At 70.5% G+C, this 55,918-nt stretch carries 54 protein-coding genes and 3 pseudogenes (1 of these 57 cut by a window edge); 24 read left to right on the top strand and 33 right to left on the bottom strand.

Annotated elements, in window-relative coordinates:
• The 4 genes in view from ACWEOZ_RS12510 to ACWEOZ_RS12495 are tightly spaced (at most 41 nt apart) and all read right to left on the bottom strand, a layout consistent with a single transcriptional unit that may run on beyond the window.
• Window positions 1-497 carry the 5' portion of an ABC transporter permease gene (locus tag ACWEOZ_RS12510; protein WP_451910823.1) on the bottom strand. 367 nt of this gene lie to the left of the window's left edge, so the window shows 497 of its 864 coding nt (coding positions 1-497); its start codon is at window positions 495-497; its stop codon lies beyond the left edge, outside the window.
• 3 nt (window positions 498-500) lie between these two features.
• Window positions 501-1,712 (bottom strand): polyamine ABC transporter substrate-binding protein, encoded by a 1,212-nt coding sequence (locus ACWEOZ_RS12505; protein ID WP_451910949.1) that lies wholly within the window; start codon window positions 1,710-1,712, stop codon window positions 501-503.
• Window positions 1,713-1,753: 41 nt separating this feature from the next.
• Complete coding sequence (locus tag ACWEOZ_RS12500) at window positions 1,754-2,878, bottom strand: ABC transporter ATP-binding protein (protein ID WP_451910822.1); 1,125 nt, start codon at window positions 2,876-2,878, stop codon at window positions 1,754-1,756.
• A 38-nt stretch (window positions 2,879-2,916) separates the two neighbouring features.
• Complete coding sequence (locus ACWEOZ_RS12495; protein ID WP_451910821.1) at window positions 2,917-4,353, bottom strand: gamma-aminobutyraldehyde dehydrogenase; 1,437 nt, start codon at window positions 4,351-4,353, stop codon at window positions 2,917-2,919.
• A 342-nt stretch (window positions 4,354-4,695) separates the two neighbouring features.
• Between ACWEOZ_RS12495 and ACWEOZ_RS12490 the strand changes: the two genes are divergently transcribed.
• The 10 genes and pseudogenes from ACWEOZ_RS12490 (at window position 4,696) to ACWEOZ_RS12445 (ending at window position 13,933) form a co-directional block, all read left to right on the top strand.
• On the top strand, window positions 4,696-5,697 hold the full coding sequence (locus tag ACWEOZ_RS12490) for an efflux RND transporter periplasmic adaptor subunit (protein ID WP_451910820.1): 1,002 nt from the start codon (window positions 4,696-4,698) through the stop codon (window positions 5,695-5,697).
• Window positions 5,694-6,383: an ABC transporter ATP-binding protein gene (locus tag ACWEOZ_RS12485; RefSeq protein WP_451910819.1), complete on the top strand. Its 690-nt coding sequence runs from the start codon at window positions 5,694-5,696 to the stop codon at window positions 6,381-6,383. Before ACWEOZ_RS12490 ends, ACWEOZ_RS12485 begins: the two co-directional genes overlap by 4 nt.
• The gene (locus ACWEOZ_RS12480; protein ID WP_451910818.1) at window positions 6,380-7,660 is read left to right on the top strand and encodes an ABC transporter permease; all 1,281 of its coding nucleotides are present in this window, start codon (window positions 6,380-6,382) and stop codon (window positions 7,658-7,660) included. The genes ACWEOZ_RS12485 and ACWEOZ_RS12480 overlap by 4 nt, the downstream gene beginning before the upstream one ends.
• Window positions 7,661-7,690: 30 nt before the next feature.
• Window positions 7,691-8,671: an aldo/keto reductase gene (locus ACWEOZ_RS12475; RefSeq protein WP_451910817.1), complete on the top strand. Its 981-nt coding sequence runs from the start codon at window positions 7,691-7,693 to the stop codon at window positions 8,669-8,671.
• Window positions 8,672-8,679: 8 nt separating this feature from the next.
• Complete coding sequence (locus ACWEOZ_RS12470) at window positions 8,680-9,591, top strand: ATP-grasp domain-containing protein (RefSeq protein ID WP_451910816.1); 912 nt, start codon at window positions 8,680-8,682, stop codon at window positions 9,589-9,591.
• A pseudogene (locus tag ACWEOZ_RS12465) lies at window positions 9,588-9,767 on the top strand (serine hydrolase); the annotation flags it as partial. The gene ACWEOZ_RS12470 and the pseudogene ACWEOZ_RS12465, both read left to right, overlap by 4 nt.
• A 100-nt stretch (window positions 9,768-9,867) precedes the next feature.
• Window positions 9,868-10,098 carry a hypothetical protein gene (locus ACWEOZ_RS12460; RefSeq protein WP_451910954.1) on the top strand — a complete coding sequence of 77 codons (231 nt, stop codon included), beginning with the start codon at window positions 9,868-9,870 and terminating at the stop codon, window positions 10,096-10,098.
• A 97-nt stretch (window positions 10,099-10,195) separates the two neighbouring features.
• On the top strand, window positions 10,196-11,455 hold the full coding sequence (locus ACWEOZ_RS12455) for a hypothetical protein (protein ID WP_451910815.1): 1,260 nt from the start codon (window positions 10,196-10,198) through the stop codon (window positions 11,453-11,455).
• A 37-nt stretch (window positions 11,456-11,492) separates the two neighbouring features.
• Complete coding sequence (locus tag ACWEOZ_RS12450) at window positions 11,493-12,719, top strand: AAA family ATPase (RefSeq protein ID WP_451910814.1); 1,227 nt, start codon at window positions 11,493-11,495, stop codon at window positions 12,717-12,719.
• On the top strand, window positions 12,716-13,933 hold the full coding sequence (locus ACWEOZ_RS12445) for a vWA domain-containing protein (RefSeq protein WP_451910813.1): 1,218 nt from the start codon (window positions 12,716-12,718) through the stop codon (window positions 13,931-13,933). Before ACWEOZ_RS12450 ends, ACWEOZ_RS12445 begins: the two co-directional genes overlap by 4 nt.
• Here ACWEOZ_RS12445 and ACWEOZ_RS12440 read toward each other — a convergent pair.
• Both ACWEOZ_RS12440 and ACWEOZ_RS12435 read right to left on the bottom strand, forming a co-directional pair.
• Entirely contained in the window at window positions 13,917-15,092 is a 1,176-nt protein-coding gene (locus ACWEOZ_RS12440) for a hypothetical protein (protein ID WP_451910812.1), read from the bottom strand. The genes ACWEOZ_RS12445 and ACWEOZ_RS12440 overlap by 17 nt on opposite strands.
• The gene (locus tag ACWEOZ_RS12435) at window positions 15,089-16,786 is read right to left on the bottom strand and encodes a beta-propeller fold lactonase family protein (RefSeq protein ID WP_451910811.1); all 1,698 of its coding nucleotides are present in this window, start codon (window positions 16,784-16,786) and stop codon (window positions 15,089-15,091) included. Before ACWEOZ_RS12435 ends, ACWEOZ_RS12440 begins: the two co-directional genes overlap by 4 nt.
• A gap of 140 nt (window positions 16,787-16,926) precedes the next feature.
• On the opposite strand from ACWEOZ_RS12435, the gene ACWEOZ_RS12430 reads away from it, so the two are divergent.
• Window positions 16,927-17,325 carry a hypothetical protein gene (locus ACWEOZ_RS12430; protein WP_451910810.1) on the top strand — a complete coding sequence of 133 codons (399 nt, stop codon included), beginning with the start codon at window positions 16,927-16,929 and terminating at the stop codon, window positions 17,323-17,325.
• 23 nt (window positions 17,326-17,348) lie between these two features.
• Window positions 17,349-17,888, top strand: coding sequence for a hypothetical protein (locus tag ACWEOZ_RS12425; protein ID WP_451910809.1), 540 nt, complete (start codon window positions 17,349-17,351; stop codon window positions 17,886-17,888).
• A gap of 55 nt (window positions 17,889-17,943) precedes the next feature.
• Here the strand turns inward: ACWEOZ_RS12425 and ACWEOZ_RS12420 are convergent.
• A pseudogene (locus ACWEOZ_RS12420) lies at window positions 17,944-18,120 on the bottom strand (mycothiol-dependent nitroreductase Rv2466c family protein); the annotation flags it as partial.
• Entirely contained in the window at window positions 18,117-18,941 is an 825-nt protein-coding gene (locus tag ACWEOZ_RS12415; protein ID WP_451910808.1) for an alpha/beta hydrolase, read from the bottom strand. The gene ACWEOZ_RS12415 and the pseudogene ACWEOZ_RS12420, both read right to left, overlap by 4 nt.
• Window positions 18,942-19,047: 106 nt before the next feature.
• Between ACWEOZ_RS12415 and ACWEOZ_RS12410 the strand changes: the two genes are divergently transcribed.
• On the top strand, window positions 19,048-20,631 hold the full coding sequence (locus ACWEOZ_RS12410) for an ABC transporter transmembrane domain-containing protein (protein ID WP_451910948.1): 1,584 nt from the start codon (window positions 19,048-19,050) through the stop codon (window positions 20,629-20,631).
• A 73-nt stretch (window positions 20,632-20,704) separates the two neighbouring features.
• Window positions 20,705-22,414 (top strand): ABC transporter ATP-binding protein, encoded by a 1,710-nt coding sequence (locus ACWEOZ_RS12405; RefSeq protein WP_451910807.1) that lies wholly within the window; start codon window positions 20,705-20,707, stop codon window positions 22,412-22,414.
• A 79-nt stretch (window positions 22,415-22,493) separates the two neighbouring features.
• Here the strand turns inward: ACWEOZ_RS12405 and ACWEOZ_RS12400 are convergent, their stop codons facing one another.
• The 4 genes from ACWEOZ_RS12400 to ACWEOZ_RS12385 all read right to left on the bottom strand — a co-directional run bounded on the left by ACWEOZ_RS12400 (window position 22,494) and on the right by ACWEOZ_RS12385 (window position 24,536).
• Complete coding sequence (locus ACWEOZ_RS12400; protein ID WP_451910806.1) at window positions 22,494-23,327, bottom strand: lactonase family protein; 834 nt, start codon at window positions 23,325-23,327, stop codon at window positions 22,494-22,496.
• On the bottom strand, window positions 23,324-23,614 hold the full coding sequence (locus tag ACWEOZ_RS12395; protein ID WP_451910805.1) for a hypothetical protein: 291 nt from the start codon (window positions 23,612-23,614) through the stop codon (window positions 23,324-23,326). Before ACWEOZ_RS12395 ends, ACWEOZ_RS12400 begins: the two co-directional genes overlap by 4 nt.
• A 92-nt stretch (window positions 23,615-23,706) precedes the next feature.
• Entirely contained in the window at window positions 23,707-23,922 is a 216-nt protein-coding gene (locus ACWEOZ_RS12390; RefSeq protein WP_451910804.1) for a hypothetical protein, read from the bottom strand.
• Complete coding sequence (locus ACWEOZ_RS12385) at window positions 23,919-24,536, bottom strand: sigma-70 family RNA polymerase sigma factor (protein WP_451910803.1); 618 nt, start codon at window positions 24,534-24,536, stop codon at window positions 23,919-23,921. Before ACWEOZ_RS12385 ends, ACWEOZ_RS12390 begins: the two co-directional genes overlap by 4 nt.
• Window positions 24,537-24,623: 87 nt before the next feature.
• Between ACWEOZ_RS12385 and ACWEOZ_RS12380 the strand changes: the two genes are divergently transcribed.
• The 6 genes from ACWEOZ_RS12380 to ACWEOZ_RS12355 all read left to right on the top strand — a co-directional run bounded on the left by ACWEOZ_RS12380 (window position 24,624) and on the right by ACWEOZ_RS12355 (window position 29,969).
• Entirely contained in the window at window positions 24,624-24,956 is a 333-nt protein-coding gene (locus tag ACWEOZ_RS12380) for a hypothetical protein (RefSeq protein WP_451910802.1), read from the top strand.
• Complete coding sequence (locus ACWEOZ_RS12375) at window positions 24,956-27,031, top strand: M91 family zinc metallopeptidase (RefSeq protein ID WP_451910801.1); 2,076 nt, start codon at window positions 24,956-24,958, stop codon at window positions 27,029-27,031. Before ACWEOZ_RS12380 ends, ACWEOZ_RS12375 begins: the two co-directional genes overlap by 1 nt.
• A gap of 1 nt (window position 27,032) precedes the next feature.
• Window positions 27,033-27,710, top strand: a complete 678-nt coding sequence (locus ACWEOZ_RS12370) for a hypothetical protein (RefSeq protein ID WP_451910800.1) — start codon at window positions 27,033-27,035, stop codon at window positions 27,708-27,710.
• Window positions 27,711-28,109: 399 nt separating this feature from the next.
• A complete protein-coding gene (locus ACWEOZ_RS12365; RefSeq protein WP_451910799.1) occupies window positions 28,110-28,739 on the top strand; it encodes a hypothetical protein in 630 nt (209 codons plus the stop codon).
• 28 nt (window positions 28,740-28,767) lie between these two features.
• Window positions 28,768-29,760, top strand: coding sequence for an AmmeMemoRadiSam system radical SAM enzyme (amrS, locus tag ACWEOZ_RS12360; protein ID WP_451910798.1), 993 nt, complete (start codon window positions 28,768-28,770; stop codon window positions 29,758-29,760).
• Window positions 29,757-29,969, top strand: coding sequence for a radical SAM-modified peptide, FtsH ternary system-associated (locus tag ACWEOZ_RS12355; protein WP_451910797.1), 213 nt, complete (start codon window positions 29,757-29,759; stop codon window positions 29,967-29,969). Before amrS ends, ACWEOZ_RS12355 begins: the two co-directional genes overlap by 4 nt.
• A gap of 3 nt (window positions 29,970-29,972) precedes the next feature.
• Here ACWEOZ_RS12355 and ACWEOZ_RS12350 read toward each other — a convergent pair whose 3' ends face one another.
• The 19 genes from ACWEOZ_RS12350 to ACWEOZ_RS12260 all read right to left on the bottom strand — a co-directional run bounded on the left by ACWEOZ_RS12350 (window position 29,973) and on the right by ACWEOZ_RS12260 (window position 51,360).
• A complete protein-coding gene (locus ACWEOZ_RS12350; protein ID WP_451910796.1) occupies window positions 29,973-32,159 on the bottom strand; it encodes a WD40 repeat domain-containing protein in 2,187 nt (728 codons plus the stop codon).
• Window positions 32,156-33,619 carry a hypothetical protein gene (locus ACWEOZ_RS12345; RefSeq protein ID WP_451910795.1) on the bottom strand — a complete coding sequence of 488 codons (1,464 nt, stop codon included), beginning with the start codon at window positions 33,617-33,619 and terminating at the stop codon, window positions 32,156-32,158. The genes ACWEOZ_RS12350 and ACWEOZ_RS12345 overlap by 4 nt, the downstream gene beginning before the upstream one ends.
• 1 nt (window position 33,620) lies before the next feature.
• On the bottom strand, window positions 33,621-34,289 hold the full coding sequence (locus ACWEOZ_RS12340; protein WP_451910794.1) for a hypothetical protein: 669 nt from the start codon (window positions 34,287-34,289) through the stop codon (window positions 33,621-33,623).
• A complete protein-coding gene (locus ACWEOZ_RS12335) occupies window positions 34,286-34,552 on the bottom strand; it encodes a hypothetical protein (RefSeq protein ID WP_451910793.1) in 267 nt (88 codons plus the stop codon). Before ACWEOZ_RS12335 ends, ACWEOZ_RS12340 begins: the two co-directional genes overlap by 4 nt.
• Window positions 34,552-35,328, bottom strand: coding sequence for a hypothetical protein (locus ACWEOZ_RS12330; RefSeq protein ID WP_451910792.1), 777 nt, complete (start codon window positions 35,326-35,328; stop codon window positions 34,552-34,554). Before ACWEOZ_RS12330 ends, ACWEOZ_RS12335 begins: the two co-directional genes overlap by 1 nt.
• Before the next feature lie 2 nt (window positions 35,329-35,330).
• Window positions 35,331-36,449: an AAA family ATPase gene (locus ACWEOZ_RS12325; protein WP_451910791.1), complete on the bottom strand. Its 1,119-nt coding sequence runs from the start codon at window positions 36,447-36,449 to the stop codon at window positions 35,331-35,333.
• Between the two features lie 35 nt (window positions 36,450-36,484).
• On the bottom strand, window positions 36,485-38,146 hold the full coding sequence (locus tag ACWEOZ_RS12320; protein WP_451910790.1) for an ATP-binding protein: 1,662 nt from the start codon (window positions 38,144-38,146) through the stop codon (window positions 36,485-36,487).
• Window positions 38,143-38,994 (bottom strand): hypothetical protein, encoded by an 852-nt coding sequence (locus tag ACWEOZ_RS12315; protein ID WP_451910789.1) that lies wholly within the window; start codon window positions 38,992-38,994, stop codon window positions 38,143-38,145. The genes ACWEOZ_RS12320 and ACWEOZ_RS12315 overlap by 4 nt, the downstream gene beginning before the upstream one ends.
• The gene (locus ACWEOZ_RS12310) at window positions 38,951-40,009 is read right to left on the bottom strand and encodes a JAB N-terminal domain-containing protein (RefSeq protein WP_451910788.1); all 1,059 of its coding nucleotides are present in this window, start codon (window positions 40,007-40,009) and stop codon (window positions 38,951-38,953) included. Before ACWEOZ_RS12310 ends, ACWEOZ_RS12315 begins: the two co-directional genes overlap by 44 nt.
• A complete protein-coding gene (locus tag ACWEOZ_RS12305) occupies window positions 40,006-41,505 on the bottom strand; it encodes a ubiquitin-conjugating enzyme E2 (protein ID WP_451910787.1) in 1,500 nt (499 codons plus the stop codon). The genes ACWEOZ_RS12310 and ACWEOZ_RS12305 overlap by 4 nt, the downstream gene beginning before the upstream one ends.
• 8 nt (window positions 41,506-41,513) lie before the next feature.
• Window positions 41,514-42,503 carry a HesA/MoeB/ThiF family protein gene (locus ACWEOZ_RS12300; RefSeq protein ID WP_451910786.1) on the bottom strand — a complete coding sequence of 330 codons (990 nt, stop codon included), beginning with the start codon at window positions 42,501-42,503 and terminating at the stop codon, window positions 41,514-41,516.
• Complete coding sequence (locus ACWEOZ_RS12295; RefSeq protein WP_451910785.1) at window positions 42,500-43,078, bottom strand: hypothetical protein; 579 nt, start codon at window positions 43,076-43,078, stop codon at window positions 42,500-42,502. Before ACWEOZ_RS12295 ends, ACWEOZ_RS12300 begins: the two co-directional genes overlap by 4 nt.
• The gene (locus ACWEOZ_RS12290) at window positions 43,075-43,959 is read right to left on the bottom strand and encodes a CHAT domain-containing protein (RefSeq protein WP_451910784.1); all 885 of its coding nucleotides are present in this window, start codon (window positions 43,957-43,959) and stop codon (window positions 43,075-43,077) included. The genes ACWEOZ_RS12295 and ACWEOZ_RS12290 overlap by 4 nt, the downstream gene beginning before the upstream one ends.
• The gene (locus ACWEOZ_RS12285; RefSeq protein WP_451910783.1) at window positions 43,907-44,455 is read right to left on the bottom strand and encodes a hypothetical protein; all 549 of its coding nucleotides are present in this window, start codon (window positions 44,453-44,455) and stop codon (window positions 43,907-43,909) included. Before ACWEOZ_RS12285 ends, ACWEOZ_RS12290 begins: the two co-directional genes overlap by 53 nt.
• Window positions 44,452-45,594, bottom strand: a complete 1,143-nt coding sequence (locus ACWEOZ_RS12280) for a hypothetical protein (RefSeq protein WP_451910782.1) — start codon at window positions 45,592-45,594, stop codon at window positions 44,452-44,454. Before ACWEOZ_RS12280 ends, ACWEOZ_RS12285 begins: the two co-directional genes overlap by 4 nt.
• A 23-nt stretch (window positions 45,595-45,617) precedes the next feature.
• A complete protein-coding gene (locus tag ACWEOZ_RS12275) occupies window positions 45,618-47,441 on the bottom strand; it encodes a hypothetical protein (protein ID WP_451910781.1) in 1,824 nt (607 codons plus the stop codon).
• On the bottom strand, window positions 47,438-48,451 hold the full coding sequence (locus ACWEOZ_RS12270; protein ID WP_451910780.1) for a hypothetical protein: 1,014 nt from the start codon (window positions 48,449-48,451) through the stop codon (window positions 47,438-47,440). Before ACWEOZ_RS12270 ends, ACWEOZ_RS12275 begins: the two co-directional genes overlap by 4 nt.
• 50 nt (window positions 48,452-48,501) lie before the next feature.
• Window positions 48,502-49,926: a hypothetical protein gene (locus ACWEOZ_RS12265; RefSeq protein WP_451910779.1), complete on the bottom strand. Its 1,425-nt coding sequence runs from the start codon at window positions 49,924-49,926 to the stop codon at window positions 48,502-48,504.
• Between the two features lie 897 nt (window positions 49,927-50,823).
• Window positions 50,824-51,360, bottom strand: a complete 537-nt coding sequence (locus tag ACWEOZ_RS12260; protein ID WP_451910778.1) for a TetR/AcrR family transcriptional regulator — start codon at window positions 51,358-51,360, stop codon at window positions 50,824-50,826.
• A gap of 73 nt (window positions 51,361-51,433) precedes the next feature.
• Between ACWEOZ_RS12260 and ACWEOZ_RS12255 the strand changes: the two genes are divergently transcribed.
• From ACWEOZ_RS12255 to ACWEOZ_RS12240, 4 genes are all read left to right on the top strand, one after another.
• On the top strand, window positions 51,434-52,483 hold the full coding sequence (locus tag ACWEOZ_RS12255) for an aldo/keto reductase (protein ID WP_451910777.1): 1,050 nt from the start codon (window positions 51,434-51,436) through the stop codon (window positions 52,481-52,483).
• A gap of 9 nt (window positions 52,484-52,492) precedes the next feature.
• Entirely contained in the window at window positions 52,493-53,173 is a 681-nt protein-coding gene (locus ACWEOZ_RS12250) for an NAD-dependent epimerase/dehydratase family protein (RefSeq protein ID WP_451910776.1), read from the top strand.
• A gap of 180 nt (window positions 53,174-53,353) precedes the next feature.
• Window positions 53,354-53,488, top strand: a complete 135-nt coding sequence (locus ACWEOZ_RS12245; protein WP_451910775.1) for a hypothetical protein — start codon at window positions 53,354-53,356, stop codon at window positions 53,486-53,488.
• 1,150 nt (window positions 53,489-54,638) lie between these two features.
• Window positions 54,639-54,899, top strand: coding sequence for a hypothetical protein (locus tag ACWEOZ_RS12240; RefSeq protein ID WP_451910774.1), 261 nt, complete (start codon window positions 54,639-54,641; stop codon window positions 54,897-54,899).
• Between the two features lie 494 nt (window positions 54,900-55,393).
• Here the strand turns inward: ACWEOZ_RS12240 and ACWEOZ_RS12235 are convergent, their stop codons facing one another.
• Window positions 55,394-55,624 carry a hypothetical protein gene (locus tag ACWEOZ_RS12235; protein WP_451910773.1) on the bottom strand — a complete coding sequence of 77 codons (231 nt, stop codon included), beginning with the start codon at window positions 55,622-55,624 and terminating at the stop codon, window positions 55,394-55,396.
• 140 nt (window positions 55,625-55,764) lie between these two features.
• A pseudogene (locus ACWEOZ_RS12230) lies at window positions 55,765-55,918 on the bottom strand (IS5 family transposase); the annotation flags it as partial.

Raw genomic sequence — 55,918 nt, 5'->3', positions numbered from 1 at the left:
ATGAACGGCAGGAAGTTGTAGACCAGCCCGCCGATCACCGCCACCGGGGTGCCGAGGATGTGGAAGCTGTCCGGCAGCACCCCGGCGCTCTTCAGCGGGCCGAGCAGCATGCCCTCGTCGGTGAGGATGTAGCGCCACGAGATGGTGCGCAGCACGAACGACACGAAGAACGGCAGCAGCAGCAGGAACAGGTAGGTCGGCTTGCGCCGGCCACCGTAGAACGCGATCCAGTACGCCACCGGGAACGCCAGCACGATCAGGATGACCGTGGTGACGGCTCCATAGATCAGCGAGCGGACCAGTTGCGTGCGGTAGTTGCCGATCGCGTCCACGTAGGTCTGCCAGTGCCCGGTGAACACGTACCCGGAGACGACGTCACCCTCTTGCAGCGACAGCGACAGCATCGTCACCATCGGGATCACGAAGAACAGCAGCAGCCACAGGCCGCCCGGCAGGATCAGCAGGTAGGGCGCGAGCACCCGGCGTGAACGCGACACGGCTCAGGCCAGCACGATCGGTTCGAAGATGCTCTGGAACTGCTGCTGCTCGGCGGTCGACTTGAAGTCCACGTAGTAGTGCAGCTTCGCGTAGTCGCTCTGCGCCGGGAAGACGAGCGGGCTGGTGGCGACCGCCTCCATGGTCTTCTTGTCGTCGCCCGACAGCTTGGCCGCGTCCTTCTTGATCTGCTCCTGCGCGGCCGGCACCGGGCACACGTAGTTGATGTACTCGGCCAGCGTGGCCGCGTTCTCCACCTCGTAGAAGAAGTCCATCAGCTTGATCGCGTCCAGCGGGTTCTGCGCGGTGATCGGGATGGCGAAGTTGTCCGTCCAGATCGTGCCGCCCTCCTCCGGGATCACGAACTTGAAGTCGGTGCCGTCCGAGACGTTCTTCTGGAAGATGTCGCCGGACCAGGCCTGGGTGATCCACACCTCGCCCTTGCCGAGGGCGTCCACGTAGCTCTGGTCGTAGTAGTTGCGCACCAGGCCCGCGCTCTTCTGCTCCTTGAGCTTCTCGGCGGCCTTCTTCCAGTCCTCCGGGGTGGACTCGTCCGGGTTGAGGCCGAGCGCCATCAGGCCGAAGTTGGCCAGCTCCTGGGTGTCGGAGTACATGCCGACCTTGCCCTTGAACGCGGGGTCCCACAGGTCGGCCAGCTTGGTGATGGGCCGGGTGATCTTCTTCGGGTCGTACGCGATGCCGGTGATCCCGGAGGTCCACGGCACGGAGTAGACGTTGCCCTTGTCGTAGGCGGTGCTCGCGTACGACGGGTCGGCGTTGGCCACGTAGTTCGGCAGCTTGGAGTGGTCCAGCGGGGCCAGGAAGCCGGAGTCCACGAACTGCTTGAACTGGATGCCGTTGGTGATCACCATGAGGTCGTAGCCGATCGACTGACCGGCCGCGAGCTGCGGCTGGACCTTGGCGAACCAGGGCCCCATCTCCTGGATGACCTCCTGGTACTTCACCGTGACGCCGGTGGCCTTGGTGAACTTCTTCAGCTCGGGCTGCTCCGGGTCCATGTAGAGCGGCCAGTTGGCGAAGTTCACATTGCCGTTGCTGGTCTTGCCGGCCCAGTACTTGGCCACCGCGTCGGGGGCGGGGGCGCTCGGCGCGGTCGACCCGGTGCCCTTGACGCCGCAGGCGGCCAGCGCCATGGCGAACGCCGACAGGCCGGACACCCGCAACGCGTCGCGCCGGCCGAGCCGCCGCTGGGTCAGGCCGCGGATCAGGGAGGGGTCGGGGAGGTTCGACTGCACGATCAGACTCCGATCGGGTAAGAGTGCTGCGGGCTCCAGCTGAGGTACACGCGGTCGCCGGGGCCGGCGAGATCCTCGGCGGAGAAGGCGTTCTGGTCGAAGATCACCAGGTCGGGGCCGGCCGAGGTCTTGACCGTGTAGTTGGTCGAGGTGCCGTGGTAGACGACCTCGGTCACCACGCCGCTGAGCACGCTGGTGCCGGTCCCGGCGGGGGCCTCCTGGGACAGGTCGATCTTCTCCGGCCGCACCGAGACCTCGAGGTCGTCGCCGACCTTCATGGCCCCGCTGACCGGCACCAGCACCCGCTCGCCCTCGCCGTAGCTCAGCAGCGCGACGTCGCCGGTGATGCTCTCCACCGTGCCGTCGAGCAGGTTCGAGGTGCCGATGAAGCCGGCCACGAAGCGGGTCGCCGGCCGTTCGTAGATCTCCCGCGGGGAGCCGAGCTGGTCGATGCGGCCCGCGTCCATGACCGCGATGCGGTCCGACATGGTCAGCGCCTCGCCCTGGTCGTGCGTCACGTAGACGAAGGTGATGCCGACCTCGCGCTGGATCCGCTTGAGCTCGACCTGCATCTGCTGGCGCAGCTTGAGGTCCAGCGCGCCCAGCGGCTCGTCGAGCAGCAGCGCCCGCGGCCGGTTGACCAGCGCCCGGGCCAGCGCCACCCGCTGTTGCTGCCCGCCGGACATCTCGCGCGGGGCCCGCTTCTCCATGCCGGTCAGCGAGACGATCTCCATGATCTCGCCGCACCGGCGGCGGATCTCGGCCTTGTCGACCTTCTTGCGCTCCAACCCGAAAGCCACGTTCTGGTACGCGTTCAGGTGCGGGAACAACGCGTACGACTGGAACACCATGTTCACGTCGCGCTTGTTGGGCGAGACGCGGGTGACGTCCCGGCCGTCCAGGAACACCGTGCCGCCGGTCGGCTCCTCGAAGCCGGCGATCATCCGCATCGTGGTGGTCTTGCCGCAGCCCGACGGGCCCAGCAGGGAGAAGAACTCGCTCTGCGCGATCCTCAGGTCCATCCGGCGTACGGCCTGCACGGTCTCGCCGTGCGACAGGTAGTCCTTGTGCACGCCGGCGAGCTCGATGGCCGGCTGGCCGGGGTCCTCGTCAATAGCAGTGGTCATGCGTACCTCTTCGCGCGCGGGGGGACGGGCGGGCCGGGTCAGCCCAGATGGCTCATCACGTGTTTGATGCGGGTGTACTCCTCGAACCCGTACATCGAGAGGTCCTTGCCGTAGCCGGAGTGGCCGTAGCCGCCGTGCGGCATCTCGGACACGAACGGCAGGTGGGTGTTGATCCACACCGCGCCGAAGTTCAGCCGGCGCGACACCCGCATCGCCCGGCCGTGGTCACGGGTCCAGACGCTCGCGCTCAGGCCGAAGCGCACGTCGTTGGCCCAGCGCACGGCGCCGTCCTCGGTGTCGAACTCCTGCACCGTGATGACCGGGCCGAAGATCTCGTCCTGGATCATCTCGTCGCGCTGGCGCAGGCCGGCCACGACGGTCGGCTCGACGAAGTAGCCGCGGTCACCGATGCGCCGCCCGCCGGTGACCACCCGGGCGTGGTCGGGCGTGCGGTCCAGGAATCCGCGCACCCGGTCCAGCTGGGCGACGTTGTTGACCGGCCCGAAGTAGGCGCCCGGGTCGGCCGGGCCACCCACCTTGGTGTTTCGGGCCGCGGCGGCCAGCGCGTCGGTGAAGTCGGCCGCGACCCGGGCGTGCACCAGCACGCGGGTGGCGGCGGTGCAGTCCTGCCCGGCGTTGAAGTAGCCCGCGCCGGCCACGGCCGCGGCGGTCGCTTCCAGGTCGACGTCGTCGAAGACGATGACCGGGGCCTTGCCGCCCAGCTCCAGGTGGACCTTCTTGAGGTCAGCGGCGGCCGCGGCGGCGACCTCCATGCCGGCCCGGGTGGAGCCGGTGATCGAGACGAGCTGCGGGGTGGGGTGCACCACCAGCGCGCGGCCGGTGTCCCGGTCACCACAGACGACATTGAGCACGCCCGGCGGCAGGAACTCGGCGGCGATCTCGGCGAGCAGCAGGGTGCTGACCGGGGTGGTGTCGGAGGGCTTGAGCACCACCGCGTTGCCGGCCGCGATGGCCGGGGCGAGTTTCCACACCGCCATGACCATCGGATAGTTCCACGGCGTCACCTGGGCGCAGACGCCGATCGGCTCCCGGCGGACCCAGGAGGTGTGGTCGCGCAGGTACTCCCCGGCGGACTTGCCCTCCAGCATCCGGGCGGCCCCGGCGAAGAAGCGCAGCTCGTCCAGCAGCGGCGCCATCTCCTCCTGGCGGGTGGCCTCGACCGGTTTGCCGGTGTTGCGGCATTCGGCGGCGATGATCTCGTCGGCCCGGGCCTCGACGGCGTCGGCGATGCGCAACAGGGCGCGCTGCCGTTCGGCCGGTGTGCTGTCCCGCCACACCTCGAAGCCGGCCTCCGCGGCCTGCATGGCGACGGCGACATCACCGGCGGAGGAGACCGGGGCGTACGCGTACGCGTCACCGGTGCACGGGTCGACGACCGCTGACGTCACGCCGTCGGCGGTGTCCGTGCCGGACCCGCCGATGAAGTTGCGCAGGACCGGTAGGTCGGTGCTCACGGAAATCGGACCTCCCGCCCCGGGGCCTGTGACAGCCCCCACACGAAGAGGTGGACCTTGACATAGCCGAAGACCTAAAGACAAGGGAATCCGAGGGATTTTGCAAGACCGAAACGGAATCAGGAGCGCGCACCCACGCGCAACTACGCAATCCGGCGCGGGTGACCGTCGTTGAGCCCGTTTCCGCAGCGCGATCCGGGCCTGCGCGACGGCGCGACAATCCGGTGCATCTTGCTCTCTTGCCAAGCCGATGTACCGTCTGCGAGCGCCGTTCGGATCGGAGATCATCTCTGGACGGCTATCGATGTGCCGAGGATCGGCTCGAACAGCTAAGGGGAACCGGTGGACGGACGCAGGCTCCTGCCCCGCGCGCTCGTGGGAATGTCGGTCGTGGCGGCGCTGACCGCCTGCTCCGGGTCGTCCGACGAGGCCGAGACCCCCGGACTGGAGCCCCGCGGCACCGTGCTGACCACGGTCCAGCCGAGCCGCCAGGACCTCACCAACAAGATCAGCCTCAACGGCAAGGTGGCGATCAACCCGGTCTACGGCATCGTCGCGCCGGTCGACGGGGAGCTGCGCTACGTGCAGCGGCAGCCCGCGAAGACGGCCAGCACCCAGGCCACCTGGGTGGCCACGGTCTGGGACCACGGCACGCCGCACAAGGTGCTGATGCCGAAGAACTCCATCCTGGCCGGCCGGCTGCTCGACGACCGGACCTCGGTCACCGCGGGGATGCCGGTGATCTCGGCCAAGCGCGCCGGGTATGCGGTCGTCGCGGACATCGACAGCGCGCTGGCGTACCGGATCTCCGGCTCGGCGAAATCCGTCCAGGGCCAGATCAAGAACGGCCCGGGACCGTTCCCCTGCAAGCCGCTCGGCACGATCGCGGCGCTGCCGGCCGGGACCATCCCCGAGCCGCCGCCGGTCACGCCGTCCCCGGGCGCCACCGGGGAGCCCGCCCAGGAGCCCGAGGCGCCGTCGGCCGGTGGCGGCGAGGGCTCGGAGCCGACCGGCCTGCGGCTGGTCTGCACCGCGAGCAAGGGCATCAAGCTCATCAACGGCGCCGCGGTCACCCTGGAGATGGTCACCGGCAAGGCCAGCGACGTGCTGGTGCTGCCGGTCGAGGCGGTCGCCGGCACCCAGGGCAAGGGCAAGGTCGACGTGGTCGGGGCGGACCGCGTCCGCAAGACCGTCGACGTGGTGCTGGGCCTCACCGACGGCAAGGTCGTGGAGATCAAGAAGGGCCTCAAGGGCGACGAGACCGTAGCGATCCCCGGTCCCAACCTGCCCGCCGCGCCCGAGGGTGGAAACCCCGAGGACAAGCCGTCCGGGGCCGTGGGATGACCGCGCTGATCGAGCTGACCGGCATCACCAAGGTCCTCAAGGGCCAGCAGCAGCCGCGCACCATCCTCGACGGCGTCGACCTGACCGTGCAGGCCGGCGAGAGCGTGGCCATCGTCGGCCGGTCCGGCTCCGGCAAGAGCACCCTGCTCAGCGTCCTGGGCCTGTTCGACCGCGCGGACGAGGGCAGCTACCTGCTCGCCGGCCAGGACATCAGCCGGCTGCCCGAGCGCAAGGCCGCGAAGCTGCGCAGCTCCCACTTCGGCTTCGTGTTCCAGCGCTTCTTCCTGCTCAAGCACCTGACCGCGGCCCAGAACGTGTCCATGGCGCTGGTCAACGGCCAGGGCTGGCTGCCCCGGCGGGAACGCCGGGCCCGCGTCCTGCAGGCTCTCGACCAGGTCGGCATCGCCCACCTGGCCAAGAACCGCCCGGCCCGGATGTCCGGCGGTGAGCAGCAGCGGGTGGCCATCGCCCGGGCCCTGGTCCGTGACCCGGTGGTGCTGCTGGCCGACGAGCCGACCGGCGCGCTGGACACCGAGACCGGCACCGCGGTGATCGACGCCCTGCTGGCCGCGACCACGCGGGGCTGCGGCCTGGTGCTGGTCACCCACGACCGGGACCACGCCGCCCGGATGGGCCGCACCCTCGACCTGGTCGACGGCGTCCTCACCGAGCGGGTGAACGCGTGAGGCGGCTCTCCGGCCGGCTGCGGTCGGCGCTGATCATCGGCCTGCAGGGCATCCGCGCCCGCAAGATGCGCACCCTGCTGTCCATGGTGAGCCTCTTCCTGGGCGTGCTGGCCGTGGTGGTCGTGCAGGCCGGCGCCAGCATCGCCGACAAGGCGCTGCTGTCGGACATCGAGCTCACCTCGGCCGTCGACGGCACCACCATCATCAACCTGCCGATGCAGCCCAAGGCCACCGACATCGTGCTCGACACGATGGACGGCCGCACCGACGCGGTGGCCATGCTCGGCCTCCAGGCGATCATCGGCGAGCCGAACGTCGCGCCGGTCAATCCGGGCGCCTCGCCGTTCGACGAGGACTGGGGCGGTGGCATGGTCTGCTCCGGCAACGGGCCCTGCGAACCGGCCGACGCCCAGCCCAAGGGCCAGGCGGTCGAGGTCCGGCTGACCGCCATGACCGGTGACGTGCGCCCGTTCCGCCCCCTGCGCCCGCGCACCGGCGAGTGGCTCGAGTTCAGCTCGCTGCCGGCGATGGCGCCGCGGATCATCGTCAACCGGGAGGCCGCCAAGGGCTTCGAGCGGTACAAGGTGCCCGCCGAGATGCGGATCCCCGGCGCGTCCGCCAACATCACCCCGCAGTTCGTCGGCGTGGTCGACGACGGTGACATCCAGCCGCGCGCCTACGTCCGCCTCGACGAGCTGACCACCTGGCTGCCGGGCGGCACCGCGGCCGACCCGAACTCCGGCGGTGAGATGCAGGTGCTGGTCTCGCCGGGCAGCCCGGTCGAGCAGGTGCTCAGCACCAAGCTCAAGGCCATCGGCTCGGAGACCTGGGTCGAGACCGTCGACGCCAAGAAGCAGATGGAGAGCCAGCTCAAGCTGCTGCGCCTGGTCTTCCTGGCGATGGCCAGCCTGGTGCTGCTCATCGGCGTGGCCGGCATCCTCAACGTCGGCCTGGCCACCGTGGGGGAACGGGTCGAGGAGTTCGCCCTGCGCCGGGCGGTCGGCACCCCGCGGATGCTGCTGGCCGGCATCGTGCTGGCTGAGACGTTGCTCACCGGCCTGTTCACCGCGGCCGTGGCGATCGGGCTCAGCGCGGCCGGACTGCGGGCCGTCTCGATGCTGTTCGGCGACTCCGAGCCGTTCCTGCAGGACCTGCAGTTCCCGTGGGAGGCCGGCATCGCCGGCATCATCGCCGGTCTGGTCGCCGGCATCCTCGGCGGCTTCATCCCGGCGCTGCGGGCCGCCGGCATTCCGATCGCCACCGTCATGCGTGCTTGACCCGGCGGCCGATCACCGGAGAATGCACCAGTGGACTACGTGAACTTCGGCTCGACCGGCCTGCGGGTCTCCCGCCTCTGCCTCGGCGCGATGAGCTACGGCGCCCCCGACCGCGGCACTCACCCGTGGTCGCTGCCCGAGGAGCAGGCCCGGCCGTTCATCCGGCAGGCGCTCGACCTGGGTGTCACGTTCTTCGACACGGCCAACGTCTATTCCGACGGCACCAGCGAGGAGATCCTCGGGCGGGCCCTGAAGGACTTCGCCGACCGGGACGACGTGGTGATCGCGACCAAGGTCCACGGCCGGATGCGCCCGGGCCCGAACGGCGCCGGCCTGTCCCGCAAGCACATCATGACCGAGATCGACAACAGCCTGCGCCGGCTCGGCACCGACTACGTCGACCTGTACCAGATCCACCGCCTGGACCCCGGCACCCCGATCGAGGAGACCCTCGAAGCGCTGCACGACCTGGTCAAGGCGGGCAAGGTCCGCTACCTCGGGGCCTCGTCGATGTGGGCGTGGCAGTTCGCCCAGGCGCTGTACCTGGCCGACCGGCACGGCTGGACCCGGTTCGCGTCCATGCAGAACCACTACAACCTGCTGTACCGCGAGGAGGAACGGGAGATGCTGCCGCTCTGCCTCGACCAGGGCATCGCGGTGATCCCGTGGAGCCCGCTGGCCCGCGGCAAACTGACCCGGCCCTGGCAGCAGGACACCACCCGCTCCGGCACGGACGAGTTCGGCAAGACCCTGTACGCGGGCGCCGAGGACAACGACCGGCAGATCGTCGACGCGGTGACCACGGTCGCGGAGAAGCGCGGCGTCCCGCGGGCGCAGGTGGCCCTGGCCTGGGTGGCCCGCAATCCGGCCGTCACCGCACCGATCGTCGGCGCGACCAAACCGCATCACCTCGACGACGCGGTCGCCGCCCTGGAGCTGACCCTCACCGACGACGAGGTGACGCTGCTCGAACGCGGATACGCGCCCCGGCCCGTCGCCGGCTTCAACTGAGGCCCGCGATGACCACCACCGTCGGCCTGGTCACCACCGACACCGAGCAGGTCCGGCGGCACGACCCGGACACCGCCGTGCTGCTGCGCGCCCTGACCGGGGCGGGCTTCCGGGCCACCGCCCCGGTATGGCACGACCCCGCGGTCGACTGGACGGCCTTCGACCTGCTGGTCATCCGCTCACCCTGGGACTACCCCGAGCGGTACGCGGAGTTCACCGGCTGGCTGGACCGTACGGCGGGGCGTACCCGCATCCTCAACGCGCCCGAGCTGATCCGCTGGAACATCGACAAGCGCTACCTCGACGACTTCCACGCGCTGGACGTGCCCTGCGTGCCGTTCACCTTCGCCACGACGCCCGCCGAGGCCGAGGCCGCGATCGCCGCCCTGGCCGACAGCCGGGTGGTGGTCAAGCCGTCGGTCTCGGCCGGCGCGCGCGACACCGGTCTGTTCCAGCGGGACGACCCGCGGGCGGCCGAGCTGGCCGCCCACATCATCGCCTCGGGCAAGACAGCGATGATCCAGCCGGCCATGGAATCGGTCATCGAGCACGGCGAGAACGCCCTGTTCTTCCTCAACGGCGAGTTCGCCTACGCCTGTCACAAGGGCCCCCTGCTGGCCCCGGGCGGCGGCTATCTGGGCGGCGAATACACCGAGGTGATCACCCGCGCGGACCCGTCCGCCGAGGAGATCGCCCTGGGCCGCCGGACGGTCGCGGCCATCGCGGAGATCGGCGCCCGCAAGGGCTTCGGCCAGGACGCCGGACTGCCGCTCTACGCCCGCGTCGACATCGCCTCGCAGCAGGGCCGCGACCCGCTGATCCTCGAGGTCGAAGTGTTCGAGCCGTCTTACTTCACCGACGTGGTCCCGGAAGCGACCGGCCTCTTCGTGCAAGCCGTCGAGCGCCGCTGCCGATCGTGACCCGGGCCGCAACGGGGGTCTCCCGGGCCGGTGTCCGCACCACGACCGGCCCGGAAGCGCCGTTCCGGATCGCGTCGCTGACCAAGGTGGTGACCAGCGCGGCCCTCGTCCGGGCCCTCGGCGTGCCGTTGGACACCCCGGTCGTCAGCCTGCTGCCCGAGCTGGCGGCCGACTGGCGTGGTGCTCCCGGGATCACGGTCGAGCACCTGCTGGCCCAGGTCGCGGGCCTGCGGGAGGCGGTGGACGCAAGCATGGTGGCCGCCCTCCGAGGACCCGATGCGGTACGGCCTCGGCTGGGCTCTGGGACCGTCCGGCCAGATGTACCTCGACGGGCGCCTGCCGGGCTACCGCGCGGCCCTGCTCATGCTGCCGGACCACGAATTCGTGGCGGTCGCCCTGGCCGACGACGAGCAGGCGCTGCCGGCGCTGGCCCGTACCCTCGACGACCTGCAACGCCCCCTGACCGGTGACCACCTCGCGGACGCGATCGAGGCCTTCGCCGCCTGAAATCGCCTTCTCACCGCCCGCGGCCGGTGGTACGGTCCCGGGCGATGAATACCTCGTGTGTGCGATTGGGGGTCCTGTCCGCCAAAGGTGAGTGCTGATGCCCTCACGGAACGCGGACGGTGAATCCCGTCTTTCCCTCTGGCTGCGCGTGCGCGAGTTCGCCGTGCCGCCTTCGATGATCGAGGCTGCGACTGCCTGCCGGGCCGAGCACGACTGGGCGGCGGCGTGTGCGGCGGCCCGGGTCGATGTCGAGTTCGATCTGCGGTCGCTGGCCCGTACCCGGGGCTCGGAGCTCGCCGCCCGGATCCGGGCCCACCTGCGCAATCTTGCTCCTGATCTGTTGCGCTGGCATCTGCCCAGGATCGCCCCGGACGGGTTGCTGCGACCCGGCCTGACGATCTCCCTGGCCTGTTACGACGGCCTGCACCTGGTCGTGCGCACCCCACCGGCGTGGGCGAACGCCGGGCAGCGGTGCAGCCTCGCGCTGTGGGACCGGGCCGGTCCCGGCGGTCCGCGGCCGGACCGGCGGTTCCGGCTGGATCTGCACCGTCACCTGTGGGACGCGAGCCGGGCCGGCGAGCTCCGCGACCGGTCCATCGTGGATCAGGAGGCCCGCTGGGCGGCCGAGGCGGCGATTCTGCTGCGCTCGGAGGGGCGGAGCAGCGGCGCGGTGGCCGTACGGTTCGGCGGCCGGCGCCGGCTGCTGCTGGAGCTCGCCGAAACTGGCTCGCTGACCGTGTCGGCGTATCCGGGGTGGGGCTGGGCGGCCGCATTGCCGGTGTTGCCGGACGCGGCGACCTGGGAGCTGCCCGATCGGGCGTTGCTGCGGCACGGGCTGATCGAGCCGGACCGGTTGCATCCGCTGGTCGCCGCCGCGCTCGCTCCGGACCAGCCCCGGGGTACGGCCCCGGCACCGCAGCCCGGAGCCGGTCCCCGCCTCGTGGAGTGCCGTGGCGCCACGCACCGGATCGCTCTCGTGGACGGGGTGCTGGCCCCGCTGGATCACAGCCCGGACGAGATCCGCCGGGAGGAGCTGCTGGCCGCCCTGACCGGCACGCCGGTGGCCTGCCTGCAGGCGATCGACGAGGCGCACCGCGGCCCGGCGGAGCTCGCCGACGTCCGCGCCCGGCTTGATCACGGCGACGCCGCCGGGGCGCTGGCCGTGGTCGAGTCCCTGCTCGGGCCGGAAGCGGTCCTGCGCGGCGGGGGCCTGCGCGACGAGCTCGAGACCGCCGTGCTGAGGCGGATCACCCACGGACTGTTCCGGGCCGGGCTGACCGGGCGCGGACCCCTGTCGACCTGTCGCGAAGAGCGCAGCCGGTACCGCGGCCACCCGCGTCTCGCCGGCGCCCGCTGACCTCACCCGTTCCTTCTCTCCCACCAAGGTGATCACCATGTCTTTCGCTGACCGGAACTCCGCCCAGGACACCGCCGCCGACCTGCTGGCGCTGCTGCGCGACACAACCACTGAGCCCCGCCGGGACCCGCAGCTGGAGGCGCTGACCCTGGCCGTGGCCGCCGATCTGCCCGTACTGCTGTGGGGTGAGCCGGGGATCGGCAAGACCGCGGCCCTGCAGCAGCTCGCCACCTCCCTCGATCTGCCCCTGACCACGGTGATCGCCAGCGTGCACGAGCCGTCCGACTTCTCCGGGCTGCCCGTGGTCGGTGACGACCCGGCCGTGCAGGGCGTCCCGATGGCCCCGCCGGACTGGGCCGTGCGCCTGGTCCGGGAGGGCCGTGGCCTGCTCTTCCTGGACGAGCTCTCGACCGCGCCGCCGGCGGTGCAGGCCGCGTTGCTCCGGCTGGTGCTGGAGCGCCGGGTCGGCGTCCTGAAACTGCCGCCGGGGGTACGGATCGTGGCCGCTGCCAACCCGCGGTCCTCGGCCGCCGACGGCTGGGAGCTCAGTCCGCCGCTGGCCAACCGTTTCGTGCATCTTCAGTGGCTGCACGACCACGATGTCGTCGTCCGGGGTCTCGGCGGGACGTGGCCGCGGGCCGCCCTGCCGGAGCTCGACCCGCGGCGACTGGCCGAGGCTGTGACGTTCGCCCGCCGGGCGGTGTGCGGGTTCCTTGCCGTCCGGCCCGCCCTGGTGCACCAGTTGCCGGCCAACGAACCTCGGCGCGGCGGTCCGTGGCCCTCGCCGCGGAGCTGGGAGATGGCCCTGTCGCTGACCGCCTTCGCCACCGCCGCGGGCACCTCCCGGGAGGTGCTGTCCATGCTGGTCCGCGGCACGGTCGGGGACGGTCCCGGGCTGGAACTGCTGGCCTTCCTGGACCGGATGGACCTGCCCGATCCCGAGACGCTGCTGGCCGACCCGGCGGCGGCCCCGCTGCCCGAGCGCGGCGACCTGCGCCAGATCGTCCTCGACGGGGTGGTCGAGGCGCTGCGCAAGCGGCCGGACCGGCAGCGCTGGGACGCGGCTTGGGCCGTCATGGTCCGCGCCCTGGAGAGCGGACCGCCGGACCTGGTGGTCGTGCCCGCCGGTGCGCTGGCGGCCCTGCGCCAGGCCGACTGGGACGTGCCGGCGGCGATCGACCGCCTGGCCGGGGCGGTCGCGCTGTCCCGGCGGGCGGACCGGGCCGGGGCGCGGGTCGTGGCCGCGGCGGGGAGCGGCCGGTGAAGCTGGACCGCGACAAGCTGTTCGCTGCCCGGCTCCAGGCCGTCCGGGCCCGGCCGTACCTGGCCACCGCGTTGTTCGCCCTGCACGCGGTGGAGTCGCCGCGGGTGCCCACGATGGCCGTCGACCGGTACTGGCGGTGCTACGTCTCGCCGGTGTTCGTCGCCCGGACCCCGGTCGAGGAGCTGGCCGGGGTCTGGGTGCACGAGGTCGCCCACCTGCTGCGCGACCATCACGGCCGCAGCGACCGGTACGCCGCGAAACACGGGCTGAGCGGGCCGGGGGAGCGGCTGCGGATGAACATCGCCGCCGACTTCGAGATCAACGACGACGTGTACGGCGACGGGCTGGCCCGGCCCGCCGGCGTCGTCCTGCCCCGGCTGCTGCACCTGCCCGAGGACGAGCTGATGGAGGACTACCTGCACAGCGTGCAGCTGAGGTCGTACAGCCGGGACCTGATGTGGCTGGACTGCGGCAGCGGGGCCGACGGGCTGGACCGGGAGTGGGAGCTGGGACCCGACGGCGCCGACGGTCTCACCGAGCAGGAGCAGGACGCGGTGCGCTTCCGGGTGGCGCAGGGCATCAACGGCCGGCCGGGTGACGTCTCGAAGGGCTGGCGGCGGTGGGCGCAGGAGGCGTTCCATCCCCCGCAGCCGTGGCGGGACCTGCTGGGGGCGGCTATCCGGTCGGCCGCCGCGAGCTCCGGGGCGGGTGACGACTACTCGTACGGGCGTCCGGCGCGCCGGTCCGCCGGCCTGCCCGGCGTCGTCCTGCCCAGCCTGCGCCGCCGGCCGCCGCGGGTGTCCGTGGTCATCGACACGTCCGGCTCGGTCAGCGACGCCGAGCTGGGCAGCGCCGTGCTCGAGGTCGCGGCGATCGGTCAGGCCGTGGGTGGCCGGCGCGACCTGGTCACGGTGCTGCCGTGCGACGCGGCGCCCCGGGTGGTGCACACGTTGTGCCGGGCGGAGGGCATCCCGCTGCTGGGCGGCGGCGGTACGGACATGCGGGCCGGCTTCGCCCGGGCGTTGCGGACGACGCCGAGGCCGGACGTCGTCGTGATCCTGACCGACGGGCAGACGCCGTGGCCGGTGGCGCCGCCGGCGTGCCGGACGGTGGTGGGCCTGTTCCGCCGGGCCCGGCAGTCGTGGGACGAGGACTCCGAGTACGTGCCGTCCCGGCCGCCCGGCTGGGCGCGGGTGGTCACCATCGCCTCGTGACCGGGGCCTCCGTCTCGGCCGGCTGGTCCATGTCGTACCAGGGGCGCTGCCGGGGCCCGGCGGGCTCGGCGGGGCGCGCCGGGACAGCGTCGCCGTCGGGTCGCCGCGGCTGGGTCCAGATCGGCGCGACCCGCGGTGGCGGGTGCCAGCCCAGCTGGGCCATCGGCGACGTGGCGAGCGCCGCCTGGGCCCGCTGCGGCGGCTTCCAGATCGGTGGTGCTCCCCACCAGATGACCCGTTCGGCGTGCGGCTTCGGCGCGGGCTGGGCCGCGGCGGCGATGGCGAGCGGCGCCGGGGCCGCCTCGATGGCCTCCGGCGGCTGCGCGGTCTGCTCGTGTCCCGACGCGCCGGCCAGCAGCACGGCCGCCCCGACGGTGACCAGGCCGGCCAGCAGGGCCGGCAGTTCCCAGCCCGGGCGTACGGCGTCGCCCATGAGCAGCAGCGCGACGGCGGAGGGCGCGATGACCTCGGCGATCCACAGCACCGCCGTGACCGGCCCGACCGCGCCGTGCTGCAACGCGTGGGTGTAGAGCAGCATGCCGCCGATCGCGAACACCAGCAGCGCCCAGATCAGCGGTTCGGTGGCGATGCCCAGGGCCAGGCCGCCCGGATTCTCCATCCCGTGCTCGGGCATCGGCAGCGCCCGGCCGGCCAGCGCCGCCCCGCCCAGTGACAGCCCGGCCAGGGCCGCGACGGCGCCGGGGGAGCCGCTGATCCGGGCCGTGCCCCAGCCGATCACGGCGATGCCGACGGCGGCCGAGCACAGCGCCCACCGCAGGCCGGTCGACGCGGCGACCTCCTCCTGCGGCCCGGCCGACGCGGCCAGCACGGTCAGCGCGCCGATGGAGACCACGACGGCCACGACGTCGCGGGTGCGCAGCCGGGCCTTGAGGAAGATCCGGGCGGCCACCACGGTGATCGCCAGGGAGCTGGCCAGCACCGATTCGACGAGGTAGACCGCCAGCTCGCGCAGCGCGACCATCGACCCGACGAAGGACAGGATGTCCAGACCGACGCCGATCAGGTACAGCGGGTGGCCGAGGGCGCGGACGGTGGTGGTGCTGCGCCGGGCCCCGACGGCCTGCAGGATCGAGCCGGCGGCGTAACAGACGGCACCGAGGACGGCGATGGCCAGGGCGACCCAGCCGGCGCCGGTCACGACGCGGTCCGGAGCACGGAGATGGTGTTGTCGCCGCCGTTGGACACGTACGCCATCCGGCCGTCGGGTGACACCGCGATCGTCCGCGGACTGCGCCCGACCGGGACGGTCGCGGTCACCGCACCGGTGTGACCGTCCAGCACGGACACCGAGTTACCACCCTCGTTGACCACGTACGCGTGCTCGCCGTCGGTGGCGAAGGCCACGCTCTGCGGCTGCTTGCCCACCTTGAACGGCCCGGTCCGCCGCAGGGTGGCCGCGTCGATCAGGTCGGCGGCGTCCGCCTCGTACCCGGCGACCAGGACCGTCTTGCCGTCCGGGGAGACGGCGATGCTGTGCGGGGCCTTGCTGACCGGGATCGACTTGATCAGCCGGTCGGTGCGCAGGTCGATGATCGCGACGGCGTTCGACTCGTGGTTCGGCGTGAACGCGCGCTTGAGCGGCCCGGAGAAGGCGATGGCGTGCGGGTTGGGCGGCACGAGCACCCGGCCCCGGGCCTGCTTCCCGTCGGCGCCGTAGATCTCGAGCCGCTGCTCACTGTGGATCGGCACCCAGACGCGCCCGTCGGGACCGACCGCCAACGTGTACGGCTGCACGCCGGTGCTCACGTACCGCAGGACCTTGCGGCCGGCCGCGTCCACCACGGCGACCCCGCTGCCGGTCTTGTCGTCCTCGTACATCGAGACGAAGACGAGGCGCCCGTCGCGGGAGGTGGCGACGAAGCGGGGCGTGTTGCGCAGCTTCACGGAGGTCACCCGTTCGCCGGCGACGTCCAGCACGGAGAGGACGCGGGAGTTCTGGTTGGCGATGTAGACCGTACGGCTGTCGGGCGAGACCACGACGCCTTCCGGTTCGTCGCCCACCCGGATCGTGCCGACCATGGTCGGCTTGGCCAGGCTGGACACGCTCAGCGCGAGCGGCACCCGGGCCACGCCGGTGGGCCCGGGCGCGGCAGCCGTCTCGGCGGCCGGCGCGGTCGCCGGTGCGGTGGTCGGCGCCAGCGCGAGCGCCGGCGTGGGGACGGGCTCGTCACCCCGGCTCAGCGCCACAGCGACGCCCGCGCCGCCGAGCAGCACGCCGGCCGTCAGCGCGGCGAGCAGGACCGGGGCCCGGCGCTGCCGGCGGGTGGGTGGCGTGGACAGCACGGTCACGCGCGTCGCGCCGGCATCCTCGGCCGGCCCGAACTGCTCCTCGACCTCGGCCCGCGACCTCGGTGCGGGCGCGGTGACCTGGCCGGTGACCCGGACGTCGGCCCAACCGGCGGGACCACGCACCGTGACGGTGCCGTCGAGCCAGTCGGAGGCGGGCAGCCAGCCGATCCGCAACCGGCGGCCGACGAGCATGGCCCGCAGCCCCGGCCCGGAGACGGTGACGGCGGCCGCGGCGGCCAGCGGGGGTCCTTCGACGAGGACCTCGGCGACCAGCCGGGGTGTCCCCGGTGCGACCTGACCGAAGTGGACCTGGTCGGGATTGAGCCGCAAGGCGGTCCGTTCCAGGGCGGCGGCAGCGGCAGCGGCGACACTGCGACTGTCCTCCTGGGTCAGTCGCATCAACGTACGCCGGGCGGCAGCGGCCATGGCGAGATCGGAACCGTTCGCGAGCCGCTCCAGCTCGCCCACACCTTTCAAGCGAGTCTCACGGACCGAACTGTCGATCTCGGTCAGCACCTGCGTCGGCAAGACTTTTTCACTCATAGTGTCCCCGGAGTCATTCTGCGTGACGATCGCCATCGACGGAACCCTCAGCCCGAAATTGGCACCTGACGATCAATCGACTCTCCGGCTATATTCAGTAGAGCTCTACTCTATTGAACTAGCGGGACGGAACCGAATTCGTGACCAGACTCCAGCGCACGTCAGCGCTCGCCACCCTGATCCTCACCGGCGTGGCCGTTCTCTCCGGCTGCGGCGGCGCAGCGGAGCAGGCCGCCGACCAGGCCCCACCTCCGGCGCAGGCGACGACGTCACCGGCCGAGGAGGACTGCGGCGACGTCGCGGCCACGGTCCGGAAGCACCTGAGCAGCTCCGACGTGTCCGACGTGATCGTGGAAGGGCAGTGCACGACCGTGGTGATCGCGACCGAGCTGGACGACGAGGACACCGCGACCGGCAAGGAGTTGTGCGAAGCGGCCGGGAAGGTGGCGTACACCGGCGACATCAACTCGGTCAACGTGGTGAGCAAGGCGGGCACCGAGCTCTCCACCGGCATCCCCGGCGCGAGCTGCCTGCCGTAACCACGCCGGGGCAGACTGGGCGCGTGGTGACCTACGTCCGCTCGTACTGGCCCGAGCGCCGGCCGCACCGACAGCGCCGCCGGGCCGACCGGGACGCGGCCCGGTGGACGTACGACGAGCTGGGCGCCGACGAGAAAGTGCTGCGCCACATCGAGATGCGTGCGGACGACGGGACGTACCTCGCTGCGGTCGACCACGCCGAGGAACGCGGCCTCGGGGCGGATCCGCAGGAGATGGCGGCCGACGTTTTCGAGGAGTTGTGGCGGCTGGCCCGCTGTCAGCTCAACGGCGAGGCGGAGGTCCGGATCGAGGAGGTCTGCCCGGCCGTGGAGGACGGACTCCCGGTGGTCGTCCGCTGCGTCGGGGGCCGGGTCCGGGCGGGCAGCCGGTTCCTCCGGGTACGCGAGACCGGCGAGCCCGTGACCATCACCGTGGCCCGGATCGCGCGCTACGACCGCGACGTCGACGAGCTGACCCCGCTGCACACCGGAGTGCTCATCCTGTCGGTGACCGGTGCCCCACGTATCCGAGCGGGTCATCACCTCGACGGCCGCACGGAGTGACGCCGGCCTTCACCGTGGGGTGAGCGGCGCGCGACGCCCTTTCAGCTCATGGAGACCCACCGGGGTCACCTTCCGGGTCGACCTCGCGCCCCTCGTTGAGCACCGACAGGCTCATCACGTGCCAGCGCACGTCGAGCGGCCGTACCGTCGCGGCCTCGACCACCCACCGCGACGTGAGCCACGTGTACGGGCAACTCGGGTCGAACCAGAAGTCCACCGCCCGCCGGGTCATGTGCTGCCGCCGGCCAGTTCCGTGACGGCGTCGATGAGCTGCCGCCCGTCCAGCAGCGACGCATCGTTGTGGTCCGCGCCCTCGACCACGAGCACCCGTACCGGTCCCGCCGCGCTGTCGGCGACGGCTCTGCTCTGCGCCGGCGGGACGACCGAGTCGGCCGTGCCGTAGACGACGAGCGTCGGTGCCGTGATCCCACCGATGTGGTCCCGCACCGGGAACCGGTCGCGCGCGAGCAGCCGTACCGGAAGGAACGGGTAGTGCTCCCGACCGGCCGCCGGCAGGTCGATGAACGGTGACCGCAGGATCAGCCCGGCCGGCGGCTGCCGGGTCGCGAGAGCCGTCACCACCGCCGCGCCCAGACTCTCGCCGAAGTAGAGCACCCGCTCGGTCCGGTCGGCGAGGTAGGCCCGGGCCGCGTCGACGTCCTGGGCCAGGCCCTCCTCGGTCGGGCTGCCGGGATTGCCGCCGTAGCCGCGATAGTCGACGAGCAGCACGGTGAGACCACGGCCGGCCAGGGCCGCGGCGAGCGGCACGCGGGCGAGCCTGTTCCCGGCATTGCCGGGGGCCACCAGCACGCCCACCCGCCGGTCGGTCGTCCCCGGCGGGGGCCGGACCAGCCAGGCGCCCAGCTCCAGCCCGTCACCGGTACGCAGGGAGACGTCCTGCCCTCCGGCCAGCACCTGCGCCGCGGGCGGCGGCGCGGACCGGTCCGGGAAGTAGACCAGCCGCCGCTGGAACAGCCACGCCAGGGCGACGAGCAGGGCCAGGAGCAGCAGCACGACGAGTGCTGCGCGTACCACGACGGAAACTCTGACCACCACCCTATTGTCGCCAGGCACCATGGGGTCCGTGGATATCCGGGGACCCGCACGTTACCTCTGGTGGCTCGCCAGACACCTGAAAGGCCGGGTTCTGCTCGGCGCCATGTTCGGCTCGCTCTGGTTCGCCAGTCTCGCGTTCACCCCCTTTCTGCTGTCCCAGGCCATCGACCGTGGTCTCGCTCCACGGCGGCCCGGCACCCTGCTCGCGTGGACAGCCGTGGTTCTGCTCCTCGGCCTGTCCAGTGCGGGGCTGGGCATCATGCGGCACCGGTCCATGACCAAGCTGCGGCTGGCCGCCGCGCTGCGGACCGCCGACGCGGTGCTGACGCACGCGACCCGGCTCGGCGCCGCCCTGCCCCGCCGGGTCACCTCCGGCGAGGTGGTCACCATCGGGATCGCCGACGTGTGGACCATCGGGCGGGCGATGAACGTCGGCGGCGTCGGGGTGGCCAGCGTCCTCGCGTACGCGGTGGTGGCGGTCCTGCTGTTCCGCACGTCGCCGCTGCTGGCGGTCGTCGTGCTGGCCGGCGTGCCGGTCCTCGCCCTGGCCGTGGGGCCGTTGCTGGTCCGGGTGCAGGCGGCCGGCGCCCGGTACCGCCGGCGGCAGGGCGCGCTGGCCACCCAGCTCGTCGACGTGCTCACCGGGCTGCGGATCCTCAACGGCCTCGGCGGCAAGGAGGGTCATCTGGCGCGGTACCGGAGCAGCTCCGCCGGCCTGCGCGACCTCGGCTACCGGGTGGGCCGGGCCAGCAGCTGGGTCGGCGCGTTCGGTGAGGGCCTGCCCGGGGTCTTCCTCGCCGTCGTGGTCTGGCTGGCGGCGCGGCAGGCCGCGGCGGGTGAGCTCACGGCCGGCGAGCTGATCGCGGTGTACGGCTACACGGCCATGCTGGTCATCCCGGTCAACGTCATGATCTTCTGCGGGTTCGACATCACCCGCGGGCTGGTGGCGGCCCGGCACGTGGTCACGTACCTGGGCCTGCCGCCGGAGGAGACCACCGGCCGGCCCGCCCCGGACCGGCCCGCCGTCCTGCACGATCCGGTGTCCGGGGTGTCGGCCGAGCCGGGCCGGCTGACCGCGCTCGCGGCGGACCGGCCGGCCGACGCGGCCGCGGTGCTGGAGCGGCTGGGCCGCTACGGCCCGACCGACGCGACCTGGGACGGCGTCCGGCTCGACAGCATCGCGCGCGACGAGGTGCGCGCCCGGATCCTCCTCGCCGAGCACGAGGCCGACCTGTTCGCCGATCCGCTGCGCGACGTGGTGGCCGGCCGCGAAACCCCCGAGCAGGAACGCTTCCGGGCGGCGATCGAGGCCGCGGCCGCCCGTGACGTCGGCGAGCCGGACCACCCGGTCGAGTGGGGCGGCCGCAACCTCTCCGGCGGTCAGCGGCAGCGCGTGCGGCTCGCCCGGGCGCTCTACCAGCAGCCGGAGATGCTGCTGGCGGCCGAGCCGACCTCGGCGGTCGACGCGCACACCGAGGCGGCGATCGCCGAACGGCTCCGGGCGGTCCGCTCGGGCCGCGGCACGGTCCTCGCCACCACCTCACCGGCGCTGCTGGACCGAGCCGACGTCGTGCACTACCTGGTCGACGGCCGGGTGGCGGCCAGCGGTTCGCACCGGGAGCTGCTGCACTCCGCGCCCGGCTACGTCCGGCTGGTCGCCCGGGTCTTCGGGGAGGACGAGGCATGAGCGAGCTTGCGAGCGAATCATCAACTCTGCGCCCGACGAATGTCATCCCCGGAGCGCCGGCGGAGGGGATGGCGTGAGCGCCGCCTTGCCGATCGCGGACCAGCGACTGGTCACGCGGGCGGCCCGGCGGCTGCTGGCCGCCGACCGCCGCACCGTCGTGCTGATGCTGGTCCTCAACGCCCTGGCCGCGCTGGCCGGGCTGGGTGGTCCGTGGCTGCTCGGCCGGATCATCGACTCGGTCACCGCCGGGTCCGGCTCCGGCCAGGTCGACCGGCTGGCCCTGGCCGTGCTGGCCTGCGCGGTCGCGCAGATGCTGCTTTCCCGGTACGCCCTGACGGCCGGCTACCGCTTCGGGGAACGCACCGCCGCCCGGGTCCGCGAGGAGTTCCTGCAACGGTCGCTGGACCTGCCGCCCGCGGTGGTCGAACGGGTACCGGCCGGCGACCTGACCGCCCGCGGCACGACCGATGTGGACGCCGTCGCCACGACCCTGCGGGACTCGCTGCCGCAGGTGTTCATCGCCGCCGTGCAGCTGCTGCTGATCGTCGCGGCGGTGGTGGTGCTCAGCCCGCCGCTCGGGGTGGCGGGACTGCTGGGGTTCTCCGGCATCTGGTTCGTGACCCGCTGGTATCTGCGCCGGGCCCGGGACGCGTACCTGCGTGAGGGCGCGGCCAACTCAGTGATGGCCGACGAGCTCGCGGCCACGACGACCGGCGCCCGCACGATCGAGGCCTTCGACCTGCGCGAACGCCGGCTGGCCAAGGGACACGCGGCGATCGCCGAGACCCGGCGCACCCGGCTGGCCACGCTGGGGCTGCGGACGGTGTTCTTCCCGGTGGTGGAGATGTCGTACGTGGTGCCGGTCGTGCTGGTGCTCCTGATCGGCGGACGGCTGTACTTCACCGGCTCGGTCACCCTCGGCACGGTCGCCGCGGCGGTGCTGTACCTGCGCCAGCTCGTCGGGCCGATCGACAGCATCACCCTCTGGATCGAGCAGTTGCAGAGCAGCGCCGCGTCGTTCGCCCGCGTCGAAGGACTCGCCGCGGTGCCCGCGGACCGCACCCGCGCGACCAGGCCGCCGGACGGCGACCGGATCGAGGTACGGGCGGTGCGCTACGCGTACGAGTCCGGCCAGGACGTCCTGCACGACGTGGACCTGACCGTACGGCCGGGGGAGCGGCTCGCGATCGTCGGCCTCTCCGGGGCCGGCAAGTCGACCCTGGCTCGCCTGATCGCCGGGGTGGACCGCCCGGACGCCGGATCGGTGACCGTCGGCGGCGTGCCCATCGCCGATCTGCCCCCGGACGAGCTGCGCCGGCAGGTGGTGCTGGTGACGCAGGAACACCACGTCTTCCGCGAGTCCCTGCGGCAGAACCTGATGGTGCCGGCCCCGGACGACGTGCTGCGCCGGGCGTTGAAGACGGTCGGCGCCGACTGGGCCGACGACCTCGACCGCGACCTCGGCGCGGACCCGCCCAGCGGCGGCCAGGCCCAGCAGCTCGCCCTGGCCCGGGTGGTGCTCGCCGACCCGCACACCGTGATCCTGGACGAGGCGACCGCTCTGCTGGACCCGACGGCTGCCCGCAGCGCGGAACGCGCCCTGGCGGCGGTGCTGCACGACCGTACGGTCATCGCGATCGCCCACCGCCTGCAGACGTCGCACGACGCGGACCGGGTGGCGGTCATGGACGGCGGCCGGATCATCGAGCTGGGCAGCCACGACGAGCTCCTCGAGGCGGACGGCCCGTATGCGTCCCTGTGGCGCACCTGGCACGGCACCTGACACCCGTCGTCGTTGCGGGTCGCGGTGGGCAAGCACTGGAACGGAGTGCCCGCCTGCCGCGACCCGCGTGGATCGGTGCTCAGTAGGCGGCGATGCCCTCGGAGTTCGCCCCGCCCGGGACGGTCACCGACCCGGTCGAGGTGAGCCCGCCGTCTCGCCCGACCGTGAACGCCTCCACCGCGTCGGTGCCACCGCCGGTCTGCGCGTACAGCACCTTGCCGTCGGCCGACGCGGCCGTGTCGATCGTGCCGGCGCCCGCCGTGCTCGTGGTGCCGAGATTCTGCAGCGTTCCGTCGGCCCTGGTGCGGAAGGCGGTGATCGTGGCGCTGCCCGCGTTGGACAGGTAGAACGTGCCGTTCACCCCGGTCACCCAGCAGGTGGCCCGGCCTCCGGTGGGCGCGGCGGTCCGCGGGATCAGCCGTCCGTCGCGGCGCTGGTCGAAGGTGGCTGCGGCGTTCGGGCCGGCCTGGGCGACCACGACGTGCCCGAACCGGTCGAAGGCCAGCGCGAACGGGGCCGTACCCGGCCGGGCGTTGCGGACCGGGTGCGGGGCCGGCGCACCGTGGGCGTCCACGCTGTACACCAGGATCTCGTCGGTGTTGCCCTTGGTCGTGACCAGCAGGCGCCGGCCGTCCGGGCTGAAGGCCACCTGGCCGGGGGAGTGGGTGAATTCGGGTCCGGCCGCCGGGTCGAGCCCGAGCGCACGATGCCAGGCCGGCACCCGCACCAGCCGGGAGCCGAGCCGGCGGAAGCCCTGGACCGAGCCGCCGTCGCGGGCGTTGAGCACGTAGACCAGGTCGCCGTGGACGGCCACGCCCACCGGGAAGACGCCGCCGCTGCCGATCACCTGGAGCCGGGTGAGCCGGGTGCCGTGCACGCCGAAGACGGTGATCGTGTCGCTGCCGGCGTTCACCGCGTACAGCAGGTGGTGGCGGGCATCGAGGGTGAGCGAGCCCTGCGAGGCGAGCGGGTCGGCGGCCGCGCCCGCCTCGATGCCGCCGCGGCCCCGGTCGCGAACGTGCCGGCCGGGTGCAGCTGCCGGTCGTACGCCACGATCGTGTTGCCGTCCAGGCCGTTGGCCTGCACGAAGACCGCGCCGGACGGACGGTGACCGGCCGTGGCGGCCGCCGGGCCGGCGGCAGTGGCGGTGACGGCGGCGACCACGCCGGCGATCGCGACGGCGCGAGTGGTGTGCCTCATGCGGAGGCTCCCTTCAAGGGTGACTTTCGGACGCACTGTTGGCGTCCGGCACCGCCGGGAGCCTTACGCCGCGTAAGCGATCGGTAAGAACCTCACTCCGCGATCAGGGCGAGCAGACCCTCGAAGTCCGTCGAGCACGGCCCACACGCCCGCAGGTGGGCGGCGACCCCCGGGAAGCGGCGCGCGGCCTCCGCCGGATCGGCGACATGCAGCTCCGCGTACGCGTGCAGGACCTCCATCGCCCTGCCACAACCGACGTCACGAGGATCGGTGCGCAGGAACGCGTCCAGATCGAGGTGAGCGCTCATGCGTCCTCCCGGAGATGCCCCTTGGCCACGAGCGCGGCCCGCAATTTCCGCCGCGCGTCGAAGAGAGCCTTGTAGATGGCATTGCGATTGGTGTCCAGCTCCACGCACAGGGTGTCCAGGGGCACGCCGTTCAGCACGATGGCCGTGAAGATGTGCCGCTGATGACCGGTCAGCTCGTGCTCCACCGAGTGCCGCAGGGCTTCCAGCAGCTCCTGCCACTCGGCCTCCCGCTCGGGCGAGAAGCCGAACCGGGCGGGCAACCGCTCCCAGTCGGACTCCTGCAGCGCCACGGCCGGCTGCCGCTTCCAGAAATGCCGGCCGACCTTGGCGGACACCTCGAAGACCACGAACTTGTAGGCCCAGGTGGTGAAGCGGCTGTCACCCCGGAAGTCCGCCAGCTTCCCGAGGACGGCGAGCATCGCATCCGCGGCGGCCTGGTGGGCGAGGTCGTCGAGTTCGGCGCCACCGACGGCCAGCTGGGCCGACCTGCGGTTGACCTCGGCGCGGGCGGCCCGCAGCAGCAGCTCGTGCAGCCGGGCGTGGGCGTCGTCCCGGGCGCGACTGCCGGCCCGCAGGTCGGCGAGCCACCGCTCGGAGGTGTCGTCGAGATCCACGACGCCCAGGCTACGACGCTCGTCGTCCGGTCCGGGACGCCGGAAGCGGGGCACCGCGGCCGGCCCGGAATTGTTAGCGTGCAGCCCATGGCCGATGAGGTGCGTGCCGATCCCGATGCGATCGTCCGGTTGGCGAAGGCCACCCTGGCGGGCGCCGACGCGATGACCGACGGCTGGTCGGCGGCCCAGGGCGGGGTCACGCCGCCGGGTGCCGCGTTCGGCAACGCGCTCGCCGGGCCCGCCTTCGCCGCGTCGGCCGCCGGTGCCGAGGCCGCCATGGACGCCACGTGGCGCCGCATCACCGGTGTCTACGAGGGTGACGTCGACCGGCTCTACCGGGTGGCGTTCGCCTATCAGCAGGCCGACTCCGAGGCCGCCGAACGGCAGCGCCGGGCCGGCGGCGGACGGCAGCCGATCTGATGACGTCCCTGCAGATCCCGCCGCCCGACCCGGTGACCCTCGACAACGTCTGGGAGCTCGAGGCCGACCCCGGTGCCCTGGACCGCGCCGCCGAGCAATGGCGTGGCTTCGCCCGGGCCGCTTCCGCCGCCCGGGACTCGGTCGACGACGCGGCCGCACCGCTGCGGGGCGAGGCCTGGTCCGGCGACGCCGCGGACACGTACCACGACCATCGCGAGAAGCTCGGCCGCGCCGTGGACGAGGTGGTGGAGGCGGCCGACAGCTTCGGGGTGGCGCTCGGCAACGTCTCCGGTCTGCTCCGGACGGCCCAGAGCGCCCTGGCCGATGCCCTGGCCCGCGCCACGGCGGCCGTGCCGGCCACGGTGACCAGCGTCAGTGTCACGTTCCGGCCGGTCACGGCCGAGGACATCGCACCCATCAACACGGCCATCACCGAGGCCCAGCGGATCCGCGCCGACCTCGACAGCGACCTCGTCGTGCAGAGCGGCAAGCTCGACACCGCCCGCCAGGAGGTGCAGAGCCTGGCCGGCGCGTGGGAGGCCATCGCCGCCGGCCGGGACGACGGCTGGACGCTGCCTCCCGAGGCGCGCGCCACCGGCTGGATCTACGACGGCGAGTCCGTGGTCCTCAACACCGGGCCCGGCAACGACTCCGTCCAGGTGCGGGTCGATCCGCGTACGGGTGAGCAGATCGTCACCGTGAACGGCGTCAGCACCACCTTCCCGCCGAACTACCAGCTCACCATCCGGGCCGGGGAGGGCAACGACAGCGTGGACGTCGCCCCCGGCACCCGGGTCCGGCTCACCCTGCTCGGCGGCGAGGGCGACGACGTGCTCAAGGGCGGCGACGGCAACGACCGCATCCTGGGCCTCGACGGCCGTGACCACATCGAGGGCCGCGGCGGCGACGACCGCCTCACCACCGGCGCGAGCCGCGAGCGGCTGCCCCACGAGACCGGTCCGGAGTGGGACGGCGTGGAGATCGTCGAGCACGTGGACGGCGGTGACGGCAACGACCGCATCTACGGCGGCCTCGGGCGTGACTACGTGACGGGTGGCGCCGGCGACGACCTGCTGGAGGGTGGCGACAGCGACGACACCCTGGACGGGCAGGACGGCACGGACACCGTCCGCGGCAACGCCGGCACCGACAACCTGTACGGGCGAGGCGGAACGGACACCTTGGACGGCGGCGACGGGCGCGACTACCTCGACGGCGGCGACGGCGACGACAGCCTGCGCGGCGGCCTGGGCGACGACACCGCGTACGGCATGGGCGGCAACGACTCGGTCGACGGCGGCGCGGGCCAGGACTACCTCGAGGGCGGGGTCGGCAACGACGAGCTGACCGGCGGCGCCGGCAACGACATGATCTCCGGCGGCCGCGGCGACGACGTCCTGCGCGGCGGCACCGGCGACGACAAGTTCTACTCCGGCTGGGGCCGCGACACGGTCGTCGCCGGAGCGGGCAACGACCAGGTGTTCGGCCAGAACGACGACACCGTCAGCGGGGCCGAGCGGGTGGTCAACGTCGAGGTCTCCGACGACGTCGACTTCATCAAGGTGACCGGCTCGCCGGACTTCGTGGCCCGGGTCGAGGCCGACCTGGACATGCTGCGGGCGTCGCCGACCGGCCAGCAGATGCTGGCCAACCTTCAGAAGGCCAGCGACGACAGCGCCAACTGGTTCTACGACGGCAACGGCCTGACGATCTCCGAGCTGACCGAGGAGAACGGCAAGGCCCCGTGGCCGGACGACAACCTGCTGTTCGGTGAGAAGTGGGCCATCGAATACAACCCGTCGTTCGACACCGTGCACAACAGCCCGCCGGTGACGGTCCTCTACCACGAGATGGCCCACGTCTACGACTACGCCAACGACACTCTGGACCAGGACACCTACCAAGGCCCGGCCAACCAAGGCGTCCCCAACTACGAACGGGTGGCGGCGGGCCTGCCCATCGACCACGATGACGACCCGTCCACCCCGGAACAGATCGACCCGGATCACCCGCTGCAGTTCACGGAGAACGGTCTCCGCGAGGAACTGGGCGCCCCCCGGCGGCCGTCGTACTGACATGCGCCTCCGCTCCCGCCTCGCCCCTGCCGTGCTGGCCGCTGTCGTCCTGCTGGGCGCGGCCGCCTGCACCGAAGAAGCTCCCACGCTGCCCGACCGCCCCGGCCCGACGGTCGCGGCGACCCTCAAGGCGACCTTCGCCCGCACGCCGACGGCGCTGACCTGGACGTACACGCTGCGCAACGACGAGCCGGCCGAGATCGCGGTCTTCAACGGCAGCTCCGCCGACACGGACGGCGGAGTGTCGAACTCACCCGGCGCGTGGGTCGTGCCCCGCGACGAGGACACGATCGAGGTGTCGCAGCGGCTCTTCGCGCAGCCGCCGAAGGTGGGCCTGGCCCGGCCGTACACCCAGTTCGGGACGGTGCTTCCGGCCGGGTCCGAGCTGAGCGGATCGGTCACGGTGCGGCTGCCGCTCAAGGTCGCTCATCCGTACGGGTTCGCCTTCAAGCCCGCGTTGCAGCTCCCGGAGGATGCGAAGAAGGTCGTCTTCTGCGTGGGTGTGGCGCGGGCGAAGGACATTCCGCCGACGCCGTTCGAGACGTCCGCCAGTCCCCGGCCATCCCTCTACGCCTCACCCGACGGCCCGGCGCCGGCGGGGGCGCGCAAGGCCAGGTACGTGCATGCCGGGGGAGACCGCCAGCACCTGGTCTGCGCACCACCCGAAGACCTGCCCTGACGACCTCACGGTGCGGCCACTGACGCCTTCATCTGTCGGCGTACTACCACCTCCAGGTGGCCTGCGAGTACTCGCTGATCACCCCACGTTCAGCCCCTTTAGGAGGATTGCCGAGACGAGAGCAGCCCGGGATGATGACGGAATGCCGGAGACTTCTGCACCGGATCCACCCGCGGCAGGCGCTGTCAAGACCGACGGTGACAAGGTGTACATCTACGACGGTCGGCAATGGGTGCACCACGAGCGGCTGGCGGATTTCGGCCCCGGGTCGGTCCTCCGCGGCGATGACGGAGACAAGTCGTCGAAGCCGGCCGGATGACAAACCCAGTCGATCAGGCCGCCGCCGTAGCTACCAGCACCAAGACTGATCTGCCGTCTCCGCTGGAGGCGATCGCGGACATGCGCGCCACCGCCCGCTGGACGGTCGTCGCGGTGGGTGCCGTCGGCGCCACTCTGCTGGCCGGCGCTCCGCTCGCCGCGCTTGGCCGGGTCAAGAACGTCGGCGATGCGGTAGCGCTCGGGGTCGGACTGGCGGTCGCCATGGCCGGGGTGGCGTGGGCGATCTGGCACACCTCCGAGGCGCTCACGCCACCGATCACCACGCTCGCGACGTACGACGATAAAGGACTGGCCGATCTGCGCAAGATTGTGACGCGCGAGCCGGCCGTATTGTTCGGGCCGTTCGGCCGTAGCGTCGCTGACCTTCAGGACCAGCTGACCCTCCGCTGGCAGGTGGTGCTCTCGCTGGAGGCGGCAGTGGCCCGGGATCCGAGGCAGGCGGTCCTGGCGGCGGCGCTGAACGACGCGCGTTCCAATGTCGAGCTGGGCCGCCGTACGGTACAGCACGCCCTCGCACTGATGCACGCCTGGCAGGTGCGCAACCGATTGCGCCGGGCACGGTTGCACACTTTGATCGGCATGCTGATCGTCGCCGTCGGCGTCGCCGTCTTCCTCTCGGCCACGCCGGAGCCGCCGGCCAAGGCGGCCGCTCAGAGTCTCGTGGTCGGGCCGGGTCCTGATGCCCGCTGATGCTGCGGCTCCGAGTTGGTCGCCGGCGATGTTGGCCACGGTCGACGGGGATCGGATCCGCTGCGACCTCTGCCCCCGACTTTGCCGGTTGCGCGACGGACAGACCGGCCCATGCGCGGTTCGCCGGCGCCGGGGCGACCTACTGGAAACCGCGACGTTTGCCACCACGGTCAGTCACCTCGGCCCGATCGAGCGCAAGCCTTTCTACCATTACCGCCCCGGCTCGGCGGTTCTCACGCTCGCCGCACCGGGATGCACATTCACCTGTGACTATTGCATCAACTTCGCGATCTCCCAGTACCGCCGGCCGGGCGGCGCGGCCTGGTCGGCGGCTCCGGTAGACGTCAGTGCGGTGATCGGCCGCGCCGCCGCGGCCGGCGCGGCGGTCGGCCTGTCCTACACCGAACCGTCCTTGGCGCTGGAGCTCACGTGCGCGCTGGCCGACGTGGGCCGCGCTCAGGGGGTCGACGTGGTGTGGAAGAGCAACGGCTATCTCACCGAGGTGGCGGTGAAGGTTGCGGCCGGCGCCGTCAAGGCGGTGAACATCGACGTCAAGGGCGCATTCGACAACCGGCACCGACGCCTCACCGGAGGTGACGTGACGCCGGTCTTCGCAGCGATCGCCGAGTTTCGCCGTCAGGGTGTGTGGGTGGAGGTCACTACCCCGCTGATCCCCGACCACAGTGCCGAGCCGGCTGCCCTGGCCGCCATCGCCGAGCGGATCGCCGCGATCGACCCTGCGATCCCGTGGCATTTGATGCGGTTCACCCCGGTGTACCGGATGACCGCGGCGGCGCCGACCACTCCAGCCGCGTTGCGGGCCGGTACGGAGATCGGTCGGGCCGCCGGCCTACTGCACATCTATGTGGAACGCGCCCTCGGGCCGGCCGGGCGCAGCACCCGATGCCCGCAGTGCGCCACCCAGCTCGTCGATCGCGAGATCTGGCGTACCACGGTGAACCGCATCTCCGACGGCCGCTGCTCGCACTGTTCGACCCTGGTGAAGGGAGTGTGGACATGACCGACGTCCCGAAATACGTGGACCATCTGCCGGATCTGATCCAGCCGGATGAGTACGACGATCATCCGGACGGCAACCTGGTGCGATTGCGGGTCCGGATGACCGAGCACGGGTTGGAGATTCTCGGCGACAGTATGCGCCCGGAGGTTCTCGAGGCCCTCCTGCGCCGGCTCGGCAAAGGCCCGATCGAGCAGATGCTCTGCGGCTGACACTCAGTCCGGGGCCCCTAGCGTCAGGAAAGTGAGCGCCGCTTCGAACTCAGCTGTTGCCGGGTCAGTGACCAGCCGGTGCCGGTCTGGGCCAGCCGGGCCACTTCCGGCGCCGGGCCGCACGACATCCACCCGGAGCAGGCCTCGGGTCCCGGGAAATTCCAGAAACGGCTGAGTCAGCAGAATCGGCTGGACGGGTCCGGCACCCAGCGAGGCGATCACCCGGGCCGCCTTGGCCGGTTGGGCCGGGCCGGTCAGCCAGCGGTCCCACAGCAGCACCAGGTCGGTGGGCTGAGCGATCCAACGGACGTCCTCGGGTCGGCCTAGGCTGATCACCGCGAACCGGTCGGCTGCCGCGGCCCTGCGCGCGCCGACCAGGTGAGCAAGCGACCGTAGGGTAACCCCGACCCGTCCAAATGCCGGCGGGGTGTCGTCCATGATCAGCACGATCGCGGAGTGCAGCCGCGGGTCCGCACCCTGCGTGTTGCGGTAGAGCAGATCGTGGTTGGCGAATCGAACAGCCAACGGGGGCTGGCGCACCGCCAGCTCACGCGGCAAAAGTCGGGACAGCGGCCCGCGACGGGACAGCCCGGTCGCGCCGCCCCCCGTTCCGGCACCTTGATGCCGCAGGTCACCGCCGAGCGGTCGCTGGTTCAACAGCTCCCGCGCGGGCGGTGGCAGCTCCGGCAGCGGCGGGAGACCCAGTAGACGCACCGGCAGCAGTGGGTCGGCGGCCACTGCGCGGGGGCCGAGCACGGTGAGCAGGCCCAGGCACCGTGCCACCATCCGGTCGACGGCGGTGGATACGGCATCAGAGTGAATCTCCACCGGCTCCGGTGGGCGGTGATATGCGGTCAGTGCCCGCAGCAGGGCCGAACGTAACGCATCGCGGTCGGCTGGGGGCGGCGGCATCATGCCGGGGAGCTGACCCGCGATCAGCAGCACGATGCCGTACCGGGCGCGCATCGGCCAGTCGAGATCTCGCAGCCGGGACATCGCGGCTGAGCGTGCGGCTTCGCCGAGGGCCGAGGTCGGCCTGTCGTCCGCCGCCGCGGTGGCGGCGAGCAGATCAGCCAGGAGCCGCAACGGCGCGCCGCAGCCGGCCGCGGCGACGGCCGCTCCCAGTTCGGCCAGGTCGTCCGGCCGGTAGCCGTACGCGAGCGGAACCACCGGCTGCCGTACCTCGGCCGGCGACGGGCTGAAGACGCACGTCAGCCGGGCCCCGTGCGCCGTCCCGATCTCGATCCGGGCCGGAGAGCTCCAGCTCAGCGACCGGGCCGCCCGGCGACGCCCGCTGCCGCCCGGAACACTCACCGCGGCCAGCCGGGCGCCGCTCAGGACGTCCCAGATCTCGATCACCTCGGTCGAGGCCAGGACGGCGAGCGCGGTGCTGTCCGGCGACCAGCACAGCGCGGTGGACCAATGGAACCCTGTCACCTGCCCGAGCCGGCGGGTCACCCGCCAGGTTGCAGTGTCCCAGACGTGCACCGCGGCCCGCCGAGGATCGCCCGGCGCGGCGGCCAGCCGCTGACCGTCCGGCGACCAGGCGATTCGGCCGAGCATCCCGCAGTCGTCGGCCGGCTCGGGCCGGACATCGAGGGCCCAGGCAACCGTCGACCACACCAGGACCCCGTTGCGGGTACCGGCCGCCAGCCGGTCACCGGCCGGCGACCAGACCACCTGCCCGAGTTCGTGGTTGTCGATCGGGCGATGAGCGACTGGCGTCCCCCGGGCCACGTCGACAATCGTCAGCTCGCCATAACCGGAGCCGGTGCGGGTCACGGCCAGAAGAGTCGGCTGCGTGGGATGGAAGGCGCACGTCCCGTCGCCCGGCAGATCCCACAGCGGCCTCCCCTCTTCGGCGTCGAGGATGCGGACCGCGTCCGGGCCACCGGCCGCGACCGCAACGAACCGGCCGTCGGCGGAGATACTGATCTGCCGCGCCGTACCGCTGACCTGCGCACTCCAGCCGAGGCCGTCACCGGTCCGGCGCACCGAGTTCCCATCCGCCGCGATCAGCAGATCGTCATGCCGGGCCAGTACCGAGCCCCAGCCGTTCGGTTCGGTCGGCGCGTCATCGAGATGGACGTTCAAGCCGGCGTACGGGCTGACGATCGCCAAAGTGCGGCCCACGGTGACCGCCATCGCCTCGGCCCATTCCGGGACGCCCTGCCGCGCCGAACTGGTCATGGTTCCGTCGCCGCACGCCGGTACAGGTTGGCCGCCCGGCGGTGTTCCCCGGCTGCCTCGAAATACTCTGCCGAGGCTGCCCAGCTGCCCGCTTCCAGCAGATCGTAGGCGTGGTCCAGCAAACGCGCCCGGTCCGCCGGTTCTGGTCCGGCCGGCAGCGGGTCGGCCGGCTCGTGGCCCACGGCGGACAGCCGCTGCAACAATCCCAGAGCCGCCGCGGAGAGCTCACCGGTGACCGGTGGTGGGGCGTCCAGCCAGAGGGTCCATGCGGGACAGGTGTGCGCGCGGTCCAGCCGAACCGTGCCGGCTCGGGTGGCCACCACGACCACGTCGTCCCGCAGCCCGAACAGTCCGGCTCTGGCGCTGGCCGGTACGGCGGGCCGCAGTGCGCAACCCGACTCCACGTACAGCGGCCCGGGGCCGAGCCGGCGCACCGGGACACCGACCGGGACCTGCCCCAGGTCGTCGGAGCCGGCGCCGAGCAGCAGATGCCGGCCCGGGCCGAGGATCAGCCGGGCCGCATGGTCGGTCGGCGTGGTCTCGAGGTAGCGCCGCACCAGCGCCAGCTGCTGGTCGGTCACCAGCACCGCGTCGATCCGCTGGTCGGCGGTTTGACTGAGCCGGACCTGGACCCGGGTCCGCTCGGCCGACGTCGGGGCGGAACCGGGTAGCCGTTCGTCGTGCAGCGGATCGGCCCGGGGTGGGTCCAGCAGGTCAGTCGCGTCCACCAGGGGTTCGGCGGCGAACTCCCAGAGTCGTTCGGACACCAGCCAGCGGCCGCCGGTCGGAACCAAGGCCCGTAATGCGCCGACGACGCTGGGAAACCGGTACCGGATGTCGGTCCAGAAGTCGTCCGCACCCTCGACCGGTTGTCCGACCAGGACCCCGGGGAGTTCGGCAAGGTCGAGAAGGTAGCCCGCAGCGCCGGGATGACCGACCGACAGCCGCAGCCGTAGCCCGGTCATCTGCCGGCCGCCCAGGACGGGTCGCCACACCGCCCGGGACACCTGCGCCGAGCCCAAGTCGTACGCCCGGCGCAGCACCCACCTGGCCAGCGTGCCCGGGGCGAACACCGCGAGCTCGCGGGCGGTGTGGGTGGTGACTGGACTCCGTGGGCAGCCGTCGAGCATCGCGGCCGGTCCGAACTCACCGGGCTCCAGCTCACTTCCGTGGGCCGGTATCGGGTCCGGATGACGTCCCTGACCGCCGACCCGGATCACTCGATCGTCGCGGATCACCAGCACCCGGCCGCCCGCAAGCTCGACCAGGTGACCGGCCTGCTGGACTGTGGCCCCGGTGGAAACCCAGACCGGCAGCTCCGGCCGGGCGGCCAGGGTCGGCCAGCGGTACCAGCGGGCAGTCCCGAGGAAGTTGAAGCCGGGGTCCGCGACTGCGAGCCCGGCGAACGTCAGCGCGGCCGCGGTGTCCGGGAACCAGCCGAGCACGTGCACCGGGTCCATGTCATCGCTCCGGGATCCCGGTGGCGTCGCCGAGGGCGTCGACCGCCCAGGCTCGCCAGCGGTCGGCGGCGCCCGGGACGCGAGCCTCGTAGGCCGCCGCCAGGAGTGTGGCCGCAAGATCCGGGCGTTCGATCAGATCTGCCGCTCGGACCGCCCACGACAGTAGATCCGGGCCGCCGGTCACTGCCGGCCCGGTGAGCCGGCCAGGCAGGTCGGCCAGCACGGTCGCGGTGGCGCTGCGGGAAACATCCGGATCCGGCTCGGCGAGCGCCCGGAGCAGCGCGATGCTCAGCCGGTCGGCCGGCGATTGCGGTTCGGTGCCGCCGGCCAGGTCACGGACCCGGTGCAAGGTGATCGCGGCAGCCCTTCTCGGCGCAGCCGACGTCACCAACTCCCAGCCGGCCCGCAGGCCGTCGCCGGCGGTGATCCAGCAGGTCACGGCGTCCTTTCTGGCCCCGGCCGCGCGGTAGCATTCGGCAGCGGAACGCCAGCGCCGGGCGGCCCGGAACTGCTCGGCCGCGGCCGTCCAGCGACCGGCCGAACGAAGCTGTTCGCCTGCCTTGAGATGGGCACCGGCCGCGACGTAGCACTCCGCCGCGTCGTCAGGGGCAGCCGCCAGCGCATAGCAATCGCCGGCCCTGATCAGCAGCTCACGGCGTCCGGCTGTCACTCCGTCACCTGGCTGCGGTCGGTCTCCGAATCCGGATCCTCGGGCGCGGTTAGCCCGGTCGGCAGCCCAGGACGACGTTCGCCGTCACGGATCTCCCGGACGCTCGGGTGCGGGTCCAGAACCCGGCCCAGTTCGGCCGTGGCCCTGTCGTGCTCCGCGTCGTGTTCCGCGTCGTATGCGTTGGCTCCCACGGTCTCCACGGTCAGCCAGTCGACCTGACCGGTCCGGGTGTTGATGCGTACGGTCGAGCGGTATCTGGTCATCAGCGCTCCCACTCCAGTTGCATCTCGAGGATCCCGTCGTTCTCGTCCTCGTGGGTCACACTGCCTCGGTTCTCCGTGGCAAAGGTGGCCACCGTCGACCGCACCGCGACGACGACCGCCCGGTTGATGCTCTCCATGGCCACCGCCCGGATCGCTTCCAGCCGCTGTTCGGTCTCGCGCTGCAGATCGGCTTGCCGGGCTGCGGCAGTGGACCGAAGCCGGTCCTGGAGCTCAGCGGCCAGGTCCCGTTCCAGAGCCGCGCCGGCCGTCCCGAGCACGCTGCGCACCTGATGCTGAGCTCGCCGGGCCAGCCGTTGCCGTTCCGCTTCCTGACCGGCATCGAGCCGTGCCTGGGCATCCTGCTCGGCCAGGCGCCGGGCGTCCTGAGCCGTCCGGGCCCGACCTTGCCCAAGCGCTTCCAGAACGGTGCGCTGCTCATCGGTGACTGTTCTGGTGCCGGTCACCGCGGCGCGGACCTCGGCGGTCCGGGCCACGTGCAGGGTGAGCTCGCCGGTCGACGGGTCGTACCGGGCGGTACCGTCCGGCACATCTAGTGTGGATGACCCGTCTGAGCCGAGGATCCACTGGTCGTCGGCCCCCAGCGCGCTGAGGAACGCGGCGTGCAGGTCGTCGGCGAAATCTTGGGTCAGCGGCAGGGTCGCCGATGCCTCCCCGTCGACCGTGGTGCTGCCCTGGGCCGCCCGGGAGATCTCCTCCGTCCAGGTCTGGACCACTTCCCTGGTCAGTCGTACTTCCATCCGCCTTGGATTGCACATGGTCAGAACTCCTCCTGGGACGGGTTTCCGGCGAGCATCCGGTTGATGATCGATTCGAGTTCGGCGAGAGCCCGCTCGTCACCGAGTGAGCGCAGTTCACGTAGGAGCCGGCCGAGGTGTTGCAGCCGGGCCCCAACCACGATGTCGCCCGGGTCGGGGTCGAGTTCGTCGCCGGCCTCCGCCCGTGCCTCGGCCAGCACGTCGTCCGGTCCGCGCCGGGCTCCGGTCGGCGCACCGCCGTCGCTCTCGACGAGCGGCTGCACCAGGCCCTGCACCAAGGGGCGGTCGGCACGCGCGCTCCAGATGTGGTTCAGCGGCCAGAAGTCGCGCAACCGGACTTTGTTGTCGCCCCGCAGGAGGGCCGCTCCGGCCATCATCTTCTGCGCCCGTACCGAGCGCCGGTCGGAAAGGCGCAGCCCGGCCCGGCGCAGATCCCGGATCACCCCGACGTACGCCTCCAGCACCGGCCCCGGTATCCCGACCTGGAACACGGCCTCGTTCAGCTGAGCCAGCTCCTTGATCGTGGTGATCGGCTGTTCGGGGACCCGCGCGTCCTTGCGCCACGGATCGTTCCAGCCGAGCCGCAACAGGTCCGGGATGTCGGCATCGGCCACAGGCTCGACGGCGACGCGGAGCAGGAAGCGGTCCGCGATCGGCGCCAGCGACGGGTCTTCGGGCAGGTCGTTGGCCGCGCCGATCAGGCTCACCAACGGCACCCGCGGGTCACCGGGACCGTTGTGGAAGACGCGTTCGTTGACGATGGTGAGCAGCGTGTTGAGCACGGCACTGCCGGCATGGAAGATTTCGTCCAGGAAGGCGATCTCGGCCTCGGGCAGCCGGTCCTCGGTGCGTACCCGGTACTGGCCCTGGCTGAGCAGTTCGATGTCGACCGGCCCGAACAGCTCGGCCGGTTCGGTGAAGCGGTGCAGCAGATAACTGAACTTCTTGGCCCCTACGAGCTCGGTGAACCGGGTGACCAGGTCGGTTTTGGCAGCACCGGACGGGCCCAGCAGCAGCAGGTGCTCGCCGCACACCACGGCCAGAATGAGCAGTTCGATCACCTCGTCACGGTCGACGTAGGCGGCCCGCAGCCGCTGGCGCAGACCGTCGAGCTGACCCACCAGGTGAAGAATGCCGGGAGCGGACATCCGGGGCCTCAGCTTTCGAGCCGGTTGGCCTGGGCTTGCAAGCGGGCGCGTTCGCGCTGCCCGATGATGCTGCCGAGCAGCACTTCGATGGGCCCGACGGACGGCGGCGATTCCCGGCCCGGAGGGCGATAGTGCGCCGCGGCGACCTTGGCGAAGACCGCGCGGATCTCGTCACCGTTCCAGTCCGCCATCGACTCCACCAGCGCGGGCATCAGCTCGTCGGGAAAGCTGACCTCGTGGTTACGGGCACAGACCTGGACGATCTGCCGGCGCGCGTCCGCGTTCGGCAGGCCGATCTCCACCGACTGGAACCGGCTCGGCCGCAACAACGCAGGGTCAATGAGGTTGATTCGGTTGGTCGTACCGATCACCAGCATCGGGACGTCCGCCCGGAAACCGTCCATTTCGGTGAGGATCTGCGCGACGATCGCGTTGTTGGCCCTGGCCCCGCCGTCGGAGAAGCTGGACCGCCGGCCCGCGATTGCGTCGATCTCGTCGAAGACGATGACCGACGGCGCGTTGCGGCGGGCCTCGGCGAACAGTTCCCGGACCCGGCGTTCGCTCTCCCCGAAGTACATGCTGGTCACTTCTGGCCCGGAGACGACGTTGATGGTCGCGTCCATCTTGGCCGCGATGGCCTTGGCGAACATCGTCTTTCCGGTGCCTGGCGGTCCGCAGAAAATGTATCCGCGTGGCAACGACCTCCGGACGCTCACCGGCGCGTTGTTGTCCATCAGGATGACGATCGCCTCCTCCATCTCGCGCCGTACGTCCTCGTAACCACCGACGTCGTCGAACTTGACGTCCGGCAGGTCGAAGCTCCCCGAGGATTCGGCCTTGAATTCCCGCAGCGTGTGCCGCAGCTCGGCGACCGTGCTCGTCCCCTTGGCCTTGTGCAGGTCGTAGGCGTAACGCATGGCTTGGCGCAGGCGGACCGGATGCAGGCCGGCGAGGTGCTTGTACATGTCCTCGGCCTGATATCCCTCGAACAGTGCGGCTTCCCGCTGCAGCACCAGCGCCTCGGCGGTGTGCTGCGTCTCCTTACCGGTCGCCCTGGTCCGGGTGATCGTCGGGCGCACCCCGGAAAGGGTGAGCGGTATCACGAAGCGCTTGCTGAGCACCGGCGGAATGGTGAGCGTCGGTTCGACGAAACCCAGCAGCACCCGCTCCAGGTTGGGCGCCTGGCGCAGCAGGGGGTCCATGCCGCCGGGCCCGTAGAGCAGTTCGACGAGTTCCCGGGCCTCCGGTGCCAGGGTCGTCTCGATCGAATTGGCCAGCAGATCCAGGTGCAGGATGACCAGCACCTCGTCGTCCTGCAGCTCGGCGAGCTTCTGTCGGATCTCGTCGAGGTACCGCTGCCGGAAGGTACGGGTGGCGCCGCGCGTATTGTCGCTCTCTTCCGTCGGGTCCGGCGTGACCGAGCCGTACCCTCGCGCCGGTCCCGCCGTGGCGGGCTGGTCCGGAAGGATCGAATCTGCTGGGCCCGCGACCAGGACCGCCCGGCGGCCGGCGTTGTGCACCATCCGCTCCCACAGATGCGGGCTGACCGCCTTGTCACAGCTGACCAGAACTGACAGGCCGGAACGCAGCAGCGAGGCGGTCCGGTCGATGTCCTCGCCGTACGCCAGGATCGTCGCGTCGCGGTCGGTGAGCTCGGTCGGAAAGGTCATTCGGCGGCTCCCGGTGTGGCGTGTGTGTCGTGCAGTTCGACGTACCGGGCTGCCGGCATGTAGTCGTGCAGTCCGTAAGCTCGCCGCATCTTGGTGGTGTGGTTGCGGACCAGCGAGTGAAGCGCCCGCCAGTAGCCGGCGAGAGCCGTGGTCTCCGGGTCCCGGCCCGAGGCGATCAGCCGCTGCCTCATCTCCACCAGCGCGTGGTCGTGCGCCGAGGCGTACCAGGTCCGGGCGGTTCGGTAGACGTCGAGCACGAAGTCGTGCTGCCGATCGTCACCTTGCAAGACGTCGAGCGCCCAGCCGCGCCACTCGGCTTGAGCGACGCCGCGAGGCACCTGGGCCCAGATGCGGGTCACCAGCTGGCGCCCGTCCCTGGTGGGCAGCAGCCGGTCGGTGACAAGTCTCAGACACGGGGTGCGGTCGGCGGGGCGCGGGTGATCGAGCACCCCGGTCAGCGGCGAGCCATGGCGCAGGGCGGCACACACCTCGACACCAGCGAGCGGATCACAGAGGGTCTTGTCGGCCAGACCGAATCTCAGCACCAGATCCCAGGCCGGGTCTGACCAGCCCGGCCGCGGCCAGGGCACGTTCAGGAGCGGATCTCCGCGTACCGCGACAAGAACGGCCAGAATCAGACCGTCCACGCCGGCAGGGCGGGGATCGCCAAATGGAGGACTCGCCAAGCGCAGGCGCGCGGCGATGGCGGCCGCGGCCCGGCCCACCGCGAGCCGGGCCTCGGCGGACGGGCGGGCCAGCTCCTGCGGAGCGCCGATCAGCGTAGTGGGCAACGCATGTGGGCGGTCATCGCGGATCGCCGCCAGCACGTTCAAGGCGGTATCGAGCATTCTCGTCCTCCACCCAGTACGGGGTCTCCCGCATCTGTTCGCCTTGCCGCGCGAAGAACCGCACGGTGCGCTCTCGGAACGTGTAGTTGATGAGCCCGGCGACCTGGAAGGGCCGCTGGAAGGTCCGGAAATGCAGGCCGACGTCGCTCTGCGAGAGGACGAGCTTGCCGGAGGCCGAGAACAGATGGCTGTGGTACCAACCGAGCAGCACCTGGTCGCTCCCGGCGTCGAGCTGGTCGTTGAGGCCAGCGAACGAGTCCGGGGTGAAGGTGAACTGGGTGGCGCTGGCACCGGTCTTCTCGGCCGGGATCACCTGGGTTATCCGGACCAGGTGTGCGTCCGGCCGGCCGGTCAAGGTGTGCGCGGTGCCGATCAGGAATCCGCCGGTCTCCATTGTGTCGGAAAGCGGCAACGTGTGCGCCAGTTGCTGGTACACCTCGGGGGTGAGCACGACGTTCATCTCTCGCACGCCGGCCGGATCCATGCCGTGCTCGGCCGGGTCGAAGGTGGTGAGCTCCGGGCCGTCGACCCGCCGGATCCGGGCCTGCCGGGCCCGCGGCCGGCCGACCGTCACCTCCACCGTGTTGTCGACATCCGGAGCCGGGCGGCTGAGTTCCCCCGGGTCGTCGGAGGTGATCCGGAACTCCCAGTACTGCTCACCGGGATCGCTCTGGCGGAGCCGCTCTTGCAGGTAGGGGCCGAAGAGCTCACTGAGATAGCGACGATACTGAATCTGCGAGGTCTCGACCGTGCCGTCGGCCCGGATGACCTTGCCGGCCGGCGGCCGGGCAACCACGACAACGCTGCCGAAGTCGGCGTCGCCGTTGACCACCGCCGGGTCCCGCACCACCCGCCCGCGATCGGGTTCGCAGACCATCGCCAGCGCGACCGGCACCTCCGGGCGGCCGTCGCGTTCCATGTCCTGTAGTGCAGCCTCGACCAGCGTCTGGTTGAGTTCCAGTCGCGTGTGAAACGTGCGGCCGAGGCCGCGATAGAGCTCCACCCAGCGGGTCATCGCGGTTCCGAACCGGCCCTGGATATTCGGTGCGTCCGCCGGCGTCGGGAGTCCCGGTCGCCGTATTGATAGCGGATGAGGTCCGCGACGGAGAGGCCGCCGATGGATTCGATCATCCGTTGACCATCTTCGCTCATGAACCATGTCAGGGCCTCCGTGTCGAACTCGCCAGGGGTATCGGGATCCAGCTCGTCGGGAAGTGAATAGTTACGACATCGAGCGACGTCCAAGATCATTTGGCAGAGGTAGCCGAGGTCGAGGTTCGGTTCGTAGTGCTTCTCGAGGAAACCGAGGCAAAGTATGCGCAGCGGTTCCCGCTGGCCCGGCACCGAGCGAGTGCCGACGTTCGGGTGGTAGATAGGGGTCTGCCACAAGACCTTCGGCGCCGTGTCCGGATACTCGGCCGGCAGGTGGATCGTGAGCTGATGCCGCTTCGTAGGGTGCCGTTCGCCCTGCTCGAGGCGTTCGATACCGGGGACCCGCAGCTCGGCCTCGTATTCTCGGGGCAGCCCGCGCGGACGCTGGTCGAGCAGGATGAACTCTTTCTGGTCTCGGGCGAAGTCGCGGATCTGATTGCGGGCCCGGGCCAGCGCCCGCTCCGCGTTCCGCGGTGCCCCCGCGATCACCTCGGTGGAGACCTGCAAGGTGCTCCCGTCCACCACCCCCGCCTCGTGCAGGGTGTGCTTGGGATCGAGCCGTCGGCGACCACGCCCTGGTGCGGGCTCCAGCAGGTCGACTACGGTACGGATCCGCGAGCCGCGTTGCCCGCCGTCGGTGTACTGCTCGAGGACCATCGCCGGGATCTCCTCGACAAGGGTCGTGCTCGGCTCCGCGCTGAGGGCGAACTCCTGCCGGTCCGGCCCGATCAGCCGCAGTTCGAACAAGGCATACGGCCGGGTGTCGTAGACGTTGAACTGGACGGTGATCTCCGAGTGGTGGCGCAGGTCCCTGGCGATCCGGTCGGCCACCGTGCGGTCCCGGACCACCGCTCCGAACTGTTCGTGGGCCGTGTAGCACACCTGGTACCCGGGGTCGGCCGCCAGTACGGTCTGGAAGATCAGCGTGTAGTCGTCGCTGCCGAAGATCTCCACGACGTTGAACTTCCCGGCCGGCCCAGCCGGTGGTTGCTGGCCACGCCAGCTCGGGCGGCGCACCGTGCCGGCTTCGGAGACACGGGGCGGCGGGGTGTCGTCCTCCTCCGCGGCCGGTGCTCCGGCGGCAAAGTCGTAGAACTCCTGAATGACCGCGTTGCTCGGCAGCCGTTTCAGTACCGCCGCGGCGAAACCCGCCAATCCGTCCTTGGTCGTTCCCAGTTTCGCCAATGTGTAGGCCCGCTCCCAGAAGTCTCCGTTGTCGAAGGCATGTTGGGACGGAACCGATTTCTCGTCGAAGTCGCACTCCCGTATCAAGAAGTTCCTCGCCTCCGGGTATCGCTCGAAGATCTGGGCGAGAATCGCAACCACTCGGTGGCGCATCTCATCGTTCCTGGTGGACATGCGTCCCCTCACCAATAACCGTCGATCTGCAGGTAATAATCGTGGTCAGCGGCCGTCACCTCGAGCAGTTCGCCGGGTGCGACGCCGAGATCTGCCAGGCTTGCCTCCGGCTTCGCCTGCGCCAGCACTCGGGATCGGGCGAGGCCACCGCCGGCCGACGGGAACATCCCGTACGTCAGTACGTCTTGGGCCGGGCCCACCTTGGCCAGCAGCTCACCCGCGGTCGCGCGGCTACTCAGCCCGGTGGGGCGGATCTTCTCCGGGCTGATCGGCTCGTGCCAGCGGCAGTCCGGGTCGATCCCGTCGCGGTCCACGGTGTGCACGTCGAAGCCGTCGTCGATCCGGGTGACCGTCCGGGGTACCGGCAGCCCACAGAGCAACCGGATCGCGGCTGTCGCCTGCCACGAGCCGATCAGAGCGGAGATCGGGGCCGAGGCGGGCAGGCCAGGCGGCGGCGCAGCGCAGCCGGTCACCGGGTCGTCCTCGGCCCGCTGTCCGGCGGTCATCCCGCACGAGTAGCACGAGTCCCCGGCCGCATACCAAGTGATCTCGCCACCCCAGGAAGCCGTGCCGGCGTTCAACAGGCCGACGCCGGCCAATCCGCACCGCCGGGCCAGGTGCATCCGCGCCGCCCGGCTGTCCAGGCAACTGATCACCAGGTCGGCGGCGCGCAACTCGCCGATACCGATGCCGCTTTGCAACGGTGCAGCCCGCGCCTCAACCGTGGTTGCCGGCCCCAGCTCGGTGAGCGCATCCCGGACCGCCACGACCTTCGGACGGCCGATGTCCGCCGTCCGGAACAGCGAACAGCGGCTCAGGTTGGACTCCTCGACCGTGTCGTGATCACAGATCAACAGGTCGCCAACTCCAGCGAGCGCGAGCAGGCGGGACACCTCGTTGCCGAGCGCGCCGACGCCGACGACAACGACGCGGGCGCCGGCCAGCGCCTGCTGATCCCAGCCCGGGATGCCGGAGTGCCTGGTGAACCGATCGGTCATCTGGTCACCAATCGTTTCTTGAGCGGGCAGTAGTCGACTGTGAGATCGGGCCAGTGCTCGTCGAAGCAGGGCAGGCCGCGCTGCGGATCACGATGCAGCGCTACCTGACACGTATCCAGCTCACCGCAGGGACACCGCACCACCACCTCGAATGTCCGGAAGGTGTCAGTGCACTGCAGGCAGGTCGGCCGGCCACCGGCACCGAAGCGCAGCAGGGGATCGCCAGGCGTCAGCCGATGCAGGCGCAGATGCTCAGGCGGCTTTACGGCCTCGTCCATGGCCTGGTGGAACCGGGCCGTCAACGCATCTGTCGCGACCTCTGCCGGCGGCACGCCGCCGCCGCAGTTGAGCAGCGGGTCGAGGTGCCAGATCAGCTCTGTGCCGTCCGGCGTCCGGGTGACCCGCACCCTGTCACCCTCCCGGAAGGTGTGGCCGCACTGTTCGCAGTCCCGGTTGAACCAGTCGCAGAGGGTGGACGTCACTGAGGTGCCGTCCGGTTGGATTGCCTGGGTGATGGCTTGCTCCCGCGCCTGCTCGAAGCGGCGAAGCATCGCGCTGACCTCCTCGGGAGTCATTGTTCGGCCCCCCAGATCCGCATCGGCGCAGCACATCCGCCGACTCGCATCGCCGCGACCGCGTACGCGTACGCGTCCGGTACCGGACGGCCCACGGCCAGACAGCGATAGAAAGCCGCGCTGAAGTCGACTGCACACTTGTCACTCAGTGCGATGTCGCAGCCAATGACGTGGGTGGCGCTGCCCCGCAACAACGGCAGGTAGGTGCCACTGAAGCAGGAGCTGAAGACGATGCACCGGGGATGGCCCGCAGCCACCATTAGCTGGGCGAAGTCGGCGGCTGCCACCGGCTGACCACCGTTCGGACCATCGAGGACCAGCCGGCCGTCCCGGGTGCCGTGCCCGGCGAAGTGGACGATGTCGAGCCGGCTGTCGGCCAGCACCCGAATCAGGTCACGTAGTCGGGTGGCGTGGCTGACCTGAACGGCGAGCTGCTCCGGGTGCTCGCGGCGGACGGCGTCCACCTCGCGTACCTCCACGTCGAGGCGGTTGCGCCCGTCCGGGTTCGCGAGCAGGAACACCACTGTGGTGGGTCCTGTCGCCGCCAGTAGCCGGCGCAACTCCGCGCTGTCGGGAAAACGGGTCCGCGCGGCCGCGAACAGGTCGGCCACCTGAACGTTCGCGAACAGGCCCAGCTTGATCTTCCAGCCAACGTCCCACCACCAGCCGCCGATGTCCGGGGTGCCGAACGTGAGCAACTGAGCCATCTTGATCCCGAGCCCGTCCAGCAGCATCTGGGCGCTCACCCGGTCCGGAAACAGCTCACCGAGCAGGATGAACCCACCCGACCGTACGGCCTTGTCGAAGCTGGGCTCGGTCATCGGCGGCTCACTCATCGAAGAAGAAAATTTCGATTTCGACGAACGCGGGTGCCGGGGCATAAGTCCAGTACGCCCGGGTCTTGGCGGTGCGGAATCCCTGCAGCCGCAGAATCACCTGGTTGGCCCGTTCGGCCGAACGCCGGGCGACACCACCCTGGAAGTTGGCCGTTGGCGCCGCGCCGAACGTGAGCAGCAGTCCGGCCTGCCGCTTGGTCAGGCCCTGGGCAGCCAGGCTCGCCTTGAGCTCGCTGGTCAGCTTGTTCGCAGCTGCCGAGGCTCGCGTACCGCCGGCCACCAAGTCGGCGTTCGGCACGCTGATTCTGATCTTGGGTACTTCGTCCAGCTGCAGGACCGGCGGCTGACTGGGCTCGGCCTTGCTAGGCTGGGGCGTCGCTTCGGCGCTGGGCGCGGCGGTCGGCGGTTTACTCGGGGCCGGATGGGCGCCCTGCGCAACGGGCCGGGGCGGCGTCATCACCAGCACGATCAGCAGCACGACCAGGGTGAGGTCGGCGAACACCCAGCCGGCGAGATGGGCGGCCCCGCTGCGCGTGGTCATTTGTCGTCACCGCGAGGGTCTGGCCAGAAGACATTCTCGAGCGGTTGCTCGTCATTGAACGTCGGCCCGGACGGCGCGTCCTGGCCGTTGGTGGCCGGCCCGCTGGGCGGTTGAGCCGGCGACTCAGCCATCGGAACCGGACCGAAGGCACCGACCTGGCGCTGCAGCATGTCGTACACCCGGTCGCTGGCCTGGTTGATCAACATCGACTGCTCGACGAAGTCCTCCATGGCGTGACCCATCTGCCGGGTCATCTCAAGCACCCGTCCGGCCACCCCGTGATGGGCCTGCGACTCCTGGCCCAGTGCGGCCGTACTGTCCTGCACCTGGGCAACAAGGGCGCCCAGGCGCTCCATCATTCGCAGGTTTTCCTCGGTCAGCTCTTTGCGGATACGGACGAAGTCCTCCAGCATCTCGGCCGGCGCGACGAGTGTCGGCGCGATCGTGCTGAACTGGTCGGCGGCCTTGCTCCAGCCCGCCAGCGCCTCGGCGAACCTGCTGGCCGGGCCCGTGTCTAACGCCGCTTTCAGCTGCTCCCCGGTGCGCCTCAGCTCGGCTTGCAGAGCTTCGACCGAGGTGCCCAGGAAGTAGCCGAGACGTTGGATGTCGGCGGCCGGTACGGGCTGCAGATGCCGGGCGTCCTCGGCCAGCGCGACTGAGGCGGCGGCCAACTCCTGGCGCAGCTGCTCCCGCAGGTCGGCGCGGGAGCATTCGCGGTCGATCCACCAGTCCCAGACGTGCAGGCCGACTGTCGCCACGATGACCAGGAAGACGGCGACGCTCACCACGATCGCCGTGGTGGTCAGCTCCGGACCCCAGGCCGCCAGGAAGGTCTGTCCCTCGGGAATCTCTTTGCCGAACGCCCGGGACAGGAACACCCAGGTGACCGCCACCGGCAGGAAAACCAGACCGTCACGGAGCCCGACCAGCAGCCGGGTGATCAGCTTCTGATTGGGCAGCTCGAGATCGGGCAGCAGGGTGTCCGGCGGGTAGAACTGGGCGAGGTCGACACCCACCAGCCCGGCCGGTTCCATGCGTAGCAGGGTGCTGAGGTCGGTCAACACCTGCCCGGAATCGCGGTCGGCGTGCCGGGCGAGCTTCGCGATCCTCGAGGAGCAGGCCTGTAGGCGGCGCGACACGGCTGGAACTGAACGGCTCTGCGTCATGGTCGGTTCTCCGAGGGGCGATACAGAGCCGGTTCCCCCGGATGCACTGGGACCGGGCTGGGCTTTCGCTCGGTCGGGCGCCGCCCGGCCAGGTCATCCGGTGACACCCCGGACAGACCACGCTCGCGAAGGTAGGCCCGGGCCAGTGCTTCATGGACGGTACGCTGAACGTCGCCCTCGGCGCTGTAGTAGAGAGCTGCCAGGAAAGGGGCAGGTCGATGCGGCGGCACTTCGTTCAGGATCTGGACCATCTGAGAGCGCTGTCTGATCCGGCCGCCGAAAGCCCGGCTCAGCAATTGGTGATAGAGCCGGCAGGCGCGGAGTTCCGAGTCCGGTTCGACGGCCGAGACCACAGTCATGAACCAGTCGAATTGCTGCAAGAGCCGCTGCATTCCTTTCTCGTCGCGGCGGCTCGTGGCCTGGTCCAGGGCAATGTTCAACAGCAGCCAGGTCAGGGTCGGATTGAGGTCGCTGTAGGCCTGTACCGCCCGCAACAGCTCGACCGGGTCATGGCCATGGAGCATGGCCCGCGTCTGCTCGTACAGCTCGCCACGGGAGAGTCCGGCCAGCGATGCGGCATGCAGGAGATCGATGATCGCCGGCATGTCAGCCCGCTCGGGCAGTTGCCGTAGTGCTCGGTCGAGTCGGTCCTGGATCAAGGAGTGCTCGGTTTCGGCGGTGGTGAGCGCGTCGGCTACGTCGTCGACCCGCTGGCGCGCCGCCACCCCGGCGAACAGCCGCTCCACCAGCTCGGACCGTAACAGTGCCAACGTCTCGTGATCACCCCCGGACAGAAGGTTTTGAGTAGCCCACTCAGCTAGTTCCGTGGTGGTGGCACGGGTCAGCTCATGCCGGGTGGCCTGCCGGCCGGAGACAGATTTCAGGTAGTCGGCCTCCGCGGAACTCAGCCGGCCGGCGACCATGCGTCGGACCACCGCGTCGGCGCGGCCGAAGACGTTGGGCGCCAGGCGGAGCTGGCTCAGCCACGGGCCAACTTCCTGCGCGGAGCGGAGCGGCCGTACAGGTCGCAGCTCGCTCAGCCGTTCCGAGCTGGCGTCGAGGTACGCAGCGACCATAGTGGCGGCCAGCTGGTCCATCTCGGCGTCGCCCGAGGGCGGCACCCGGCGGAACCCGGCGCCGTTCAGGTCAGCGGCCATCCGCGCCCCGGCGACCACCACTCGCGGCTGCTCTGGACCGGGGTCTTTGTCCTGCCCGGTCGAGAACGTGACCGGCTCGGCCAGCACGTCGGTGGTCACTGCGACCGTCCCGGCGATCAGCACGGTCGCCGGCAGATCGGGGTCGATCACCGCCAGCCGGGCACCCGGGTCGGCCAGCCGCGCCGCAACGACCGCGGTGAGTTCGGCCCGCGGCAGGCCGGCCAACACCGTACGGGCGTTGGCCAGTCCTCTGCGGGCCGCGTCACCGAGCTGTCGCAAGTCGATCCGGTCGAGCTCACCACTTGCGGGCAGCGGCTGCGGGTCCCGGCACCAGCCGTTCCAGTCGTACAAGCCGGCGGCGATCAGCGGACCCAGTTCACGAGCCGCACCGATCAGGCAGTGGGTCACCGTGGAACCGGCCCGACCGTGCTCGTCGGCCACGCTGAGGCGGTGCATCACGACGGCCTGCGGGCCGTACACCAGGTACAGGAGGTCCGCCTCCTTCGCAGGGAGCTCCCGCCGGCTCGCCCAGACGTTCGGCTGCAGCCTCTCCTCCCAGCTCACCAGCTCCCTTTGCGGGAGCGAAGAGGCGACCGGGCCGACGCCGATCCGGCCGGTCAATGATCGGCGCGACCAGAGGAACACCACCTGATCGATGCTCATGCCACCTCGCTCAGCGCGATGTTCTGCTTGTGTAACAGGGTGAGCAGCGGCTTGAAGACCCGACGCTGGCGGAACCGCCGAGCCGGGAAGACGTTGTCCACCGGGTCGCAGTTGGTGGCCGAGGCATAGTGCAGGCTCACGTCGAGCAGGCGTTGCACCGGCGACAGCCAGGCGCCGGCCCCGCGCGTCGCGAGGAACGCATACACGTCCTCGCTTTCCTGATCGACCGTGGTCAGGTCGAGGTCGTCATCCGGGCCGGCGAACCAGCGCCGGATCGGCTGGTCCGGGTCGAAGGTCAGGTGGTCGGCCTTGCTCACGACCAGGGCGGCCGGCAGCGGAACAAAGCCACCGCCACGGCCGGCATCGGTTCTGTACTGCAGTTCCAGCCGTTGGAGCACCACCTCGAAAGTGCCGTCCGGGGGTACCTCACGCCGGCCCGTGACCAGCGGGGGAACGTTGGTCGCGTCCACCACGAAGATCAGCGAGGTGACGGCCTGGATGAAGTCGTTGCCCTGGCCGCTGAGGAACTGCTCGCCGGAGACGTCGAAGAAGGCGAGCGCGTGCGACCTGCCGCTGTGCCGGCTGTGGATCTCCGCCGCGTAGGTGAGTGCATTCGGCCGGCCGATCGGGGTCGCATCGAGCTGGCGCCGCCCGGTCAGTAACGGGTCCACGAAGTCAGCTTGGAACCTTTGATGCAGTCCCTGGTCCAGTGGGCGTACCTCGAGCCCCAGGATGTCCATCCGATCGACGTTCAGCATCTGGCCGACCATCGCCGCCAGCAGGTGGGTCTTGCCGGCCAAGCTGTTCCCGACCACTCCCAGCACGATCGGCTCGCCGAACGAACCGTAGTCGTCGGGCAGCCGGTGCTGCGGCGACGAACCTGGGCAGATGCGTACCGCTGAGTGCGCCTGGCTGGCCCGGATCGCCTGGTCGCTCGGCAGCTCGCTGACCGGGATGACCCCACCTCGGTCGTCGATGACGACCGACTCGGTCGCCGACCAGTCAATCATGGTGAGGCAGATAGGGCAGCGGATCCTCGGCGACCGTCCAGCCGGGGCGGTCATGAGCCCGACCCGACGATCAGGGCGACCACGGCGATGCCGATCACGATCACGATGACCGCCCCGGCCGCCCGTATCCACGGTGGCAGATCCATCGCTGCGATCACCAGTTCCTCGAAATTTCGCTGCAGCGCTGGTGGCCGCGTTGTGCCGTACTCCTGGGGCTCGACCCGCCGGCCCGGCGACCCCGCAGGTCGCTGCATCGGCAGCTTCGATGGTCGGTGCGGGGCCTGGGTCGGCGCGGACCGGCCGTACGATGTCGGTCGCCCTTGGCGCACTCCCTGCCCCCGCGCTTCGGTCGGTGGGTAACGCGTGGTTCCCGGCTGCCCCGGTCGCTCGCTTGACGTCTGCCGCCGCCCTGGGTCCCGCTGCTGTCCTAGCGCTCGCTGCTGGACCTTTTGCTGCCACACCGCCTCTTGCTGCCGGGCAGCCTCTCGCCGCGCTTCCTCTTGTCGGCGGGCTATATCCTGCTGTCGCGCTGCCTCCCGCTGGCGGGCTATCTGCTGCTGCCGCGCTGCCTCTTGCTGGCGGCGGACATAGTCGTTCTTTCTTCGCTCCAGTTCCCGGAAGCGGGCGCGAGCCTGCTGATCCCGCGCCGGACGAGCCGCGCCGGGCACACTCATGGTCGCGCCCGGCAGCCGGGCCAGCATTGCCCCGGCTGAGGGCCGCTCCGTAGCGAAGTCCGCGAATACCCCGGCGAACAGCCGCTGCATCGAACCCGGCCGGGCCTCCAGTCGCCGGCGCATCTCCGCCGGTGTCCCTGGGTCCTCGCCGGTGACCAATTTGAAGATCAGCAACGCAGCACCGAAGACGTCGTCACCAGGATGGGACACGCCGTCACCCAGCTGCTGCTCCGGCGACGCCCAGCGGTCGTCGCGCCGGAATGCTTGACGCTGCTCCCCGATCCGGGCGGCTCGCCGGAAGTCGACCAGCTGGATCTGATTGTCGTCCCAACGCACCGTCTCCGGACTGATTCGCCCGTGCACCACACCGGCCACCTCCAGTGCCTCGACGGCGGCTAGGATTTCCCGGGCCGCGACCAACAACCGCTGCTCGCGAAAGGGAAACTTGTCCGGTGGCAAGGCGTCCAGGGATTCACCGCGCAGGGTGAACACCGTGGTCGCCGGCCGGTCTCCGTCCTGGTTGAAGGCGACCAGTCGACTCAGCCAGTGCGGATAGTTCCGCTTCGAGAGCCGGTGACTCAACCATTGCCCCGCGCTGATCTCGGCTCGAATCTGATCATTACCGCGGGGGTCGAAGCACTGCCGGACCAGAACATGTTCGTTGAGCAGCGGAACGGTGCCGCTGCGGACCCGAAAGAATTGATCTTCGATGCGGTCGCGCTCGTCGGAGGAAATCAGCCATTCGCGTGGCCCACTGCCCGATTCGTTCGGTTCGTACAAGCTGAACAAATCGTTGCGCATCAACCCTCCCGACATATAGATCAAGAGCGCTACCCGGGTTGATACCACTGTCGCAGCCGGTCGACGCGGAACCCATCCACCTTCCGGGGGATCAATGTGCCTGCCTGAATGGACATTCACCGCCAGGCCTTCGGCCGCAATCGCCGTACGCCGGTGGGTGGAGGCGCACGTCATGCGGGGTGTGGCTCAACAGGCGTGGCAACTCTTCATGAGTGCCCACTTGACAGCGCTACGGACGAGTGGCGGCCCGGGTGGCGTGGAATCACTGCGGGTCTTGGACCGGGCTTCGGGAGAGGCCTTGTCGTTGTGATCGACCGTTGGACCACTCACGTTTTCCTACGAAGTGGACGCGAGATCTGCCTGAGTCTAGCTTTTCGAGCTGAAGGGCTACTTTTACGCCGGACGGCGAAACGAGAACGCAGTCAACGGCTCGGACCGGCCTTCCTTCAAAGGGCCGGATTCCGGTCGTCCTCGACAACGCCTTGCCGCACACGCCGACTTGCGATGAAGATAAATTCGTCACCGGGTGCGGCGCTCGGCGCGTCTTCTGCACTTGGTGACTCCGGTCGCGCTCGGTTTCCGATCAGTAGGGAAACGCAGTCTTCACGGCCGTCACGGAGTTGCATGATGAGCCGGCCGAGGTCGTCGACGTTCTCGTCTTGCGTCATTTGCCGGTCGCTGTTCGTCGCTGTCTCGGCGGTCGGTCTCGAGCATCTGGCCGAGGCCCACCGTCGGCAGCATTACGTATAGCGGGGCGGCCGGATCCGCAGCAAGCGCGACCCGGTCACAGATGTCGGTCACCTGCACTCGCCCCGCTGAGTCCCAGCTCTCGGAGGAGGGGGTATGGCCCGCGCGCGGCGACTGTGCTCACCCGAGACTTGCCCTGACGGGTCATTCTCAGCTGCGATGCCGGTGGGCGCTGAGCCCGTCGAGGATCAGGGCCAGCATGGGTTGCGTCCGGTCCGGTGCGGCCCGCCAGAGGGCACCGGTCAGCTGGAGGAAGTCGCCGGGCTCGACGTCGGAGCGGATCGTGCCGTCGTGCTTGCCCGCGTCGAGCAGCCGGGTGATCGCCTCGATGACCGGACCGTAGGTCTGTTCGGAGATGGTCTTGTGGGCCATCGGGCTGAGCGCGTCGCCCAAGCCGTGCTTCTTGCGCATGGCGTCGACCAGGTCGGTGGTCCAGCGGCGCAGTGCCTCCGGCGGCGCCAGCGTGGCCAGCAGATCCGCCACCGAGCCGGTGAGCTGGTCGACCTCGTCCTGGTAGATGGCCAGGACCAGCGCCTCGCGTGACGGGTAGTTGCGATAGAGGGTGCCCGGGCCCACCCCGGCCAGCTGGGCGATCTGGTTCATCGAGGTGTCACCGTCCTCGGCGAAAGCCTGGCGGGCGGCCGCCAGGATGCGGGCTCTGTTCGCGCGAGCGTCGGAACGGACCATGCCACCCTCTTTGCTATCTGGAGAGGTCTCCAGTACGGTAGTGGAGACCTCTCCACAACGATAGAGGAGCAGCATGCGCTACATCAAGCTCGGCACCACCGGCCTGGACGTGTCACCGGTCGCCATCGGCGCGATGACCTACGGCGACCCCGGGCGCGGGCACCCGGTCTGGTCGCTGGACGAGGAGACCAGCCGTCCGCTGATCAAGCACGCCCTGGACGCCGGCATCAACTTCTTCGACACCGCCAACCTTTACTCGTACGGATCCAGCGAGGAGATCCTGGGCCGCGCACTTAGCGACTTCGCCGATCGGGACGAGGTGGTGATCGCCACCAAGCTGCGTCACCCGATGCGCCCGGGACCCAACGGCAGCGGCCTCTCGCGTAAGGCGATCATGACCGAGGTCGAGCACAGCCTGCGGCGGCTCGGCACCGACTACATCGACCTCTACCAGATCCACCGCAACGACCGGGCGACCCCGTGGGAGGAGACCCTCGAAGCCCTCCACGACCTGGTCAAGGCGGGCAAGGTCCGCTACCTCGGGGCGTCGTCGATGCACGCCTGGGAGTTCGCCAAGGCACTGAACCTGCAGAAGCAGCACGGCTGGGCCCGGTTCGTCACGATGCAGGACCACTACAACCTGCTGGCGCGCGAGGAGGAGCGCGAGATGATCCCGCTGTGCCTGGACGAGGGCGTCGGCACGATCATCTGGAGCCCGCTGGCCCGCGGCCGGCTGGCGCGGGTCTGGGACGACGCGAAGGCCACTGCCCGCGCGGAGACCGACGGTTCCTACGCCGACCTGCTGTACACGCCGGCGCAGGAAGCCGCGAACAAGGCCGTCATCGACGCGGTCGGCGCGATCGCGGCCGAGCGCCGGGTCGACCGGGCCCAGGTCGCGCTGGCCTGGCTGCACCACCAGCCCGTGGTCACCGCGCCGCTGGTCGGCGCCAACACGACCGCCCAGATCGACGCCGCGGTCGCGTCGCTGGACATCCAGCTGACCGATGCGGAGATCGCGTCGCTGGAAGGGCCCTACACGCCCCGGTACGACTTCCAGGGCATCTCGGACGAGGCCGAAATGCGGAAAATCAGGGCCCGCATCCCCGGCTACGTCAACGCCTAGGAGACTGCGATGTTCGTGGTGCTGTTCGGAGCGACCGGAATGGTGGGACACGGTGTCCTCACCGCACTGCTGGAGGATCCCTCGGTCGAGGGCGTGACGGCGATATCGCGCCGAAGCACCGGACGCCGTCATCCCAAGCTGCGTGAGGTCATGCGCCAGGACTTCACCCGCTACGACGAACTCGACAGCGTGTTCGCCGCAGCCGGTGCCACGCTCTTCTGCCTCGGCACCCCCTCGGTGGGGTTGAGCGAGCCGCAGTACAAGCGGATCACGCAGGACTTCGCCGTGGCCGCGGCTGAGGCCGCACAGCGCAACAATCCGGACGGGCTCTTCGTCCACATCTCCGCCAACCGTGCCGACAGCGACAGCCGAACCATGTGGATCCGGGTGAAGGGCCGAGCCGAAGAAGCCCTGACAACGCTGCACTCCCGCGTCTTCATCCTCCGCCCGGGCTTCATCCGCCCGAGCCGGGGCGCGCGCCCGGCCACCCGAGCGCAACGGGTCGTCTACACGATCCTCCCGCCGTTCTACCCGCTCATCAAGCGGCTCTATCCGGCCCAGTTCACGACGACGGACGCGATCGGCCAAGCGGTCCTCGCGGTGCTGCACGCGCCTGGATCCGTACCCTCCAAGCTGGACAATCCCCTGATCAACGAGGTCGCCGCGCGAGGAAGGCCGAGAGTCGGCTGAAGGTCTGGCGACCGGCGCGGCGCCGGGCCGCGACCTGAGCGGCGTGGGCTGTTCCGCGGCGCTGACCGCGCCGAGGTCATCCGGGCTGGATGAGGCGGGTACGCAAGACGCGCCCCACAGTGACTTGCACGCGCACCTGAGTGCGTCGGAGAAGAGGGCAGAGGCCTCGTGGGAAAGCTCATGAGCAGGATGCAGAAGGCCGCGAAGTCGCCGAAGGCGAAGGAACTCGAGAAGGAGATGATGCGCAAGGCCAAGGACCCGAAGACGCAGGCGAAGCTGTCCAAGGGTTTCCGGAAGCTGCGGTCCAAGCACTGAGGCGAATGCTGGATGCGCCGTGCCCGCGCGTACCCGGGAAGTCGACGGCGACACGCGCCGGTGCGGCATCCCTGAGGGTGCCGCACCGGCCGCACGCGGACGCGCCGTCGGCGCACCCGGTCACTTCTTCTTGTTCTTCTTGCCTTTCTTGTCCTTCTTCGACTTCTTCGCCATGGCGCGGCCTCCCTTCCCTTGTCATCAGTCGCCCGCTGGCACCCACCCGGAGAACTCATCCGAGGAAAGATGCCGCGGTGGCCATGCATCGAACGATGCGGGATGTCTCGTCCGCGCCCCTCATCCCTGATGGATGACAGGCGTCGACCACCCCACTGCACGTCGGAAGCGGCGAGCGGGACGATGGTCATGGCCGCTGCGTGTTCTTGAAGCGATCCACGAAGTGCGGAGAGTGACGTCGAAGCGGCGCCAGCAGCCGAGGTCCCGGCCGGCTTGCGGCGTCGTTTTGTGCCGGAATTTTTGGCTTCGTGGCGTTGCCAGGCCCGGGCCTCTGTCGGCCGGTGCCAGGCAAGGTTGACCAACGCCAGGACCGTCGATAACGCATGGATCACGTAGTGGGCAGCGCGGGATCATCAGCAGCACGCCATGGGGAGGGTGACCTCGTCATTGGCGAGGGCGGCAAGTCCGCCGTAGCGACGCTGGTTGAACGCACGTCACGGTTCGACCATTACCAGCGTGATGGGCACGGGATCGTGGCTGGATAAGTCAGCGCGGAGTCTCTCAGGTCGACGACAGGTGTCTTGGTCGACCACGTCATCTACCCGGGCTGCGTCCAATTCGTCGATACACCCATCGGGCCGTCTGTCTACGTATGACTTCGGCCAGATGAAGAGGGTCGTGTCGATCCCTGGGCGCGCAGCTTTCGTCATCATGGATCATGTCTCCGATCAGCAGGACGCAGACGAGGGGACAGCCGGTGGAAGCTAGGACACGCGATCGGGAGTTCCGGCAGCGCCGCCGCTACAGGACGGTCGTCGGGACCGCCGCCGTCCTGATGTTGGTCACGGCGGCCGTCGTCTGGGTATGGCGACGGCATTCCGCCCCCGAGGTCGGGTCGCTGCGACCGTTCGCCACCGAGCAAAGCAAAGCGCCGCGAGTTGCTGCGGTCACGTACGAAGTGTCGGGGAAGGGGCGAGTGACCATCCAATACGCTGACCCGGCACGCGCCACGACCACGACCCTCACCGATCAGCAACTGCCTTGGCGAGTCAATCTTGAGCCGCACGCGGTGTCGTTCGTGCAGATCACCGCCCGACGTCAGCTCTCCCGCGATGGGGACTTCGACGCTGACGCACACCCGGTGAGGGCACTCGTAGACGGCGTTGAGGTATGCAGCGGTACCGATGAGGGCGGCTATCTGCGATCCACCTGTTTGGAGCTGGTGCCGCCTTTGTGATCCAGTCATCGCACGACGTAGCTATCGAATTGCTGTGCGTTTCTTCGCCATGCAGTTCGCGATGCGAAGAACGCTACCGGACATGTAACAGATCAGGTGCTCACGCATTCATCTAATAGGTTCTGTCAGACTTCCATGTCGTACCCCATCGGTGATCGCCTGCCTCTCGGCGGCCCGGGTGGGCCACGCCCGGCGGTGGATGAGTTCGCTCATGATGGTGGCGAAGAACGATTCGGCGACCGGGTTGTCCCAGCGTGGCGCGCGCCGGCCGACCGAGAGCCGGATGCCGTGGCGACCCGCGAGGCGGGCGTGCTGGGCGCTGACGTATCGGCCGCGGTCGAACGGAACAGCAGTCTGGGGCCGGGTCGCCGTCGTCGGAGGACGTCGGTCAGAGCCGTGTCGATCAGGACGGTCCTGAGGTTGTCGACCACGGCCCGTCCGACGACCCGACGCGAGGCCAGGTCGATGACGGTGGCCAGATACAACCAGCCTTCCTACGTGTTGATGAAAGTGATGTCACCGCACCAGCAAATGTCGATTGCTGCGCTGTTGACGGTGAAGTCCCGGCCGATCAGGTCCGGCCGGGCCGCCGCGTTGGGTCCGGAGTCGTGGTGACCCGCGCTGAAGCCGGCGTACTCCGACCGCAGCCGGGCCAGCTCGGCCCGCTCGTCGCTGGTCAGCCCGTCCGAGCGGTGCCGACGTCGAGCCGGGCCTGCTTGACCCAAGCCCGCACCGCCGTCTCAATCAGGTCGAATTCCTCTCACGACCTGCCCGACCGCGCGGCCCCACGCTGAGACAACTCGATGATCTCGGCCTTGAACTCGGCCGTGAACGCCCGCCGCGGCCTCGATCGCTTCTTCCTCTGCTAGGGCGCGTCTCGAAGTGCGTGTAGCCATTCGTTGATGGCGGTGATGTGCAGGGTGGCTTCGTAGCGGACGGCGAGTTTGTCGAACCTGGTGGCCACGGCTCGGTGACGTTTGAGACGGTTGATGCCGCACTCGACGGCGTGGCGTTGCCGG

Source organism: Actinoplanes sp. NPDC004185 (assembly GCF_053603475.1).
Note: the sequence above shows the minus strand (reverse complement) of the source record. Positions and strands in the feature narration are given on the sequence as shown.

Excerpts from the sequence above, each read along its gene's own strand:
- ACWEOZ_RS12500 (WP_451910822.1), bottom strand. The coding sequence starts at position 2,878 with ATGACCACTGCTATTGACGAGGACCCCGGCCAGCCGGCCATCGAGCTC.
- ACWEOZ_RS12485 (WP_451910819.1), top strand. The coding sequence starts at position 5,694 with ATGACCGCGCTGATCGAGCTGACCGGCATCACCAAGGTCCTCAAGGGC.
- ACWEOZ_RS12470 (WP_451910816.1), top strand. The coding sequence starts at position 8,680 with ATGACCACCACCGTCGGCCTGGTCACCACCGACACCGAGCAGGTCCGG.
- ACWEOZ_RS12460 (WP_451910954.1), top strand. The coding sequence starts at position 9,868 with ATGCGGTACGGCCTCGGCTGGGCTCTGGGACCGTCCGGCCAGATGTAC.
- ACWEOZ_RS12455 (WP_451910815.1), top strand. The coding sequence starts at position 10,196 with ATGCCCTCACGGAACGCGGACGGTGAATCCCGTCTTTCCCTCTGGCTG.
- ACWEOZ_RS12450 (WP_451910814.1), top strand. The coding sequence starts at position 11,493 with ATGTCTTTCGCTGACCGGAACTCCGCCCAGGACACCGCCGCCGACCTG.
- ACWEOZ_RS12435 (WP_451910811.1), bottom strand. The coding sequence starts at position 16,786 with ATGAGTGAAAAAGTCTTGCCGACGCAGGTGCTGACCGAGATCGACAGT.
- ACWEOZ_RS12410 (WP_451910948.1), top strand. The coding sequence starts at position 19,048 with ATGTTCGGCTCGCTCTGGTTCGCCAGTCTCGCGTTCACCCCCTTTCTG.
- ACWEOZ_RS12395 (WP_451910805.1), bottom strand. The coding sequence starts at position 23,614 with ATGAGGCACACCACTCGCGCCGTCGCGATCGCCGGCGTGGTCGCCGCC.
- ACWEOZ_RS12390 (WP_451910804.1), bottom strand. The coding sequence starts at position 23,922 with ATGAGCGCTCACCTCGATCTGGACGCGTTCCTGCGCACCGATCCTCGT.
- ACWEOZ_RS12380 (WP_451910802.1), top strand. The coding sequence starts at position 24,624 with ATGGCCGATGAGGTGCGTGCCGATCCCGATGCGATCGTCCGGTTGGCG.
- ACWEOZ_RS12375 (WP_451910801.1), top strand. The coding sequence starts at position 24,956 with ATGACGTCCCTGCAGATCCCGCCGCCCGACCCGGTGACCCTCGACAAC.
- ACWEOZ_RS12370 (WP_451910800.1), top strand. The coding sequence starts at position 27,033 with ATGCGCCTCCGCTCCCGCCTCGCCCCTGCCGTGCTGGCCGCTGTCGTC.
- ACWEOZ_RS12365 (WP_451910799.1), top strand. The coding sequence starts at position 28,110 with ATGCGCGCCACCGCCCGCTGGACGGTCGTCGCGGTGGGTGCCGTCGGC.
- amrS (WP_451910798.1), top strand. The coding sequence starts at position 28,768 with ATGTTGGCCACGGTCGACGGGGATCGGATCCGCTGCGACCTCTGCCCC.
- ACWEOZ_RS12355 (WP_451910797.1), top strand. The coding sequence starts at position 29,757 with ATGACCGACGTCCCGAAATACGTGGACCATCTGCCGGATCTGATCCAG.
- ACWEOZ_RS12350 (WP_451910796.1), bottom strand. The coding sequence starts at position 32,159 with ATGACCAGTTCGGCGCGGCAGGGCGTCCCGGAATGGGCCGAGGCGATG.
- ACWEOZ_RS12345 (WP_451910795.1), bottom strand. The coding sequence starts at position 33,619 with ATGGACCCGGTGCACGTGCTCGGCTGGTTCCCGGACACCGCGGCCGCG.
- ACWEOZ_RS12335 (WP_451910793.1), bottom strand. The coding sequence starts at position 34,552 with ATGACCAGATACCGCTCGACCGTACGCATCAACACCCGGACCGGTCAG.
- ACWEOZ_RS12330 (WP_451910792.1), bottom strand. The coding sequence starts at position 35,328 with ATGTGCAATCCAAGGCGGATGGAAGTACGACTGACCAGGGAAGTGGTC.
- ACWEOZ_RS12320 (WP_451910790.1), bottom strand. The coding sequence starts at position 38,146 with ATGACCTTTCCGACCGAGCTCACCGACCGCGACGCGACGATCCTGGCG.
- ACWEOZ_RS12315 (WP_451910789.1), bottom strand. The coding sequence starts at position 38,994 with ATGCTCGATACCGCCTTGAACGTGCTGGCGGCGATCCGCGATGACCGC.
- ACWEOZ_RS12310 (WP_451910788.1), bottom strand. The coding sequence starts at position 40,009 with ATGACCCGCTGGGTGGAGCTCTATCGCGGCCTCGGCCGCACGTTTCAC.
- ACWEOZ_RS12305 (WP_451910787.1), bottom strand. The coding sequence starts at position 41,505 with ATGTCCACCAGGAACGATGAGATGCGCCACCGAGTGGTTGCGATTCTC.
- ACWEOZ_RS12300 (WP_451910786.1), bottom strand. The coding sequence starts at position 42,503 with ATGACCGATCGGTTCACCAGGCACTCCGGCATCCCGGGCTGGGATCAG.
- ACWEOZ_RS12295 (WP_451910785.1), bottom strand. The coding sequence starts at position 43,078 with ATGACTCCCGAGGAGGTCAGCGCGATGCTTCGCCGCTTCGAGCAGGCG.
- ACWEOZ_RS12290 (WP_451910784.1), bottom strand. The coding sequence starts at position 43,959 with ATGCCCCGGCACCCGCGTTCGTCGAAATCGAAATTTTCTTCTTCGATG.
- ACWEOZ_RS12285 (WP_451910783.1), bottom strand. The coding sequence starts at position 44,455 with ATGACCACGCGCAGCGGGGCCGCCCATCTCGCCGGCTGGGTGTTCGCC.
- ACWEOZ_RS12275 (WP_451910781.1), bottom strand. The coding sequence starts at position 47,441 with ATGAGCATCGATCAGGTGGTGTTCCTCTGGTCGCGCCGATCATTGACC.
- ACWEOZ_RS12270 (WP_451910780.1), bottom strand. The coding sequence starts at position 48,451 with ATGATTGACTGGTCGGCGACCGAGTCGGTCGTCATCGACGACCGAGGT.
- ACWEOZ_RS12265 (WP_451910779.1), bottom strand. The coding sequence starts at position 49,926 with ATGCGCAACGATTTGTTCAGCTTGTACGAACCGAACGAATCGGGCAGT.
- ACWEOZ_RS12260 (WP_451910778.1), bottom strand. The coding sequence starts at position 51,360 with ATGGTCCGTTCCGACGCTCGCGCGAACAGAGCCCGCATCCTGGCGGCC.
- ACWEOZ_RS12255 (WP_451910777.1), top strand. The coding sequence starts at position 51,434 with ATGCGCTACATCAAGCTCGGCACCACCGGCCTGGACGTGTCACCGGTC.
- ACWEOZ_RS12250 (WP_451910776.1), top strand. The coding sequence starts at position 52,493 with ATGTTCGTGGTGCTGTTCGGAGCGACCGGAATGGTGGGACACGGTGTC.
- ACWEOZ_RS12245 (WP_451910775.1), top strand. The coding sequence starts at position 53,354 with ATGAGCAGGATGCAGAAGGCCGCGAAGTCGCCGAAGGCGAAGGAACTC.